General features: G+C 66.2%; 46 protein-coding genes, 5 tRNA genes and 4 pseudogenes (1 of these 55 only partly in view). 26 read left to right on the top strand and 29 right to left on the bottom strand.

All coding sequences use genetic code 11. The annotated features are described in order from the left end of the window. From glk to XcodCFBP4690_RS15435, 4 genes are all read left to right on the top strand, one after another. A protein-coding gene (glk, locus tag XcodCFBP4690_RS15450) for a glucokinase (RefSeq protein ID WP_104542172.1) crosses the window boundary here: on the top strand, window positions 1–716 show its 3' portion. Its footprint begins 292 nt before the window's first position; 716 of the gene's 1008 nt are visible here — the last part of the coding sequence; its start codon lies beyond the left edge, outside the window; its stop codon occupies window positions 714–716. Next, the gene (gene pgl / locus XcodCFBP4690_RS15445; RefSeq protein ID WP_104542170.1) at window positions 713–1432 is read left to right on the top strand and encodes a 6-phosphogluconolactonase; all 720 of its coding nucleotides are present in this window, start codon (window positions 713–715) and stop codon (window positions 1430–1432) included. The genes glk and pgl overlap by 4 nt, the downstream gene beginning before the upstream one ends. A gap of 197 nt (window positions 1433–1629) precedes the next feature. Next, window positions 1630–3546: a phosphogluconate dehydratase gene (gene edd / locus XcodCFBP4690_RS15440; protein ID WP_104542168.1), complete on the top strand. Its 1917-nt coding sequence runs from the start codon at window positions 1630–1632 to the stop codon at window positions 3544–3546. A 51-nt stretch (window positions 3547–3597) separates the two neighbouring features. Further along, window positions 3598–4257 (top strand): bifunctional 4-hydroxy-2-oxoglutarate aldolase/2-dehydro-3-deoxy-phosphogluconate aldolase, encoded by a 660-nt coding sequence (locus XcodCFBP4690_RS15435; RefSeq protein ID WP_104542166.1) that lies wholly within the window; start codon window positions 3598–3600, stop codon window positions 4255–4257. 461 nt (window positions 4258–4718) lie between these two features. Here XcodCFBP4690_RS15435 and XcodCFBP4690_RS15425 read toward each other — a convergent pair whose 3' ends face one another. From XcodCFBP4690_RS15425 to XcodCFBP4690_RS15415, 3 genes are read right to left on the bottom strand one after another with little or no spacing between them, the layout of a single operon-like run. Continuing rightward, the gene (locus XcodCFBP4690_RS15425; protein ID WP_104542162.1) at window positions 4719–7805 is read right to left on the bottom strand and encodes an efflux RND transporter permease subunit; all 3087 of its coding nucleotides are present in this window, start codon (window positions 7803–7805) and stop codon (window positions 4719–4721) included. Next, window positions 7802–11311, bottom strand: coding sequence for an efflux RND transporter permease subunit (locus tag XcodCFBP4690_RS15420; RefSeq protein ID WP_104542160.1), 3510 nt, complete (start codon window positions 11309–11311; stop codon window positions 7802–7804). Before XcodCFBP4690_RS15420 ends, XcodCFBP4690_RS15425 begins: the two co-directional genes overlap by 4 nt. Beyond that, window positions 11308–12441, bottom strand: coding sequence for an efflux RND transporter periplasmic adaptor subunit (locus XcodCFBP4690_RS15415; RefSeq protein ID WP_167394651.1), 1134 nt, complete (start codon window positions 12439–12441; stop codon window positions 11308–11310). The genes XcodCFBP4690_RS15420 and XcodCFBP4690_RS15415 overlap by 4 nt, the downstream gene beginning before the upstream one ends. Before the next feature lie 205 nt (window positions 12442–12646). On the opposite strand from XcodCFBP4690_RS15415, the gene XcodCFBP4690_RS15410 reads away from it, so the two are divergent. From XcodCFBP4690_RS15410 to XcodCFBP4690_RS15380, 6 genes are all read left to right on the top strand, one after another. After that, entirely contained in the window at window positions 12647–13060 is a 414-nt protein-coding gene (locus XcodCFBP4690_RS15410; protein WP_104542158.1) for a c-type cytochrome, read from the top strand. Between the two features lie 8 nt (window positions 13061–13068). Beyond that, entirely contained in the window at window positions 13069–13530 is a 462-nt protein-coding gene (locus XcodCFBP4690_RS15405; protein WP_167394650.1) for a c-type cytochrome, read from the top strand. A gap of 99 nt (window positions 13531–13629) precedes the next feature. Next, window positions 13630–13705: transfer RNA gene (locus tag XcodCFBP4690_RS15400), tRNA-Ala, on the top strand. 47 nt (window positions 13706–13752) lie between these two features. After that, window positions 13753–13828 (top strand) — tRNA-Glu (locus XcodCFBP4690_RS15395). Window positions 13829–14361: 533 nt separating this feature from the next. Then, window positions 14362–14437 (top strand) — tRNA-Ala (locus tag XcodCFBP4690_RS15385). A gap of 47 nt (window positions 14438–14484) precedes the next feature. Then, a tRNA-Glu gene (locus XcodCFBP4690_RS15380) sits at window positions 14485–14560 on the top strand. 177 nt (window positions 14561–14737) lie between these two features. Here XcodCFBP4690_RS15380 and XcodCFBP4690_RS15375 read toward each other — a convergent pair. Beyond that, the gene (locus tag XcodCFBP4690_RS15375; RefSeq protein WP_104542152.1) at window positions 14738–14914 is read right to left on the bottom strand and encodes a hypothetical protein; all 177 of its coding nucleotides are present in this window, start codon (window positions 14912–14914) and stop codon (window positions 14738–14740) included. A gap of 545 nt (window positions 14915–15459) precedes the next feature. After that, a tRNA-Leu gene (locus XcodCFBP4690_RS15370) sits at window positions 15460–15546 on the bottom strand. A gap of 138 nt (window positions 15547–15684) precedes the next feature. Here XcodCFBP4690_RS15370 and XcodCFBP4690_RS15365 point away from each other — a divergent pair. The 3 genes and pseudogenes from XcodCFBP4690_RS15365 to XcodCFBP4690_RS15360 all read left to right on the top strand — a co-directional run. After that, window positions 15685–16065, top strand: coding sequence for a response regulator (locus tag XcodCFBP4690_RS15365; protein ID WP_167394649.1), 381 nt, complete (start codon window positions 15685–15687; stop codon window positions 16063–16065). A gap of 109 nt (window positions 16066–16174) precedes the next feature. Beyond that, window positions 16175–16948 (top strand): annotated as a pseudogene (locus tag XcodCFBP4690_RS23450) (PAS domain-containing protein); the annotation flags it as partial. Beyond that, a pseudogene (locus XcodCFBP4690_RS15360) lies at window positions 16943–19933 on the top strand (PAS domain S-box protein); the annotation flags it as partial. The pseudogenes XcodCFBP4690_RS23450 and XcodCFBP4690_RS15360, both read left to right, overlap by 6 nt. Before the next feature lie 565 nt (window positions 19934–20498). Here XcodCFBP4690_RS15360 and XcodCFBP4690_RS15355 read toward each other — a convergent pair. The 7 genes from XcodCFBP4690_RS15355 to XcodCFBP4690_RS15325 all read right to left on the bottom strand — a co-directional run bounded on the left by XcodCFBP4690_RS15355 (window position 20499) and on the right by XcodCFBP4690_RS15325 (window position 27062). Further along, window positions 20499–22865, bottom strand: a complete 2367-nt coding sequence (locus XcodCFBP4690_RS15355; protein WP_104542148.1) for a Tex family protein — start codon at window positions 22863–22865, stop codon at window positions 20499–20501. Between the two features lie 103 nt (window positions 22866–22968). Further along, window positions 22969–23196 carry a hypothetical protein gene (locus tag XcodCFBP4690_RS15350; RefSeq protein ID WP_029219973.1) on the bottom strand — a complete coding sequence of 76 codons (228 nt, stop codon included), beginning with the start codon at window positions 23194–23196 and terminating at the stop codon, window positions 22969–22971. Between the two features lie 230 nt (window positions 23197–23426). Next, window positions 23427–23915, bottom strand: coding sequence for a hypothetical protein (locus tag XcodCFBP4690_RS15345; protein ID WP_104542146.1), 489 nt, complete (start codon window positions 23913–23915; stop codon window positions 23427–23429). Beyond that, a complete protein-coding gene (locus tag XcodCFBP4690_RS15340) occupies window positions 23885–24082 on the bottom strand; it encodes a PspC domain-containing protein (protein WP_029219975.1) in 198 nt (65 codons plus the stop codon). Before XcodCFBP4690_RS15340 ends, XcodCFBP4690_RS15345 begins: the two co-directional genes overlap by 31 nt. Before the next feature lie 103 nt (window positions 24083–24185). After that, entirely contained in the window at window positions 24186–25262 is a 1077-nt protein-coding gene (locus tag XcodCFBP4690_RS15335) for a class III poly(R)-hydroxyalkanoic acid synthase subunit PhaC (RefSeq protein WP_104542144.1), read from the bottom strand. Further along, the gene (gene phaE / locus XcodCFBP4690_RS15330) at window positions 25259–26392 is read right to left on the bottom strand and encodes a class III poly(R)-hydroxyalkanoic acid synthase subunit PhaE (protein WP_146091916.1); all 1134 of its coding nucleotides are present in this window, start codon (window positions 26390–26392) and stop codon (window positions 25259–25261) included. The genes XcodCFBP4690_RS15335 and phaE overlap by 4 nt, the downstream gene beginning before the upstream one ends. Before the next feature lie 55 nt (window positions 26393–26447). After that, window positions 26448–27062 (bottom strand): CDP-alcohol phosphatidyltransferase family protein, encoded by a 615-nt coding sequence (locus XcodCFBP4690_RS15325; RefSeq protein WP_167394648.1) that lies wholly within the window; start codon window positions 27060–27062, stop codon window positions 26448–26450. Between the two features lie 139 nt (window positions 27063–27201). Here XcodCFBP4690_RS15325 and XcodCFBP4690_RS15320 point away from each other — a divergent pair, with 139 nt between their 5' ends. Further along, window positions 27202–27960, top strand: a complete 759-nt coding sequence (locus XcodCFBP4690_RS15320; RefSeq protein ID WP_104542142.1) for a 3-hydroxybutyrate dehydrogenase — start codon at window positions 27202–27204, stop codon at window positions 27958–27960. Window positions 27961–28182: 222 nt separating this feature from the next. Here the strand turns inward: XcodCFBP4690_RS15320 and XcodCFBP4690_RS15315 are convergent, their stop codons facing one another. From XcodCFBP4690_RS15315 to ppsR, 3 genes are all read right to left on the bottom strand, one after another. Then, window positions 28183–28671 (bottom strand): NUDIX hydrolase, encoded by a 489-nt coding sequence (locus XcodCFBP4690_RS15315; RefSeq protein WP_104542140.1) that lies wholly within the window; start codon window positions 28669–28671, stop codon window positions 28183–28185. Window positions 28672–28889: 218 nt separating this feature from the next. Beyond that, window positions 28890–29399, bottom strand: a complete 510-nt coding sequence (locus XcodCFBP4690_RS15310; protein ID WP_104542138.1) for a DUF1249 domain-containing protein — start codon at window positions 29397–29399, stop codon at window positions 28890–28892. Window positions 29400–29602: 203 nt separating this feature from the next. After that, a complete protein-coding gene (ppsR, locus tag XcodCFBP4690_RS15305) occupies window positions 29603–30424 on the bottom strand; it encodes a posphoenolpyruvate synthetase regulatory kinase/phosphorylase PpsR (RefSeq protein WP_104542230.1) in 822 nt (273 codons plus the stop codon). Between the two features lie 142 nt (window positions 30425–30566). On the opposite strand from ppsR, the gene ppsA reads away from it, so the two are divergent. Continuing rightward, window positions 30567–32960 carry a phosphoenolpyruvate synthase gene (ppsA, locus tag XcodCFBP4690_RS15300; RefSeq protein ID WP_104542136.1) on the top strand — a complete coding sequence of 798 codons (2394 nt, stop codon included), beginning with the start codon at window positions 30567–30569 and terminating at the stop codon, window positions 32958–32960. Further along, a complete protein-coding gene (locus XcodCFBP4690_RS15295) occupies window positions 32960–33916 on the top strand; it encodes a mechanosensitive ion channel family protein (RefSeq protein ID WP_104542134.1) in 957 nt (318 codons plus the stop codon). The genes ppsA and XcodCFBP4690_RS15295 overlap by 1 nt, the downstream gene beginning before the upstream one ends. A 183-nt stretch (window positions 33917–34099) precedes the next feature. Here the strand turns inward: XcodCFBP4690_RS15295 and orn are convergent, their stop codons facing one another. From orn to mntR, 3 genes are all read right to left on the bottom strand, one after another. Then, the gene (gene orn / locus XcodCFBP4690_RS15290) at window positions 34100–34684 is read right to left on the bottom strand and encodes an oligoribonuclease (RefSeq protein WP_104542132.1); all 585 of its coding nucleotides are present in this window, start codon (window positions 34682–34684) and stop codon (window positions 34100–34102) included. A gap of 72 nt (window positions 34685–34756) precedes the next feature. After that, window positions 34757–35212, bottom strand: coding sequence for a tRNA adenosine(34) deaminase TadA (gene tadA / locus XcodCFBP4690_RS15285; RefSeq protein WP_167394658.1), 456 nt, complete (start codon window positions 35210–35212; stop codon window positions 34757–34759). A 62-nt stretch (window positions 35213–35274) separates the two neighbouring features. Continuing rightward, entirely contained in the window at window positions 35275–35742 is a 468-nt protein-coding gene (mntR, locus tag XcodCFBP4690_RS15280; RefSeq protein ID WP_029219987.1) for a manganese-binding transcriptional regulator MntR, read from the bottom strand. 144 nt (window positions 35743–35886) lie between these two features. On the opposite strand from mntR, the gene XcodCFBP4690_RS15275 reads away from it, so the two are divergent. Beyond that, a complete protein-coding gene (locus tag XcodCFBP4690_RS15275; protein WP_104542128.1) occupies window positions 35887–37215 on the top strand; it encodes an Nramp family divalent metal transporter in 1329 nt (442 codons plus the stop codon). An 820-nt stretch (window positions 37216–38035) separates the two neighbouring features. Beyond that, window positions 38036–38860, top strand: coding sequence for an alpha/beta fold hydrolase (locus XcodCFBP4690_RS15270; RefSeq protein ID WP_104542126.1), 825 nt, complete (start codon window positions 38036–38038; stop codon window positions 38858–38860). A gap of 292 nt (window positions 38861–39152) precedes the next feature. Here XcodCFBP4690_RS15270 and XcodCFBP4690_RS15265 read toward each other — a convergent pair whose 3' ends face one another. From XcodCFBP4690_RS15265 to XcodCFBP4690_RS22770, 8 genes are all read right to left on the bottom strand, one after another. Beyond that, window positions 39153–39311, bottom strand: a complete 159-nt coding sequence (locus XcodCFBP4690_RS15265; RefSeq protein ID WP_104542124.1) for a DUF1427 family protein — start codon at window positions 39309–39311, stop codon at window positions 39153–39155. Continuing rightward, window positions 39308–39538 (bottom strand): DUF1427 family protein, encoded by a 231-nt coding sequence (locus XcodCFBP4690_RS15260; protein WP_104542228.1) that lies wholly within the window; start codon window positions 39536–39538, stop codon window positions 39308–39310. The genes XcodCFBP4690_RS15265 and XcodCFBP4690_RS15260 overlap by 4 nt, the downstream gene beginning before the upstream one ends. A gap of 7 nt (window positions 39539–39545) precedes the next feature. Then, window positions 39546–41174 (bottom strand): MFS transporter, encoded by a 1629-nt coding sequence (locus tag XcodCFBP4690_RS15255; protein ID WP_104542226.1) that lies wholly within the window; start codon window positions 41172–41174, stop codon window positions 39546–39548. Between the two features lie 85 nt (window positions 41175–41259). Next, window positions 41260–43101 carry an amidohydrolase gene (locus tag XcodCFBP4690_RS15250; RefSeq protein WP_167394657.1) on the bottom strand — a complete coding sequence of 614 codons (1842 nt, stop codon included), beginning with the start codon at window positions 43099–43101 and terminating at the stop codon, window positions 41260–41262. A 113-nt stretch (window positions 43102–43214) separates the two neighbouring features. Next, on the bottom strand, window positions 43215–43643 hold the full coding sequence (locus XcodCFBP4690_RS15245) for a DoxX family protein (protein ID WP_167394647.1): 429 nt from the start codon (window positions 43641–43643) through the stop codon (window positions 43215–43217). Next, window positions 43640–44296: a hydrolase gene (locus tag XcodCFBP4690_RS15240; protein WP_104542120.1), complete on the bottom strand. Its 657-nt coding sequence runs from the start codon at window positions 44294–44296 to the stop codon at window positions 43640–43642. Before XcodCFBP4690_RS15240 ends, XcodCFBP4690_RS15245 begins: the two co-directional genes overlap by 4 nt. Continuing rightward, on the bottom strand, window positions 44293–44760 hold the full coding sequence (locus XcodCFBP4690_RS15235) for a helix-turn-helix transcriptional regulator (protein WP_104542119.1): 468 nt from the start codon (window positions 44758–44760) through the stop codon (window positions 44293–44295). Before XcodCFBP4690_RS15235 ends, XcodCFBP4690_RS15240 begins: the two co-directional genes overlap by 4 nt. 130 nt (window positions 44761–44890) lie before the next feature. Continuing rightward, window positions 44891–45277 carry a hypothetical protein gene (locus XcodCFBP4690_RS22770; RefSeq protein WP_167394646.1) on the bottom strand — a complete coding sequence of 129 codons (387 nt, stop codon included), beginning with the start codon at window positions 45275–45277 and terminating at the stop codon, window positions 44891–44893. On the opposite strand from XcodCFBP4690_RS22770, the gene XcodCFBP4690_RS15230 reads away from it, so the two are divergent. The 7 genes and pseudogenes from XcodCFBP4690_RS15230 to XcodCFBP4690_RS23145 all read left to right on the top strand — a co-directional run. Continuing rightward, entirely contained in the window at window positions 45204–48293 is a 3090-nt protein-coding gene (locus XcodCFBP4690_RS15230; protein WP_104542222.1) for a sensor histidine kinase, read from the top strand. The two genes, XcodCFBP4690_RS22770 and XcodCFBP4690_RS15230, sit on opposite strands and share 74 nt — an antisense overlap. Continuing rightward, the gene (locus tag XcodCFBP4690_RS15225) at window positions 48286–48927 is read left to right on the top strand and encodes a response regulator transcription factor (RefSeq protein ID WP_104542118.1); all 642 of its coding nucleotides are present in this window, start codon (window positions 48286–48288) and stop codon (window positions 48925–48927) included. The genes XcodCFBP4690_RS15230 and XcodCFBP4690_RS15225 overlap by 8 nt, the downstream gene beginning before the upstream one ends. Before the next feature lie 411 nt (window positions 48928–49338). After that, a complete protein-coding gene (locus XcodCFBP4690_RS15220) occupies window positions 49339–50466 on the top strand; it encodes a Cache 3/Cache 2 fusion domain-containing protein (RefSeq protein ID WP_104542116.1) in 1128 nt (375 codons plus the stop codon). A gap of 44 nt (window positions 50467–50510) precedes the next feature. Beyond that, window positions 50511–51134: a DUF8082 domain-containing protein gene (locus tag XcodCFBP4690_RS15215; protein ID WP_104542114.1), complete on the top strand. Its 624-nt coding sequence runs from the start codon at window positions 50511–50513 to the stop codon at window positions 51132–51134. Between the two features lie 311 nt (window positions 51135–51445). Continuing rightward, window positions 51446–52123, top strand: coding sequence for a TetR/AcrR family transcriptional regulator (locus XcodCFBP4690_RS15210; RefSeq protein WP_244183676.1), 678 nt, complete (start codon window positions 51446–51448; stop codon window positions 52121–52123). A gap of 226 nt (window positions 52124–52349) precedes the next feature. Beyond that, window positions 52350–53273: an NADP-dependent oxidoreductase gene (locus tag XcodCFBP4690_RS15205; RefSeq protein ID WP_104542110.1), complete on the top strand. Its 924-nt coding sequence runs from the start codon at window positions 52350–52352 to the stop codon at window positions 53271–53273. A 28-nt stretch (window positions 53274–53301) separates the two neighbouring features. Then, window positions 53302–53538 (top strand): annotated as a pseudogene (locus XcodCFBP4690_RS23145) (oxidoreductase); the annotation flags it as partial. Between the two features lie 50 nt (window positions 53539–53588). Here XcodCFBP4690_RS23145 and XcodCFBP4690_RS15195 read toward each other — a convergent pair. Beyond that, window positions 53589–53693: pseudogene (locus tag XcodCFBP4690_RS15195) on the bottom strand (hypothetical protein); the annotation flags it as partial. 61 nt (window positions 53694–53754) lie between these two features. After that, a complete protein-coding gene (locus XcodCFBP4690_RS15190) occupies window positions 53755–54603 on the bottom strand; it encodes an SDR family oxidoreductase (protein ID WP_104542108.1) in 849 nt (282 codons plus the stop codon). A gap of 134 nt (window positions 54604–54737) precedes the next feature. Between XcodCFBP4690_RS15190 and XcodCFBP4690_RS15185 the strand changes: the two genes are divergently transcribed. After that, a complete protein-coding gene (locus tag XcodCFBP4690_RS15185) occupies window positions 54738–55139 on the top strand; it encodes a winged helix-turn-helix transcriptional regulator (protein ID WP_208622753.1) in 402 nt (133 codons plus the stop codon). Window positions 55140–55540: 401 nt separating this feature from the next. Here the strand turns inward: XcodCFBP4690_RS15185 and XcodCFBP4690_RS15180 are convergent, their stop codons facing one another. Beyond that, window positions 55541–56287: an SDR family NAD(P)-dependent oxidoreductase gene (locus tag XcodCFBP4690_RS15180; RefSeq protein WP_104542106.1), complete on the bottom strand. Its 747-nt coding sequence runs from the start codon at window positions 56285–56287 to the stop codon at window positions 55541–55543. Window positions 56288–56754 lie beyond the last annotated feature (467 nt).

The following is a 56754-nucleotide window of genomic DNA, read 5'->3' as shown; positions in this document are numbered from 1 at the left end:
TCAGCACCTTGCACCTGATCAACGATTTCGCCGCGCAGGCCATGGCCATCAGCCTGCTGCGCCCGCAGGACGTGGTGCAGGTCGGTGGCGCCAGCTGGCGGCCGGCGCCGATCGATCAGCCGCGCAACTACGGCGTGATCGGCCCGGGCACCGGGCTGGGCGTCGGTGGCCTGATCATCCGCAACGGGCGCTGTTTTCCGCTGGAAACCGAAGGCGGCCATGTCAGCTTCCCACCGGGCACGCCGGAAGAAATCCGGATCCTGGAAATCCTTTCCGAGCAGTTCGGCCGGGTCTCCAACGAGCGGCTGATCTGCGGCCCGGGCTTGGTGAACATCCATCGCGCGTTGAGCGAGATTGCCGGGGTCGACCCGGGCCCGCTGCAGCCCAAGGACATCACCGCCCGCGCCGCCGCCGGCGACCCGCGCTCGTCGCGCACCATCGATCTGTTCTGCGCCATCTTCGGTGCCATCGCCGGCGACATGGTGCTGATGCAGGGTGCGTGGGACGGTGTCTTCCTGACTGGCGGACTGGTCCCCAAGGTGCTGGATTCGTTGCAGCATTCCGGCTTTCGCCAGCGCTTCGAGCACAAGGGCCGGTTCTCCGCGATCATGTCCAAGGTGCCCTCGCTGGCGGTCATGCACCCCCACGCCGGCCTGCTGGGCGCCGCGGCGTATGCCGTGGATGCCGAACGGCAGCATCCAGGAGAACAACGATGAGCCCGCAGGACGACCCGCGCATCACCCTGGTGCGCTACGAGGACCCGGCCGAATGGACCGAAGCGGTGGCCAGCGAAATGGCCGAGCTGCTGGAACGGGAGATCTCGCGCCGCGGCCAGGCGCGCATGCTGCTCTCCGGCGGCACCACGCCTGCGCCGGTCTACGAATCGCTGGCGCATCGTCCGCTGGATTGGTCGCGGGTGGAGGTGGGCCTGGTCGATGAGCGCTGGCTCTCGCCGCAGGACAAGGACAGCAATGCCTGGCTGGTGAAGCACAGCTTCCTGGCCCATGCGCCGGCAGCCACCTTCATCCCGCTGGTTCGCCCGGGCAAGCAACTGCCCGAATGCGTGCACACCGCGAACCTGCAGGCCACCCACGCCGAACCGGCCTGCCTGGCGGTGCTGGGCATGGGCGGCGACGGCCACACCGCCTCGCTGTTCCCCGGCTCGACCGAGCTGCCGAAAGCGCTCGCCAGCCCGCAGCCGTACGCGTCCCTGGATGCCACCGGTTGTCCGGGCGCCAATCAATGGCCGCTGCGCATCACCCTGACCCCGGCGGGGCTGGCGCCGATCCCCAGCCGGCTGTTGCTGTTGCGCGGCAAGCAGAAGCTCGACGTGCTGGCCGCGGCGCTGGCCGGCGACGACATCAGCCAGTACCCGATCCGCGTGGCCTTGCAGCAGCCGGGCCCCAAGCTGCGTGTGCACTGGTGCGCTTGATGCGTCGCGCGGTTGCACGCTACGGCATGCCCGCGATGGCGCCCTCCTGCAGCAGCCAGCACGCTGCAGGGCGCGCGCAGAATTGTGGGTAGGCGCATGCCGCTTCGGTGACCCCATGCCCGTTCCAGCCGCCGCGCAGACCTGCAGAATTCCACGTCCACGCACCACACCCCCCCGTTTCTCATAGCCGGTAGCCAATGAGCCTGCATCCGAACATCCAAGCTGTCACCGACCGCATCCGCAAGCGCAGCGCGCCTTCGCGTGCGGCCTATCTGGCCGGCATCGAGGCCGCCCTGCGTGAGGGTCCATTCCGTAGCCGGTTGAGCTGCGGCAATCTCGCGCATGGTTTTGCGGCCTCCGAGCCCACCGACAAATCGCGTCTGCGCGGCGCGGCCACGCCCAACCTGGGCATCATCACCGCCTACAACGACATGCTGTCGGCGCACCAGCCGTTCGAGCATTACCCGCAGCTGATCCGCGACACCGCGCGCGCGCTCGGCGCCACCGCGCAGGTGGCCGGCGGGGTGCCGGCGATGTGCGACGGCGTCACCCAGGGCCGCGCCGGCATGGAGCTGTCGCTGTTCTCGCGCGACAACATCGCCCAAGCTGCCGCGATCGGCCTGAGCCACGACATGTTCGACAGCGTGGTGTACCTGGGCGTATGCGACAAGATCGTGCCGGGCCTGCTGATCGGCGCGCTGGCATTCGGGCACCTGCCGGCGATCTTCATGCCGGCCGGCCCGATGACGCCCGGTATTCCGAACAAGCAGAAGGCCGAGGTGCGCGAGCGCTATGCGGCCGGCGAAGCCACCCGCGCCGAGCTGCTGGAAGCCGAATCGGCGTCCTACCACTCGCCCGGCACCTGCACCTTCTACGGCACCGCCAATTCCAACCAGGTCTTGCTCGAAGCGATGGGCGTGCAGCTGCCCGGCGCCTCGTTCGTCAATCCGGAACAGCCGCTACGCGATGCGCTGACCCGCGAGGGCACCGCGCGCGCGTTGGCGATCTCGGCATTGGGCCAGGACTTCCGCCCGTTCGGCCGCCTGATCGACGAACGCGCCATCGTCAACGCGGTGGTCGCGCTGATGGCCACCGGCGGCTCGACCAACCACACCATCCACTGGATCGCGGTGGCGCGTGCGGCCGGCATCGTGCTGACCTGGGACGACATGGACCTGATCTCGCAGACCGTGCCGCTGCTGACCCGCGTCTACCCCAACGGCGAAGCCGACGTAAACCGCTTCCAGGCCGCCGGCGGCACCGCGTTCGTGTTCCGCGAACTGATGGATGCCGGCTACATGCACGACGACCTGCCCACCGTGGTCGAGGGTGGCATGCGCATCTATGTCAACGAGCCGCGCCTGCAGGACGGCAAGGTCGTATACGTGCCCGGCACTGCGACCACCGCCGACGACAGCGTCGCGCGCCCGGTCAGCGATGCGTTCGAATCGCAGGGCGGCCTGCGACTGTTGCGCGGCAACCTGGGCCGCTCGCTGATCAAGCTGTCGGCGGTGAAGCCGCAGCACCGCAAGATCGAGGCACCTGCCGTGGTGATCGACACCCCGCAGGTGCTCAACAAGCTGCATGCCGCCGGCGTGCTGCCGCACGACTTCGTGGTGGTGCTGCGCTACCAGGGCCCGCGGGCGAACGGCATGCCGGAGCTGCATTCGATGGCGCCGTTGCTGGGCCTGCTGCAGAACCAGGGCCGACGCGTGGCGCTGGTGACCGACGGCCGCCTGTCCGGTGCCTCCGGCAAGTTCCCGGCGGCCATTCACCTGACCCCCGAGGCCGCACGTGGTGGCCCGATCGGGCGCGTGCGCGAAGGCGACATCGTGCGCCTGGACGGCGAAGCCGGCACCCTGGAAGTGCTGGTGTCGGCCGAAGAATGGGCCTCGCGCGAGGTGGCGCCCAACACCGCGGTGGCCGGCAACGATCTGGGCCGCAACCTGTTCGGCATCAACCGTCAGGTGGTCGGCCCGGCCGACCAGGGCGCGATCTCCATTTCCTGCGGCCCGACCCATCCGGATGGCGCGTTGTGGAGCTACGACGCCGAATACGAACTGGGCGCCGATGCCGCTGCCGCCGCTGCACCGCACGAGTCCAAGGACGCCTGACCCCTTCCCTCTGCGCGGCCGCTTTGGCGGCCGCCGTCTAATGGAGTTGCAATGACGATTGCCCAGACCCAGAACACCGCCGAACAGCTGCTGCGCGACGCCGGCATCCTGCCGGTGGTCACCGTCGATACGCTGGACCAGGCACGCCGCGTCGCCGACGCGCTGCTGGAAGGCGGCCTGCCCGCCATCGAGCTGACCCTGCGCACGCCGGTGGCGATCGATGCGCTGGCCATGCTCAAGCGCGAACTGCCCAATATCGTGATCGGCGCCGGTACGGTGTTGAGCGAACTGCAGCTGCGGCAGTCGGTGGATGCCGGTGCGGACTTCCTGGTGACTCCCGGCACGCCGGCCCCGCTGGCGCGCCTGCTGGCCGATGCGCCGATCCCGGCGGTGCCCGGTGCCGCCACGCCGACCGAGCTGCTGACCCTGATGGGCCTGGGTTTCCGCGTATGCAAGCTGTTCCCGGCCACTGCGGTGGGCGGCCTGCAGATGCTCAAGGGCCTGGCCGGCCCGCTGTCCGAGCTCAAGCTGTGCCCCACCGGCGGCATCAGCGAAGCCAACGCGGCCGAGTTTCTGTCGCAGCCGAATGTGGTCTGCATCGGCGGTTCGTGGATGGTGCCCAAGGAGTGGTTGGCCCAGGGCCAGTGGGACAAGGTCAAGGACAGCTCGGCCAAGGCCGCGGCGATCGTGCGGCAGGTGCGGGCTGGCTGATGTGCTGGGCGCTTCGTCGGACGACTTGATGACCGTGCTTGTCTGGATCTGCGCGCCGGAAAGGACGTGTTGATCGTCTCAACAAGGGTTGTGGATCAGGTATTCCTGCGTAGCAACGCCTACCCCAGTGCTCGATCGTAGGCTGACAGGGACCTTTCGAAGCATCGCTGGCCACGCGACTGTTGTTGTCAGAAGCCATGGCAATGACAAACCGAGGCGGCAGCGTGGCTGGGGATTGGCGGAGAGCGGCACAAGGATGTGCCGCGACGGCGCGTCAGACAGGATGTCTGCCGCGCCGAAAAGCCGATGCCCGGCCGCGCTGCCGCCTGCTGCCGAAGTCAGTGTCTGACAGCCGCATGCTTGGCACGAACCGGGAAACCGCACCCTCACCCCAACCCCTCTCCCGACGGGAGAGGGGCTTCAGCCGCCTCACGTCGTTCAATACTTCAGCACGGTTGATTTCAAGACTCCAACGCGGCGTTCGCAGGCAGTGCCTTCGGCACACCACGCGCACGTCGCACCAGCGCAGCGGCGCCGTTGCTCATGTCATCGAGAATGGCGTAGATGGTGGGCAAGAACAGCAGGCTCACCACGGTGGAAAACGCCAGGCCACCGGCGATGGCACGGGCCATCGGGAAGTACGGCGGGCCGTCGCTGAACATGGTGGTGCTGGTCAGCGAGATCGGCACCATCGCCAGGATGGCGGTACCCATCGTCATCATGATCGGCCGCAACCGCTCGCGCGAGCCTTCCACCAGCGCCTGGGTGCGGCCCATGCCGCGGCGGCGCAGGTTGTTGATGTGCTCGATCATCACGATGCCGTTGTTCACCACCACGCCCATCAACACCAGGATGCCGATGAAGGACATGATCCCGAACGAGGTGCCGGTGATCCAGAACAGCCAGAACACCCCGAAGATCGAGAACAGCACGCCGCTCATGATCGCCGCCGGGAACAGCAGCGACTCGAACACCGCCGCCATCACCACGTAGATCATCACCAGCGCGATCACCAGGTTGAACACCATCTGGCCCATCGCCTCGCCGTCGTCCTGATAGTCGCCGCCGTCGAAGGTATAGCTGTAGCCGGCCGGGAAGCTCATCGCCTTGAGCGGCTTTTCCATCGCCGCGCGCGCTTCCGGCATGGTGACCTTTTCGGCCAGGTTGGCCTTGATGGTCAGCGTGGTCTGGCGGTTGGTGCGGCCGATCTGGGTGGCGGCGGGCCGGATCTGCACGTCCACCAGGCTCAGCAACGGCACGCTGCGGCCGTCCTTGGTGCGCACGGTGAAGCCCGCCAGGTCTTCCGGCTTGCTCTGCTCGGCGCCGGCAAAACGCACCCACACCGGCACCTCGTTGTCGCCACGCCGGAACTCGCGCAGCGGCGTGCCGCGCAGCGCCAGGCCCACGAAACTGGCCACCTGCTCGGCGCTGAAGCCGAACGCCGCGGCGCGTTCGCGGTCGACGCGGATCGCCAGTTCGCTGGTGCGGTCGCCGGTATCCACGTGCACGTCGCGCAGTTCCTTGCGCTGCGCCAGCAACGGCACCACATCGTCGGCCAGCGACTTCAGCGCCTCGGTCGAATCGCCGACCAATTGCACCTGCACCCCCTGGTTGCCGTTGCCGCCATCGCCCTGGTTGCCGATGCTGTAGTCGGCGCGCGCCGAGCGCGGCAGTTCCTTGCGAATCTTCTCCAGCAGCGGAGGCAGATCCTTCACCTTGCTTGCGTCGAAGGTCACCACCGTATTGCTGCCTTCCACCTCGCTGAACCACGAATAGATCTGGGTGATGTGGTACTTGGCACGATTGGCTTCGAGGTAATTCTCCACACGGCCGATCTCCTCGCCCAGCTGCTCGCGCGTGTACGAGCCCTTCCACTGGTACTGGATGAAGGCCTCGTTGCCTCCATCGCCGCCGAACATGTCCACCTTGGTCAGCTTCATCGGCACCAGGCTGATGACGCTGATCAGGATGATGCCGGTGACGCTCCAGCCGCGGTGCGCCAGCGTCCACGCCAGGATGCGTGCATAGCGCCGCTGCAGCCTGGCGATGACGCCGCGCTCGGAGGTCACCATCGGCGGCGTCTTCATGCGCGCCGACAACATCGGGATCAGGCTGATCGCCACCAACCACGAGGCCAACAGCGACACCGAAATGGTGATCGCGATCTGCGCCATGAAAATGCTGATGTTGTTGGTCTCGCCGAACAGATTCGGCACGAACACGATGCAGTGGCACAGGGTGCCGGCGCTGAGCGCGATCGCCACGCTGCGCGTGCCCAGCAAGGCCGCCAGCTGCGGCTGGCCCGGCAGGCGCTCGCGTTCCTGGTAGATGCTCTCCACCACCACCACCGCGTTGTCCACCAGCATGCCCACCGCCAGCAGCAGCCCCATCATGGTCAGGATGTTGAGCGTGACCCCGACGAAGTACATGAAGCCCAGGGTGATCGCAAAGCAGATCGGAATCGCCAGCGTGACCATCAGGGTCGAGGGCCAGTGCCGCAGGAAGAAGAACAGCACCGTGATCGACAGCAACAGGCCGACCGCGCCGGCCTCGGCCAGTTCGGCCAGCGACGAGGTCACCGCCTTGCCCTGGTTGTCGATCACCTTGATCTGCACGTCGCGCATCGCCGGTTCCGCGCGGATGTCTTCGACTTCCTTCAAGGCCAGCCGCGAGACTTCCACCAGATTGGCGCTGCGTTCCTTGTAGATATCCAGGCCGATCGCGGGGCGCCCATCCAGCCGCCGCCCGTAGTTCATGCGCGTGGGCTTCAGGCGCACCTGCGCGATATCACCCAGGCGCAGGCCCTTGGCATTGAGTACCAACTCGCGCAGTTCCTGCAGATCGCGCAGCTCGCCGATCGGCTGCACGCGGATGCGCTGGCCGTTGTCGTCGATCTGCCCGGCCGACACCGAGAAATTGAGCTTGCCCAGGCGCTCGCTCAAGTCGTTGAGGCTGAGGTCGTGCGCGGTGAGCCGGTCCGGCGCGATCGCGATCTCCACCTCGTTTGGCGGTGCGCCAGAAATCTCCACCTTGGCCACGCCGGGAATGCGCTCGATGCGCCGCTTGAACTCGCGGTCGAGCATGTCGTAAGCGCCGGTCAGGTCGGTCTGGCTGGCCAGGCGCACCTTGAGCACCGGCTCGTCGCTGCTGGACCACTTGAAGATATGGAAGCGCTGCAGATCGTCCGGCAGGTCGTCGCGGATGGCGTCCAGCCGCTCGCGTGCGTCCGATGCGGCGATGGCGATGTCGCGGTCCCAGTCGCTGAACTCGATGAAGATGTTGGCGCCGTCGGCGGTGGCGGTAGAGCGCATGCGCTTGATGCCGGTCATCGTGGCCAAGGCTTCTTCGGCCGGCCGTACCAGGTTGCGCTCCACCTCGTCCGGAGTGGAGCCGGTGTACGGCAACTGCACGAACAGGAACGGCGCAGAGATGTCCGGCAGCGCCTCCAGCGGCAGCCGGAACGCGGCGATCAGCCCCACCACCACCAGCGAGACGAAGCACATGATGGTGGTGACCGGGCGACGGATACTGAAGGCGGCAACGCTCATACCGCCTCCAGTCCGTCGCCATGCTCGCTTTCCGGCGCCTGCCGACGCGCCATGCGCCGGCCACGTTCCAGGTAGTAGGCATCGGCACGGCGATCCAGCAGGTCGTAGACCACCGGGATCACCAGCAAGGTCAGCAGCGTAGACACCAGCAGGCCGCCGATCACGGTGATGGCCATCGGCGCGCGCACTTCCGCGCCCTCGCCCATCGCCACCGCCAGGGGCAGGAAGCCGAACAGGGTGCACAGCGTGGTCATGACGATCGGCCGCAGGCGCGAGCGCGCACCCTCGATAAGCGCCTCGCGCTTGGGCACGCCTTCTTCGCGCAACTGGTTGACCTTGTCGATCAGGATGATGGCGTTCTTGGTCACCAGGCCCACCAGCAGGATCAGGCCGATGAACACCACCACCGAGACCGGCTTGCCGGTCATCAGCAGCGCCAGCACCGCGCCCACCATCGCCAGCGGGATGGTGAACAGGATGACGAACGGATGCAGCAGCGATTCGAACTGCGAGGCCATCACCAGATAGACCAGGAAGATCGCCAACCCGAACGCGAACAGCAGCGACTTCACCGATTGCGCCAGTTCCTCGCCCTGCCCGCCGATATGCATGCCCACGCCGGCCGCCAACGGATCCCTGCGCACCATCGCCTCGACTTCGCGCACCGCACCACCCAGGTCGATGTCCTTCAGGCTGGCCGACACGATCGCCACCCGCGTCTGATCGGCGCGGTGGATCTCACTCGGGCCGGTGGTCGCCATCACCTCGGCCACCGCCGCCAGACGCACCGGCCGGCTGCTGCCCGGGTTGACGATCAGCTGACGGATCGCCTCCACGCTGGCACGGTCGCTGTGCTGCGCACGCACCAGCACATCGATCTTGCGATCGCGGAAGCTGTAGCGCGTAGCCACATCGCCGCGCACCTTCTTGACGATGACATCGGCAATCTGCCGCGTGGTCAGCCCCAGCGCACCGGCGCGCTCCTGGTCGAAGCGGATCTGGATTTCCGGAAAACCCTCTTCCACCGTCGATTTGACGTCCGCATAGTGGCCATTGGCGCGCAGCATCGAGGCCAGCTTCTGCCCGGCACGTTCCAGCTCGCTCAGGTCCTGCCCGCGCAACTCCACTTCCAGCGGCGTCGAGAAACTAAACAGCGCGGGCCGCGCGAAATCCACCTGCGCGCCGGGATGCCCGACCATGCTGCTGCGCAACCGCTGCGTGGCCGCTGCTTCCACCTCGGGGCTGCCGCCACCGGCCATCACCACGGTGAGCTTGCCGATGTTTTCGCCGCTTTCGGTGGGGTTGGCATCCAGCCGTGTGCCACTGCCGCTGACGCCATACAGCGAGGCCACACCCGGGTCCTTGTCGTGCGCCAACTGCAACTCGCGCACCAGCGCATCGGTCTGCGCCAGCGGGGTGCCGGAAGGCAGCTTCACCGTCATCTCGAAGCGGTCCTGCGCCAGCTGCGGAATCAGGTCCGCGCCCAGCAGCGGTACCAGCAGCAGCGTGCCGACGAACGCCGCAGCCGCCAGGCCGAGCACCAGCCACGGCCGGCGCAAGGCGGCCGGCAGCATCGCCAGGTAGCCACGCTCGGCGCGGCCATACGGCGCCATCGCCAGATCGCTGGCCTTGCGCATTACCGGCCCCACCACCCGTGCCAGTCCGCGCCACAGCCGGATCACCGCCCATGCCGCGCCGAAGAACGCGTAACGCACGCTCGCCCCGACGCCGCGCTGGCCGGCTGCCACCGGCTTGAGCCAGCGCTGCTCGGGCTGCCATTGCGGATGGCTGGGCTCGTCCGGAAACGCCATCGGCGGCGCGCCCTTGAGCGAACTCAGCATCGGAATCAGCGTCATCGACACCACCAGCGAGATCGCAATGGCGATCGCCACCGTCAGCGCCTGGTCGCGGAACAGCTGCCCGGCGATGCCCTCGACGAACACCAGCGGCAGGAACACCGCGATGGTGGTCAGCGTGGAGGCCATCACCGCCATGCTCACCTCGCGGGTACCGGCAATGGCCGCTTCCAGCACGCTCAGGCCGCGCTCGCGCGCCTTGGCGATGCTTTCCAGCACCACGATGGAGTCGTCCACCACCAGCCCGGTGGCCAGCGCCAGGCCACCCAGCGACATCACGTTGAGGCTCAGCCCCAACTGGCCCATGAAGAAGAACGTGGTGATGATCGACACCGGCAGCGACAGGCTGATCACGAACGTGCTCCAGCCATTGCGCAGGAACAGGAAGATGATCAGGATCGCCAGCACGCCGCCGATCACCGCATCCTTCTTGACGTCGCTGATCGCGTGTTCGATGAAGTGCGACTGGTCCTCGATGGTGGTGATCTCCACATCGCCCGGCACGGTCGCCTTCAGTTGCTCCAGGCGCTTGCGCAGCGCCGCGGCAGTGGACACGGTATTGGCATCGCCTTCCTTGTAGATGGCCAGCTCCACCGCTTCCTTGCCGCCCAGGCGGATGATGGCCTCGCGTTCCTTGTAGCCCTGGCGCACCTGCGCCACGTCCTTCAGCCGCACCGGCATGCCGCCGGCGATGCTGCTGCTGGACGACGACGAGGTGCTCTGCACTTCGGCCGCCGCAGCCAGCGCCGCCTGCGAACCGGTAGACGCGGCGATGGCATACATCTGCTGCATCGCCGCTTCGGCGGCGCTGCCGCTGCTGCTCTGCGTGGTCACCAGCATGTTGCGGATCTCGTCCAGATCCACGAACTGGTTGACGGTGCGCACCAGATAGCGCTGCGAGCCTTCTTCCAGCCGGCCACCGGAGATGTTGACGTTCTCCTCCTTGAGCCGGGTGATCACGTTGTCGATCGGCAGGTTGAGCTGGGCGAGCCTCTGCTGGTCGATATCGACCTGGATCTCGTCTTCCAGACCGCCGCCCACCTTGACCGCGGCCACGCCGGCCACCGGTTCGAGCTTCTTCTTCAGATCTTCGTCGGCGTAGCGACGCAGCCCGGTAAGCTGGCGGATCGCATCGGCGTCCGAGGCCGGCGCCTGCCTGGGCGACAGCGCCAGGCGCATGATCGGCTCGGTCGACGGATTGAAGCGCAGCAGTACCGGCGGCTTGGTTTCCAGCGGCAGCGACAGCGCTTCCATCTTGTCGCGCACCTCCAGACTGGCCTGGTCCATATTGGTGCCCCAGGCGAATTCCAGCACCACATCGCTCTGCCCGGTACGCGAGATCGACTTGAGCTTGCGCAGGTTCTTGACCACGCCAACCGCTTCTTCCACCGGTTCGGTCACCAGCGTCTCGATCTCCGCCGGCGCCGCGCCGGTGTATTCGGTGCGCACGGTGAGCGTGGGATAGCTCAGGTCCGGCAGCAGGTTGACCTTGAGGCTGCGCAGCGCAATCAGGCCGAACAGCAGCATGGTCACGGTGATCATCGCGATGGTCACCCGCCGCCGCGTGGCGAAGGCCACCAGGCCACCACCGCCAGACGGTGGCGCATGCAGGTCGTGCAGGGGTCCGTGCGGATCAGCGTGATCGCTCATGAGCGCTTCCCGTCGCTGCCGGTTGCCGATGCCGTAGCTGCAACCGGCTTGCGATCCGGCTGGCCGATGACCTGCACGGCGGTGCCATCGCGCAGCGCCACCTTGCCGGCGGTCACCACCTGGTCGCCCTCCTTCAGGCCTTGCCGCACTTCCAGCCAGGGCCCTTCCGCATAGCCCAGCTTCACCGGCACCCGGTTGGCCTTGCCATTGCGCACCACGAACACGGCCGGTTCGCCATCGTCCAGCAGCGCAAGGCGCGGAATCACCAGGGCGTCCTTGCGCTGGTCGTAATCGATGCGGATGCGTCCGAACATGCCCGGCTGCAGCGACTCGGCGCCCTTGCCGAACGCGCAGACCACCCGAAACGTGCCGCTGCCCGAATCCACCACCGGCGCAATCCGGTCCACCTTGCCCACGAACTGCTGGCCGGGCAACGCATCGGCCAGCAAGGTCACCGGCTGGCCGGATTTGAGTGTCGCCAATTCGCGCTCGGGCACGTTGAGCGTGGCCTCCAGCTGCGAGTCGTCGACGATGCGGAAGATCGGCGTGTTGATCTGCACGAAGTTGCCGGTCTTGATCGAGCGCGAGGCGATCACCCCGGAAATCGGCGCCTGCACGGTGGCATAGGACAGCTCCAGCGACGCCAGCCGATGCTGCGCACGGCTGTTTTCGACGTCGAACTTGAGCTGGTCGACATCGGCTGCGCTCACCAGCTGCTGGCGCACCAGCTGGGTGGCGCGGCGATAGCTGTTTTCCAGCTTGCGCAACTGCGCTTCGCTCTGCACCACGGCCAGGTGCGCACGGTCCGGATCCAGCCGCACCAGCGCCTGTCCGGCCGAGACCTTCTGGCCTTCTTCCACCATGACTGCCAGCGCCACGCCGGAGGTCTTGGCCACCACCTGCGCTTCGGCACGCGGCTCCAGTGCAGCGGTACCGGTGTAGCTGGCAGCCACCGCGCGGCGCGCGGCTTTGGTCGCCTCCACCGGCACGGCATCCACGGCCTTCTTTTCGTCCGCTGCCTTGGCCTGGCCGTCGCCAGCCTTGCAACCGCCCAATACCAGGCTGGTGGTCATCAACAGCGCGGCGGCGCAGGCTCCGCCGCGGCGGGACAGGAAGGAAAGTGGCGACATCGTAGTGTCCTAGTGGATGCGTGAACAGGTGTTGTAGGCAAGTAGACCACCTAGATACACATGTCGCCAATGCGCCAAAGGTCATGGTCTGTTCAACTTCGCGTATTCACCCGGTTTGCGCCGCGCCAAATCGCAGGCATACTCGGTCCGGTTCCGTCACGCCCCCAACGTGCGGACGCTCAATCAGTCTTCCGGATACGAAACCATGCGCCCGCAGCCGCTCGCCGCTTGTCTCGCTCTGGTCGTCTTCCTGCCGTTTGGGGGCGCAGCAGCGACACCGTCAGTCACGCCTGCAACACCGGCCACGCCGACGCCTGCCACCACCACGGCAGCGCCAGCCACTGCCGCAGCGGCGCCTGCCGCACCGAGCGGCAACCCGGCCAATGGCCGTCTGCTTGCCTACACCTGCCAGGGCTGCCACGGCGTCACCGGCTACAAGAACGCCTACCCCAGTTATCGCGTGCCCAAGATCGGGGGCCAGTCCAGCCAGTACCTGACCCAGGCGCTGACCGAATACCGCCAGGGCAAGCGCAAGCATCCGACCATGCAGGCGCAGGCGCAGAGTTTCTCCGAGCAGGACATCGCCGACATCTCCGCCTTCCTGTCCACTCTCAAATAAGCGCCCACATGCCGAACGCCCTGTACGCTCCGCGTCTAGCCATCGCCCTGGTCGCTGCCCTCGCAATGGCGGCCTGCTCCCAATCCCAGGTCGAATCTCCCGATCATTCCGCTGGCGATGCCGGCCATGCCAGCGGCGAACACGGTTCCAGTTCCTCGGCCGGATTGCCTACCGGTCGTGCAGACGCCGGCGACAAGCTCGCGCATGCCAAGGGCAAGGCCACCGGCCAGAGCTGCGTGGACTGCCATGGCGCAGACGGCAATGCCCCGATCGACCCCAGCTATCCCAAACTCGGCGGGCAGTACGGCGACTATCTTGCGCATGCCTTGCAGGCGTATCGCAGCGGAGACCGTCAGCACCCCTTGATGACGGCGCAGGCGACCGCGCTGAGCGATCAGGACATTGCCGATCTGGCTGCCTATTTCGGCGCGCGGCCGACGCAGCTGCGCGACCTGCACGGCGTCAAGTAATGTGCGCGCTCGACGCGCACGCCGGCGTCGTCTCAATCGGAATGAAAAAGCGCTTGCGCGAACATTAACAGGCCGCTATCATTTCGTTCTGAGTTTCGTGGGGCCATAGCTCAGCTGGGAGAGCGCCTGCATGGCATGCAGGAGGTCGGCGGTTCGATCCCGCCTGGCTCCACCACTTCAGACATTAGGCCGTCTGGATTGGACAACGAGGTTTTGATACGCGTCCCCATCGTCTAGAGGCCTAGGACACCACCCTTTCACGGTGGACACCGGGGTTCGAATCCCCGTGGGGACGCCAATCATCCAAAGCCCCGGCACTGCCGGGGCTTTTTTTATGCGTCGAAAAATTCCTCCTCGCCCGCAATGAAGCGCGCACATCGACGCGTGACGACAATCCGGTTGGCTCGCCTCATCGAGGCGCAAGATCAGTGGTCGCCACGCAGTACGTCACCGACGGCAATACCACCTGCCCGGCGTCCGCAGCGCACTAGGCAACACGCTCGCGGCGACGCCATCGATCTCGCTCGCATCTCTCCACTACGCTGCAAGCGAGATCGCACGCAACACCATCGCGATAGCACACACACAGATTGCACGGACCTGCAGCAAGGCCGACGGTGCAGCAATGACAACCCGCCACCGACGCGCAGCTTCGATGGCCTTGCACTTGACTGCGATAACGCTGATGCGATCGGCGCGCCGAAGGAATGCGAGATAACACGCACTTCGACGAGCACCGGTTGCGCCGCAATCGCGGCTGCAGCAAATTTTTTCGAAGACCCCTTCCCAAAGATGATTTGGGTCGCTATGATTTCCGGCTCGCAGCAACGCGGGGCCATAGCTCAGCTGGGAGAGCGCCTGCATGGCATGCAGGAGGTCGGCGGTTCGATCCCGCCTGGCTCCACCACTTCAGACATTAGGCCGTCTGGATTGGACAACGAGGTTTTGATACGCGTCCCCATCGTCTAGAGGCCTAGGACACCACCCTTTCACGGTGGACACCGGGGTTCGAATCCCCGTGGGGACGCCAATCATCCAAAGCCCCGGCACTGCCGGGGCTTTTTTTATCCACGCCTCTCAAGAATCCTGCTTGCGCGTTTTACCGCTCGCACGGAGCACATGCGCCGGATGCGCGATGTGCCAATCAGCCGGATCGCAGGCATCCGCGGCGGACCATGCAAGCCACCTGCGCAGACAGCAGGATTCGTTACGCCTGTCCGTCATCCAGCGCCTTGCGACCTTCATGCGTCAGGTCGATATCGCCATCCTCGGCCTGTGCGGCATACCCGGCGCGCACCGCCCAGTTGGCCTCTTCATCCGTCACGGGTTGGGTATCGTGGATGTTGCGCAGAATGCGCAGTTGCTGGGAAGCATCGAAGTCCATCGTGAGCACCGGCCTGAAGGGGGAGCTTCAAGGTACGCACCGGCCGTGATGGTTGCGTGCCTGCAGCGTCATCCGACACGCACACGATCTCGACGATTCAATGCCGTTGCCGCGTTCGCACGCGCGCAACCGACCCACGCGTTGGCAGCACCTGCTGCGTCACCTGCGCGCACACGCCAGTGCCCTTGCGCGATCCAGCGCACGAGAGCGGTGGATCGCATCGCGCACCGATGCCACCTGGCAACACCGACACATCTGCGCGATTTGCGCGGTTCGCGCCGGAGACTACGCGACCGTGATGTCCGCGGTGTCGATAAGCGCTCGATCAGGCGCACGCTGCAGCCGAGCACAAGGTTCTCCCGCATGACGCTGGATCCATCCGTGGGCACCGCATCCTCGCCCGTGCATGCACAAGAGCGGCTGCGAGCAGCTTACAAGCCTACTGCGCGGCCGCCAGGCGGCCGCTCGCTACGCCTTGTCGGCCGACCTGAAGCAAAAAGCCCCTCCGGCGTTGCCGGAAGGGCTTTTGCTGTTACTGCAGTATCTGGTGCCGAAGGTGGGACTCGAACCCACACGCTTTTAAGGGCGGCGGATTTTGAGTCCGCTGCGTCTACCGATTCCGCCACTTCGGCGTGGCCGCGCAGTATAGCGGCTCGCGAATGAAACGAACAGTGTTGCCACGCGCCTGACGAATTCAGGTGCGAGCGGCGTCAGCAGCGCTGCGGCTGAGCAGGCTCGATATACTGGCTGACTTGGTGAAGGAGTAAGCAATGTCGGTGTTGCGTGGAGTTCGGGTGCTCGTGGTCGAAAACGATGACATGAATGCCATGTTGCTCGAATTGCAGCTCTCCCACATCGGTGCGGCGGTGGTGGGCCCGGTCGGGCAAGTCCAGGATGCCCTGCAGCTGATCCAGGCCGATGCGCCGGATATCGCGGTGCTGGACTATCGCCTCGGCAATGGGGAGACCAGCGAACCGGTAGCCCGCCTGCTGGCCGAGCGCGGCATCCCGTTCGTGCTGGCCACGGGCGTGGCCACCGGCAGCATCCCCGCCGGCTTCGAACGCGGCGTGATCCTGACCAAGCCTTACCTGTCCGAAGAACTGGTCAATGCGCTGTCGCGCGCGCGGCAGTTGAGCGGCGCCGACAGTTGAGTTGGCGGGCCGCGGCCCGGCTGCCTTTCCGGCGGGAAGGCAGCTGCGTTTGCCAGCGGACGCGTTGTCACTAGAATCAGACATCGAAAAGCCACGGGCGGAATGCTGGATGGATATTGCCGTGTCGCCGTTTGCCGGCCTGTTACCGGAAACGAGCGAAACTGCAAGCTTGCTGCTGGCATCTCCCTGCGCCGCAGATCCGCTGTTGCGCGGCAGTGTCGCCTTGCGCACCACGCTGTCGGTCTGCCTGCACGCACGCCATCCGATGCTGCTGACCTGGGGCAATCACGCCTGCTGCATCTACAACGATGCCTGCATTGCGCACCTGGGGGCACGGCATCCGGTTGCGTTCGGCCAGCCGCTTGCCGAGCTGACAATCGGCGACCTGCCGAGCGACGCATCCGGGGGCCTGCAGCTGTCGACATGGTCGAGCAGCCCGGTGCTGGAGAACGGTCAGCAGGTGGGCACGCTGTATGTGGCCGCCGGATCTGCGGCCGGCATCGATCCGCCCCGCCCCACCATCGCGGCACCCGCCGCATCATCGGCACTCGACCAATCGCCAGCGTTCATGGCGGTGCTGCGTGGGCCGGACTACGTCATCGAAAGCGTCAACCAACGCTTCCACGACCTGGTCGGCGAGCGGCCGTTACTGGGCCGCGCACTGCTGGATGCCATGCCGGAAATCGCCGACCAGGGCTACCTCGGCCTGCTCGACGAGGTGCGTCGCAGCGGGCGGCCTTTCATCGGCGAATCGATGACAGCCTATCTGCAGCGCTCGCCCGGCAGCGCGCTGGATGAAACCTTCGTCGACTTCCTCTATCAACCGATGCGCGACAGCGATGGCCGGATCGATGCGATCCTGGTGCATGGCTTCGATGTCACCGCGCAGCGGCGCAGCGAGAGCCGCGACAGCTTCCTGCTGATGCTCGAAGACGCCTTGCAGAATGTCTCCGACCCGCGCCAGATCATCGATACCAGCGTGCGTCTGCTGGGCGAGCATCTGCAGGCCAACCGCTGTGCCTTCGGGCTGGCGGCCGCCGACGGCAGCACCATGCATGTCATCAGCGACCATGTGCAGGACATGCCCAGCCTGCAAGGCGACTTTCCGCTGGAAGCGGCGCAAGGCCTGCGCGATGCGCTGCTGGACAATCGCCCGTGGTTCACCACCGATGCCAAGGCACCTGGCGCGCCGGACTACGTGGTCGAGCAGTATCGTTGCTCGGGCCTGCGCGCGTCGCTGGCGATTCCGTTGCACAAGCATGGCCGTCTGGTGGCGGCCATCGGCGTGCACCAGCGCGCCCCACGACGTTGGCTGTCCACCGAAATCGAACTGGTCCGGCTGGTAGCGGCGCGCTGCTGGGAATCGATGCAACGCGCCAAGGCGCAACAGCAGTTGGCGGCCAACGAAGCGCGCCTGCGGCGCCTGGCCGACACGCTGCCGCAGATCATCTTCATTGCCGGACCCGATGGCCGGCCGCACTATTTCAACCAGCGCTGGTACGAGTACACCGGCCTGGATCCGGCCGACAACCAGGAGGCGGCCTGGCATCGGGCCCACACCAGTGCGGGCTTGCAGCTGTCGGGCGAGACCTGGACCACGGCGTTGCAGCGTGAGCAGGCGTACGAGATGGAATGCGAGTTGCTGCGTCACGATGGCCAAGCGCGCTGGCATCTGATCCGCGCATTGCCGGTACGTGGCGAGGATGGCTGCATTGCCGAGTGGATCGGCACCTATACCGACATCCATGATCGCCGCATGTTCGAGCAGCAACTGCGCGAGAGCGAAATCCGCTTCCGCGCGCTGTGCGAGACGGTGCCGGCGATGATCTGGATGGCCGATGCGCAAGGCGCGTGCGTGTACTGGAACCCGCGCTGGTACCACTTCACCGGCCAGGGCGAGGACCAGGCGCTGGACCAGGGCTGGTGGGACGTGATGCACCCGGACGACGCCGGGCGCGTACGGCTGGCCTTCGAACAGGCGCTGGAACGGCGTGGCGAATTCCTGGCCGAATACCGCGTGCGCCGCCACGACGGCCAGTACCGCTGGTGCATCGACACCGCCTCGCCGCATTTTTCCAGCGATGGGCGCTTTCTCGGGCATATCGGCTCGCTCACCGATATCTCCGAACGCAAGCACATCGAAGATGCCACCGCCTCCGACCGCGCGATCCTGAGCCTGATCACCACCGGCGCACCGCTGCCGGTGGTGCTGGACGCGATTGCACTGAGCGTGGAAGCGCGCGGCGAGATCCCCCTGTACTGCTCGGTGATGGTGCTGGATGAGATTCGCCATACCCTGAGCTTCGGGTCGGCACCGCATTTTCCGCTGGAGTACCACGGCCAGTTCGAACCGGTGCCGATCGCATCGGACGGCCCGCCCTGCGCACGCGCCGCGCACATCGGGCGGCAAATCATCTGCACCGACATCCAGGCCGAGCCGAGCTTCAGCCGCCATCATGCGGTGTCGGCGGCACTGGGCATCGTGGCGTGCTGCGTGACGCCGATCCTGGCCAGCAATGGCCAGGTACTGGGCACGCTCAACATCTATTACGACCGCACCCACCTGCCCTCGCTGCGCGAACAGGCGATGGCACGCTCCGCATCGCACCTGGCCGGGATCGTGATCGAGCGGACCCGCGTCGACGCCAAGCTCAAGCTGTCGCTGCAGGCCGAAACCGCCGCGCGCAACCAGGCCGAACATGCCAGCCGGGTCAAGGACGAATTCCTGGCCACGCTCAGCCACGAATTGCGTACGCCGCTCAATGCCATCCTGGGTTGGTCGCGGCTGATGCAGTCGCCTAGCTTCGAAGCGGACACGCTGGGCAAGGGCCTGGTGATCATCGAGCGCAGCGCGCGTGCGCAGACGCAGATCATCGACGACCTGCTGGACATGAGCGCGATCTTGTCCGGCAAGATCCGCCTGCAGGCCGAGCACTTCGACATCGCCGGCCTGGCCCGCAGCACGCTGGACCTGATGCAACCGGCCGCGCTCGCCCGCGACATCGCGCTGGAACTGGATGCACCCATCGACAGCGAGCTGTGGTTCTTCGGCGATGCCGGACGTCTGCAGCAGGTGCTCAGCAACCTGCTCAGCAATGCACTCAAGTTCACTGCCCCGGGCGGCACTGTGCGGGTGGGCCTGGATGTGGAAGATGGGCGCCTGCGACTATGCGTGCAGGACACCGGCATCGGCATCGCGCCGGAGTTTCTGCCGCATGTCTTCGACCGGTTCCGGCAGGCCGATGCCGGCACCACGCGCCGCGTCGGCGGCCTTGGGCTGGGCTTGTCGATCTCGCGCCAGCTGGTGGACCTGCATGGCGGCAGCCTGGGCGCATCGAGCGCCGGCGAGGGCCGGGGGGCGTTGTTCACCATCGTGCTGCCGTTCCAGCACGGTGTCAGTGGACTGCGCCCGCCATCGGCCGACACGACCCAGGTGGGCCCACTCCCGCCCGACTGCCACGGGCGCCTGGACCGCGTACGCGTGTTGTTGGTCGACGACGACCAGGATTCGCGCGAGGCGGTGATGCAGTTCCTGATGCTGGCCGGTGCGCAGGTACAGGCCGCCGGCTCGGTGGAGGCGGCCGAGCAGTGCCTGGCCGAGGCTCCCTTCGACGTGCTGGTCAGCGACATCGCGATGCCGGTGCGCGATGGCTACGATCTGATCCGCACCGTGCGGGCCGGTGGCGGCGAGCTGCCGCGGCATATCCCGGCAATCGCCCTGACGGCCTACGTGCGCGAGGAAGACCGCGACCGCGCGGTGGTGGCCGGCTTCGATGCGCACATGGGCAAACCGGTGGAGCCGCCTGGCCTGGTCGATCTGATCGAACGCCTGGTGGTGCCGACGCGCGCGGTGCATGGAGCGGCGTGAAATCGCCCGGTAGCGCCGATAAGACAGGAGCGGGAAGAATGCCAACGACCAGCTCGCACATGCAGAATTTCCTGCAGAAGCGAACGGTCTGACATCCAGGCACGCGTCAATTGCAGCCGGATTGGATTCCAGGCCGCGTCCGCACGATTGGATTCGGGGCGTGGCGTCGCTTGTTGGATGTAGTCAAAAGCTCAGGTCATCGAGGGCGCGGCGCCTTCACCGCTTGCGGGACCCGCCGTGAATGCGTCCATGGAAGCTCGATGGCGGCATCCATGCCGCCAACGGTCCCGCAAGCGGTAAGGGCGCCGCGCCAGAGCGTTTGCTGGCGGTTTTATCGAAAGCCATGCGCATCGACCGACTCGACCGATCCTTACCCGCTTACCGTCGCGGAACCTTGGGCGGCATGGATGCCGCATCAGCGCCTGCAAGGACGTACTTGCGCCGTGTCCAGCGAGGGTGGCGGGCAAGAGCCCTGCAGTCACGTCGCACATCAGCCGCTCTGCAACTGATCCGCAACGTTGCTACCCAATCACTTCAAGCCAGCCGCCACGCAAGGCAGCCTGACTCAGCTGCGCTTGGCGCGGGCGAATGCGGCGGCCAGCGCGTTATCGGCCGGGGGAGCGGTGGTGCGCGGCTTGCTGTTGCCCTGCGCCGGTCCACGCCCACCACCACCGTCGCGACGGCCCTGCCCCGGTCCGCCACTGCCACGCGCATCGCGCGAGGGCGCGCTGCCATCGGCCGCTGGCGGCGTGTCGGACAGGCGCCGGGTCAAGGCGATGCGCTTGCGCGCCACATCCACTTCCAGCACCTTGACCTTGACGATGTCGCCGGCCTTGACCACATCGCGCGGATCCTTGACGAAGGTGTCCGACAGCGCGGAGATGTGCACCAGGCCATCCTGATGCACGCCGATATCGACGAACGCGCCGAAGGCGGCAACGTTGCTGACCACGCCTTCCAGAATCATGCCAGGCTTGAGGTGCTTGATGTCCTCGATGCCCTCGGCGAACTGCGCGGCCTTGAATTCCGGGCGCGGGTCGCGGCCGGGCTTTTCCAGCTCCTTGAGAATGTCGCGCACGGTCGGCACGCCGAACTGTTCGTCGGTGAACAGCTCCGGCTTGAGTCCGCGCAGGAAGCTGCCATCGCCCAGCAAGGCCTTGATCGGCTTGCCGGTGCTGGCGACGATGCGCTCGACCACCGGATACGCTTCCGGGTGTACCGCCGAGACATCCAGCGGCTCCTCGCCATCGGCGATGCGCAGGAAGCCGGCGCATTGTTCGAAGGTCTTGTCGCCCAGGCGTGGCACCTTGAGCAGGTCCTTGCGGCGTTTGAACGGGCCGTTGTCGTCGCGATGGCGCACGATGTTTTCGGCCACCGTGCTGGACAGCCCGGACACGCGCGACAGCAGCGCCGCCGAGGCGGTATTGACGTACACGCCCACTGCGTTGACGCAGTCTTCCACGCGCGCATCCAGCGCCTTGGCCAGGCGGTACTGATCCACGTCGTGCTGGTACTGGCCCACCCCGATTGCCTTGGGTTCGATCTTGACCAGTTCGGCCAGCGGGTCCTGCAGGCGCCGCGCGATCGACACCGCGCCGCGCAGCGACACATCCAGGTTGGGGAATTCCTTGGCGGCGAATTCGGACGCCGAATACACCGATGCGCCCGCTTCGCTGACCACGATCTTCTGCAGATTGGCACCCTCGCACAATGCGATCGCCTCGCCGGCCAGCTTGTCGGTCTCGCGGCTGGCGGTGCCGTTTCCGATCGCGATCAGCTCCACGTTGTGCTGCATGCACAGCTTTTTGATGGTCTGCAACGATTGGTCCCACTGCCGCTTGGGCTCATGCGGGTAGATCGTCTCGGTGGCCACCAGCTTGCCGGTGGCATCGACCACGGCGATCTTGCAGCCGGTGCGGATACCCGGGTCCAGGCCCAGCACCACGCGCGGGCCGGCCGGGGCCGCCAGCATCAGGTCCTTGAGGTTGTCGCCGAACACCGCGATCGCTTCGGCTTCGGCCTTTTCGCGCGCCTGATTGAACAGGTCCAGCAGCAGGTGCATGTGCAGCTTGGCGCGCCAAGTCAGCTGGCAGGCGTCCAGCAACCAGCGATCGGCCGGGCGGCCGTCGTTGGAAACGCCGGCATTGCGCGCCACCCGGCCTTCGGCGTACTGATGCCCCGCCTCGGCGTCGGTGCCCGGGTCCAGGTCCAGATGCAGGAATTCCTCGCGCCGTGCGCGGAATAACGCCAGCAGGCGGTGCGAGGGAATCTTCGCCAGCGATTCGGCATGGTCGAAGTAATCGCGGTACTTGGCACCGGCCTCTTCCTTGCCCTCGGCCACGCGCGCGCGGATGACGCCGTTGTCGTTCAACCAGCTGCGCAGCTCGCCAACCAGTGCGGCATCTTCGCCCCAGCGCTCCATCAGGATGGCGCGGGCACCTTCCAGCGCTGCCTTGATATCGGCCACGCCCTTCTCGGCGTCGATGAACGCCGCTGCAGCCACCTCCGGTGCCTGGGTCGGGTCGGCCAGCAACCCGTCGGCCAGCGGTTCCAGCCCGGCCTCGCGTGCGATCTGCGCGCGGGTGCGGCGCTTGGGCTTGTAGGGCAGATAGAGATCTTCCAGCCGCGACTTGGTGTCGGCGGCGGCGATCTCGTTGCGCAGTTCGTCGCTGAGCTTGCCCTGTTCGTCGATGCTGGACAGGATGGCGGCGCGGCGGTCTTCCAGCTCGCGCAGGTAGGTCAGGCGCGTTTCCAGGTTACGCAGCTGCGTATCGTCCAGCCCGCCGGTGACTTCCTTGCGGTAGCGGGCGATGAAGGGGACGCTGGCGCCTTCGTCCAGCAGGGCGATGGCGGCACGCGCCTGGGCGGGTTGGGCACCGATCTCATCGGCGATGGTGCGAGCGATCTGCTGGGCAAGCTGGCTATCGTGCATGACGGCGCGGGGTGAACCGCTTCACTGAAAAAATGCATTTTCGCAGTGCGCGCCCGCCACGGAAACCCGTTGACAGCGCCGTGGTAAACCAGTGCCGCCGCGCTCAGCTGGCGCGGTGCGCGTAATGGCTGGCGGCGCGTTCGACCAGGATGCTCTCGTGCAGCGATTCCAGCGCCATCACCCGCACCTTGCCCATGTCTTTCAGGGGCACCATGCGCTCCACGTACACCTCCGGGCCAGCATCGGTCATCGCACGCGACTTGCTGAACCCGTAAGGCACCACGCCCTTGTCGCCATCTTTGCTGCCACCGACGTACAGGACAATCGACATACCACACCTTCTTTGTTGCAGTTGCTACGTTAGGGACGCGAGCATACCCAGCGCGTCGTGAGGAGCTTTCCACGCACGTTAACGCCGGCTGTTTGCGGTTTGGTGACGGCGCCAATGCCGCCCTCGCCTCACTGCGGCTTCACCAGCGGTGGCTATCTCCGTTCCCTTGCCCCATTCCCATCGCCTCACCTGACAGGCAGCGACGGCCGGCCTGGCTGAACCGCTGCGGTTCAACGCCGCATGCAAGGCCACCACGGCCACCAGCCGCGGCCATGCAGAGCGTAGGCATCGGCCGCCCGTTCCAGTGGGTTGCGCACGTGGATGCCGCCGCAGAACAGATACACCGGCAGGAACAGCGGGCCGAGCAGCATGTATTGATAGACGTGGGCGCGCTCATGGTCGCCCAGCCGTACAGGCGGATGCGTGCAGCGGCCGGCCGCATGCGCGTAGGTGCTGCAGTGCAGGTCCAGCGACTGGCCCTTGAGCAGGATCACATTGCCCAGCGTCATCGCCCCACCCGGTCCCCAGGGCCAGCGATCGAAGACGATGGCCAGTTCCTGCCGCGACCAGCGCGGGCGTGCGCCAAAGCAGCTTCCGAGCGCACCGATCGCCAGACCCAGTGCGGTATTGGGCAGCGTCCATAGCGCGCCCAGGGCCAGCAACGCAGCCGGCCCATGCCGCAACCGGGTCAGTCTGCCTGGTTGGGAATCAGCAGCCACAGGATCAGATAGACCAGGATGCCGGGAAACGCCGCCGAGGCGATCGACACGATGACGAACAGCACGCGCAGCAGCGTGGAACTCCAACCGAAGCGACGCGCGATACCGCCGACGACGCCGGCGATCATGCGATCGTTGAGGGAACGGGACAGTGCGGTAGTGGCCATGGGCAGCTTCCTGGAAACGTGACGGCCAGTCTAGAAAGCCCGACGGCAGCAGACCGTGATGGGCACCGGCGCCGCGCGCCGACCGGCGTTGCCCTTGCAGATATCAGGCGCTGCTGTCGCGCGCCTGCAGCCAGCGATGGATGGCCACCGGCACCTCGCGCTGCGCACGTCCGGAGACATAGATGCCGATATGGCCGCCACGAAAACTCAGCTCGCTGTAATCCTCGCTGCCCACCAGGCTGCGCAAGGCGCGCGAGGCATCCGGCGGAACGAGGTGATCGTGTTCGGCGTAGATGTTCAGCACCGGCATGTCGACATCCTGCAGATCGACCGCCTGCCCGCCGATTCGGACCTGCCCGGTGACCAGTCCGTTGCGCTGGTAGAACAGCGTGACAAATTCGCGGAATGCCTCGCCGGCCAGGTCGGGCGAGTCGAAGATCCACTTTTCCATGCGCAGGAAATCTTCCAGCGCCTGCTTGTCGTCGAGGATGTCGAGCAGGCCGACATACTTCTGCAGGTTGAGCCGGAACGGCTTGAGCATCAGGTAGCTGGCGTTCATCAGATCCGCAGGCACGTTGCCCATGGTGTCCACGAACAGATCCACATCGACCATGCGCGCCCAGTTGGACAGCATGTTGTCGGGGGTATGGAAATCCACCGGGGTGACCATGGTGATCAGGTTGCGCACCTTGTGCCGTTGCAACGCGGCGTAGCACAGCGAGAACGTGCCGCCCTGGCAGATGCCGAGCACGTCCACCGCGTCCACCCCGGCGTGCGCGCGCAGGTGATCCACTGCGCCGTCGATGTAGCGCAACAGATAGTCTTCCAGCGTGAGATAGCGCTCGGAGCGATCCGGGTAGCCCCAGTCCAGCACATAGACGTCCTGGCCATGGCTCAGCAAGCCCTTGACCAGCGAGCGATCGGCCTGCAGGTCGACCATGTACGGGCGATTGACCAATGCATACACGATCAGCAGCGGCGTCGTGGCCACCGGTGCCTGTTCGCCGACGAAGCGATACAGCACCACCTTGCCGTCGCGCCAGACTTCCTCGCGTTCGGTGACGCCGTAGTCGACATCCTCCACGCCGGGCAGCAGCTTGAGACCTTCGCGCAGCTTGCGTTGCAGCGACAGCGTCTCCTGCATCAGATCTTCGGCACTGAATCCCAACGGCCCTTTCATGCGCTGGCTCCACGCGATTTGCCGGCAGCGGGTTTGTCTGCGGCTTTGCCGGCGCCAGCCCTGGAGGCCGGCTTGGCGGCCGCAGGTTTGGCCGGCTTGGCGGCGGCTGCCGGCTTGCGCGCCGCAGCTGCGGAAGATGCCGCCTTGCGCGGGGTCGGCGCCGGCTTCACCGGCGCGACCTCCGGTTCGTCAGGCGCTCCCGCCTTGCCCGATGCGCTGGTCGTGCTGCGCAGCATCCGCCGCACCGTTCGCTCCAGTTCGGCGATGCGGCGATGTGCGGCATCCATTTCCGAACGCGTGGGCATGCCGAAGCGTTCGCTGAGCTGCTCCACCTCTTCCTGCAGCGCGGCGCGCAGACGCATATGCGCGTTGGCAAAACCGCCGTAGACCTCGCGGAACTGGTCCGACAGCGCGATGTCGGCGTAGGACTCTTCGGCCGCTTCGATCCATAGATCGAACAGGGCACGTGCGCTGGTCAGCTGGCTGCCGCTGCTTTCGTGTTCGCCCAGCTTGCTGGTGAAGCGAGCGAAGGCCTGTTCGATCGCCGCCTTCAACTGCTCCGCGTAGGCTTGCGATTGGGCCTGGAACTCCTGTTGCGCGCGTGCCAGTTTCTGCAGGCGCGCCTGGTGATTGCGGTTCAGCCCGAAGGCGGGCATGTCCAGCCATGGCGCGTTTTCCTCCCGCCACTTGCCCAAGGCCTGCGCCGCCTGCTGCAACCAGGGATCGAAGCCGCCGGGGCTGCCACCGCGCAGCGAGCCCAGGGTCCACTGCATCAGTTGCTCGCCCTGCCCTTGCACGGCACGCCGCCAGGCATCGGAGACCTCAGTGGCCGAGGTATCGCGCCCGGCAAACTGCGCGGCGACCTGCTGCATGGTGCCGAACCAGTCGCCGGCCTGGGTCCTGAAGCGGTCGATGGCCTCCTGCGCCTGCGGCGCGGCCTGGGTGGGCAACAGCTGCGACCACCAGTCCACCGCCTTGCGCCAGTCCTGCGGCGCATCGCCACCTGCGGGCGGAGGCGGTTGCGCAGCGGCGCCGGCCTGGCTGTGACGCATGGCCTCTCCCCAAGCCGCCCAGTACTGGCGCGCCTTGTCCTGAAAGTTGCCATTGTCCGAACCGCTGCTTGCCATCATCCACTCGCACGTGTGTCCACCCGGCCATCCTACCGCGTGTACCGGGCGTTGCCGTTCAGGGTTTGGGGATACGCAGCGTCTTGCTGATCATCAGCGAGCCGGAGACCGCAAACAGCAGCACCAGCGGGTGGAACTGCCAGGGGCCCAGCTGCCATTGCCCCCACCACAAAGTCTCGCCGATGCGGCCGGTGCTGGCGGCCACCGCCAGCAGGATCACCAGCGCCAGGCTGGTGGGAATCGGCGTGCCTTCGAAGTACGGCACCTTGTCGGCATCGCCGGCGATCTCTTCGGCGGTCACGTTGTAGCGCGCCAGTCGACTCACCCCGCAGCAGACGAAATAGCTCAGCACCAACCAGTCCCAACCGCCACGCATGCCGCAGGCATAACCGAGCGCGGCCGGCGCAACGCCGAACGAGATCACGTCTGCCAGCGAGTCCAGTTCCCGCCCCAGTGTGGACGAGGCCTTGCGCCAGCGCGCCACGTGTCCGTCCAGCGCATCGAACACGAACGCCAGCGGAATCAACGCCATGCCCAGCAGCAGGTCGCCGCGGTGGCCTTCCTGCAGGAAGCGCATCGCCGCGAAGATCGCCCCGGTGCCGCAGAAGGCGTTGGCCAGGGTGAACCAGTCCGCGAGTTGGAAATCGCGCAGCATCGAAAAATGGCGTTTCATGCGGAGCCTGAGGAAAGCGAGGCGCAAAGGGTAACGCGCGCGCGCCACGCAGGCGACCGTTGCTCCGCACTCCGCTAGGCTGGCGATCAGCGTGGCCGCTCCCGGCCGCGCACGCTCTCCCGACTTCCGAGGATACCCGATGCGCAGCATCCTGATCACTGGCGCCGGCAGCGGCATTGGCGCCGGCATCGCCACCCATCTGGCCAGCGACGGCCACCATCTGCTGGTCAGCGACATGGACCTGGCCGCCGCCGAGCGGCTCGCGCAGCAGGTGCGCCAGGCTGGCGGCTCGGCCGAGGCACTGGCGCTGGATGTGAGCGACGAAGACAGCGTCGCGCGCGCACTGGCCAGCGCATCGCACGCGCCGCAGGTGCTGGTGAACAACGCCGGCCTGCAGCAGGTCGCGGCGCTGGAAGACTTCCCGATGCAGCGCTGGGCCTTGCTGGTGGATGTGATGCTCACCGGCGCCGCACGCCTGAGCCGGGCGGTGTTGCCCGGCATGCGCGCGGCCGGCTACGGACGCATCGTCAACATCGGCAGTATCCACTCGCTGGTGGCCAGCCCCTACAAGAGCGCCTATGTCGCGGCCAAGCATGGCCTGGTCGGCTTGTCCAAGGTGATCGCGCTGGAAACCGCCGACTGCGACATCACCGTCAATACGCTATGCCCCAGTTATGTGCGCACGCCGCTGGTGGAGCGCCAGATCGCAGACCAGGCGCGCACGCGCGGCATCGCCGAAGACGACGTGGTCCGCGATGTGATGCTCAAACCGATGCCCAAGGGCGCCTTCATCGAATATGACGAGCTGGCCGGCACCGTGTCCTTCCTGATGTCGCGCGCTGCGCGCAACATCACCGGGCAATCCATCGCCATCGATGGCGGCTGGACTGCCCAATAATCGCACTGGTGAAATTTTCGCCAGCCAGATTGACAGCGTTGCAGCGCAAGGGCTCTCATGGGTTGTCCACAGACTTGCGCAGCCTCCATCCACAGGCGGTGTGGAAAACTGTGCGACGCGTCCCAGGCGCCCCCCAGCCGCTGGCCGGTGCCTCCGCGTTGACGAAGGAACACGGCGTAAGGTTCGCCGCTCGCGCGCAGCGCGCCGGCGGCCACATTTCCCTCAGACGCGCGAATAACTCCAGGACTGCATGCGCCCGTCGCGATACGGCATGACGCCATGGAACGGCCGCGGGTCGCCGTCGAATACCAGCGGCAGGAAATTGCGGTCGCCCTCCCACATCGGCACCTGATCCATCTGCGCGATGGAAACCCACTCCAGCGTGCCTTCCGGATTGGATGCCTGCGGGATGCCGTCGAAACTGCGGATCAGGAACACGAACCCTAGCCAATCCTCGCCCTGCTTGCCGAAGCCCGGCCAGCTGATGGTGCCGCGCAACTGCATGTCGCCGCACTCCACGCCGGCCTCTTCGCGAATCTCGCGGCGCATGCAGGCCAGCACGTCCTCCTCCGGCTCCACCTTGCCGCCAAGCCCGTTGTACTTGCCCAGATGCTGATCGCCCGGGCGCGCGTTGCGGTGGATCATCAGCACCTGCGTGCCGTCCGGCGACAGCAGGTAGCCCAGGGTGGCGACAATCGGGGTATAGGGCATGACATACGATCTGGCACGAAGCGCATCAGTATGACCGAAGCCATCGCCTGGACGCAGAGGGAATCGCTGGCCGCGATCTTGCCTCACTGCCTCGATGGGCCGGCGCCGTGGGCGGCAATCACGCAATATCCAGCCTGGTCGGTACCGCATCATGCTGCGATGAACCGGCAGCCATTGTCGCGTTCGCCACAGCGCAAGGCGCACCGCCGCGCCAGATCTCAGCCGGCAGCAGCCTGCGCACCCGGCCTTGGCGGGGCGACGTACTCCGAATCCAGCCGCAGGGTGGCCACGCCATGGCCGCGTTCAGCCAGGTATTCCAGCCACTTGCCCAAAAAGGTGTTCATGCGCATGCGGTGGCTGATCAGCTCGGCCGGCGGCGGGAACATGCCCATCACGTCCTGCCAGCGACGACCCACATAGCAATGCGTGGTCTCCGCCTGCCGGGCATCGCGGTACAGGCGCACATACGCCGAGGGATCCGGCTCGCCGGTGACCGGGTCGCACAGGTCGTAGGTCAGCCGCAGTTCGACGGTGTAGCGATGGCACTCGATCACGTCCAGGCGCAGGTCCAGGCCATCGCCGATCGAAGAGACATACGAACCCGGTGCCAGGTCGCCCGGGGCGAACAGGCGGGTCAGATGCTGGAAGTTCTCCGCATACAGGCCCATCAGCCAGCCGAACCGGCTCAGGCGCGGAATGATGTCGAGTTTGCTCAGTGTCTGGGCCATGCAGCGATCCTACACGCTGCGCTGCCGCACGGGCAGCATTGACGCCGGCCCGACGACAGGCCTACCTTGGCGGAGCATTGCCCCGCCCGCTTGATCTCCCCCGGATTGCCAGCAGGCCGTCTGACCAATCGCGGCGGCATCCGGACGGCGAACGCGCCGCGTGCCTGCCCAATCCCAAATCCCGCCCTGCCAATCCCGGCTCCTCAAAACATCTCGCGCTGCAGCCCCAGGGTCGAGAGCACCTTGCTGGAGATTTCCTCGATCGAGGTATTGGTGGTACTGAGCGAGGGAATGCGTTCCATTCGGAACATGCGCTCGGCGATCGCCACTTCGCGGCGGCAGGTCTCTGCGGCGCTGTAACGCGAATTGGCGCGACGCTCCTGGCGGATCTGCTGCAGCCGTTCCGGATCGATTGTCAGGCCGAACAGCTTGCTGCGGTAGTTGCGCAGGCGCGGCGGCAACTGCTCGTTCTCCAGGTCCTCGTCGGTCAACGGGTAGTTCGCGGCGCGGATACCGTAGTGCAGGGCCAGATAGATGCAGGTCGGCGTCTTGCCCGCGCGCGAGACCGCTACCAGGATCACATCGGCCTCGTCGTAGTTGAGCGCCATGCCATCGTCGTGGCTCAAGGCAAAGTTCATTGCATTGATCCGGCGATGGTAGGTCTCGAAATCCACCATGCCGTGCGCGCGCCCTACCCGCGAATGCCGTGGCGCATTGAGCTCGCGTTCCAGCGGCTCGATGAAGGGCGCGAACACATCCAGCATCAGCGCACCGCTTTCGGCCAGGATCATGCTCAACTGCGGATCCACGCACGAATTGACGACCACCGGGCGCACCTGATACCGCTCGCCGGCGGCGCGCACCCGCATCGCGGCATCGCGCGCTTTTTCTGCATCATCGATGAACGACATGCGGTCGGTGACGAAGTTGAATCCGCTGAACTGCGTGAGCAGGCTATGCCCAATCGTTTCAGCGGTGATACCGGTTCCATCGGAGACGTAGAACACCGGCCGGATTGTTGACATCAAGACCACCTCTTTGAACTGGTGTCCAAAACTTACGGGTTCATGCTTGTGCAGATTCCGCTGTGCACTGCATCATAGCGGCTTCTTCCTACGGACGCGGCCATCCAGCCCGCTCGGGCGATGGCCATACGGAGCATCGCGCTTGAACGAGAATATCCTGTGGTTGCATGAGCTACGCCTGGTCGATCTGGCCCGCGTAGGCGGTAAGAATTCCTCGCTCGGCGAGATGATCGGCAACCTGGCCGGATTGGGCGTTTCGGTTCCAGGTGGATATGCGACCACGGCTGAGGCGTTCAAGGACTTCATTGCCCACAACGACCTGTCCAAGCGCATCTTCGACAAGCTCGAGACGCTGGACGTGGAAGACGTCAATGCCCTCACCGTGGCCGGCAAGGAAATTCGCGGCTGGGTGATCGACGCCCCGCTGCAGCCGGAACTGGACCGCGACATCCGCACCGCCTACGACAAGCTGTGCGCCGAAAACGGCGGCGGCGAAGTGGCCGTGGCGGTACGCTCCTCGGCCACCGCGGAGGATCTGCCGGACGCGTCGTTCGCGGGCCAGCAGGAAACCTTCCTCAATGTGACCGGCGCCGACGATGTGGTGCACAAGGTCAAGGAAGTGTTCGCCAGTCTTTATAACGATCGCGCGATCGCCTATCGCGTGCATCACGGTTTCAAGCACGAGGACGTGTTCCTGTCGGCCGGCGTGCAGTTGATGGTGCGCTCGGGCGTGGGCTCGTCGGGCGTGCTGTTCACGCTGGACACCGAGTCCGGCTTCCGCGACGTGGTGTTCGTGACCTCCAGCTTCGGCCTGGGTGAAATGGTCGTGCAGGGTGCGGTCAACCCGGACGAGTTCTACGTCTACAAGCCCACGCTGACCGCGGGCAAGCCGGCCATCCTGCGCCGTTCGCTGGGCAGCAAGACGATCCGCATGGTGTATTCGGACGTGCCCGGCGAGCGCGTGCGCATCGAAGACACGCCGGTCGAGCTGCGCAACACCTTCTCGATCAGCGACGAGGACGTGCAGGAACTGTCCAAGCAGGCCCTGGTGATCGAGAAGCACTACGGCCGCCCGATGGATATCGAGTGGGCCAAGGACGGGGTCAGTGGCAAGCTGTTCATCGTGCAGGCGCGCCCGGAGACGGTGAAGTCGCGCAGCCACGCCACCCAGATCGAGCGCTTCGCCCTCGACGCGAAGGATGCCAAGGTGCTGGTGGAAGGCCGCGCGGTCGGCGCCAAGATCGGCAGCGGCGTCGCACGCGTGGTGCGCTCGCTGGACGACATGAACCGCGTGCAGGCCGGCGACGTGCTGATCGCCGACATGACCGACCCCGATTGGGAGCCGGTGATGAAGCGCGCTTCGGCGATCGTCACCAACCGTGGCGGGCGCACCTGCCACGCGGCGATCATCGCGCGCGAGCTGGGCGTGCCGGCGGTGGTCGGCTCGGGCAATGCCACCGATGCGATCAGCGATGGCCAGCAGGTCACGGTGAGCTGCGCCGAAGGCGATACCGGCTTCATCTACGACGGCCTGCTGCCGTTCGAGCGCACCACCACCGACCTGGGCAACATGCCGCCTGCCCCGCTCAAGATCATGATGAACGTGGCCAACCCGGAGCGCGCCTTCGACTTCGGCCAGCTGCCCAACGCCGGTATCGGCCTGGCGCGCCTGGAGATGATCATCGCCGCGCATATCGGCATCCATCCCAATGCCCTGCTGGAATACGACAAGCAGGACGCCGACGTGCGCAAGAAGATCGACGCCAAGATCGCCGGCTATGGCGATCCGGTGAGCTTCTACGTCAACCGCCTGGCCGAAGGTATCGCTACGCTGACCGCCTCGGTGGCACCGAATACGGTGATCGTGCGCCTGTCGGACTTCAAGTCCAACGAGTACGCCAACCTGATCGGCGGCTCGCGCTACGAGCCGCATGAAGAGAACCCGATGATCGGCTTCCGTGGCGCCAGCCGCTATGTCGATCCGTCCTTCACCAAGGCGTTCGCGCTGGAGTGCAAGGCGGTGCTGAAGGTGCGCAACGAGATGGGCCTGGACAACCTCTGGGTGATGATCCCGTTCGTGCGCACGCTGGAGGAAGGCCGCAAGGTGATCGAGGTGCTGGAGCAGAACGGGCTCAAGCAAGGCGACGGTGCTGATGGAAAGCCGGGGCTAAAGATCATCATGATGTGCGAGCTGCCGTCCAACGCGTTGCTGGCCGACGAGTTCCTGGAGATCTTCGACGGCTTCTCGATCGGTTCCAACGACCTGACCCAGCTGACCCTGGGCCTGGACCGCGATTCCTCGATCGTGGCCCACCTGTTCGACGAACGGAATCCGGCCGTGAAGAAGCTGCTGTCGATGGCGATCAAGTCGGCGCGCGCCAAGGGCAAGTACGTGGGCATCTGCGGCCAGGGGCCGTCGGACCACCCGGAACTGGCTGAGTGGCTGATGCAGGAGGGGATCGAATCGGTGTCGCTGAATCCTGACACCGTGGTCGATACCTGGCTGCGCCTGGCCAAGCTCAAGAGCGAGAGCTGATGGGACTGTTGGGTGCAATGATGGCGGTCGCTGCGGGAGCAGCGGCCGCCAAGCCGGCGGCGAAGTCGCCGGCCTTCGACTGGTCGAGCGTGAACTGGGCGCAGTACGCACTCAACTGCGGCCTGGCGCTGCTGATCGTGGTGATCGGCATGTGGCTGGCCAAGCAGCTGAGCCAGTGGCTGCACCGCGCGCTTACACGCGCACGGATCGAAACCACGCTGACCAACTTCCTTCGCAACGTGGCGTATGCGTTGCTGCTGGTGCTGGTCTTCGTCAGCGCCTTGAGCCAGATCGGCGTGCCGCCGACCTCGCTGATCGCGGTGCTAGGCGCGGCCGGCCTGGCCGTGGGTCTGGCGTTGAAGGACTCGCTGTCCAACATCGCTGCAGGCGTCATGCTGATCGTGTTGCGGCCGATGCGCGATGGCGACCATGTGGTCATCGCCGGGCAGGAAGGTGTTGTCGACGAGATCCGGATCTTTCAGACCCGGTTGCGCGCCTTCGACGAGCGCATGATCACCCTGCCCAACAGCACCATCACCACCGCCCCCATCATCAACTACAGCACCCTGCCCAACCGCCGGCTGGACGTGACGGTGGGCGTGGGCTACGACGATGACCTGAAGAAGGCCCAGCAGCTGTTGCTGCAGATCGCCAAGGACAATCCCAACATCCTGGAATCGCCGGCGCCATTCGTGCAGGTGACCAACCTGGGCGAGAGCACGGTGGACCTGATGTTGTTCGCTTATGCCACCAACGGCAATTTCGGCGCAGCCAAGAGCAGCACGCTGGAGCAGATCCGCAATCAGTTATTGGAGAACGGGCTCAATATTCCGTATCCACAGCGCGATCTGCACGTGTACCACCATGACGCCGACGGCAAGCCGATCTCCGATCTGCTGCTCAAGGGCATCACCGACGATGGCGATCTCACCAAGGGGCCGCCGCTGGCACGGTGAGTTCGACCGGACGAGACACGAAAAGGCCGCATCGCAGGATGCGGCCTTTCTCGTTCGCCAGCCCTGCTTGCGCAGGTGGCGGGCCTGCACCATGCGGCGATGTCCTTGTGCCGGGGTTTGCGGGGCTCGCGCGGCACCCACCTGCCTGCATCACTTCGGGCGGTCGCCTGCCGCTCCCACCGCTCAGTCTTCCACGCCAGCGGCGATATCGCCGCCCAGTGCCCCCATGAACTGCCGGTAGTGGCGCAGCTCGGCAATGGAGTCGCGCACGTCGCTCAGCGCGGTGTGCGCCGAACTCTTGGCAAATCCATTGGCCACCGTCGGTGCCCAACGCCGCGCCAGTTCCTTGATGGTGGACACGTCCAGGTTGCGGTAATGGAAGTAACGCTCCAGGCGCGACATCTGGCGGTGCAGGAAGCGGCGATCCTGGCAGATCGAGTTGCCGCACATCGGCGAGGCGCCGGCGCGGATCCACTCGCTCAGGAACGCCACCGTCTGCGCCTCGGCCTGCGCGTGGCTGACCTGGCTGTCCAGCACGCGCTGCCACAGGCCCGACCGACGATGCTGGTTGCGGTTCCACTCGTCCATCGCTTCCAGCGTTTCCAGCGGATGGGCGATGGCCAGTTCCGGCCCTTCGGCAAGCACGTTCAACTGCGCATCGGTCACGATGGTGGCGATTTCGATGATCGAGTCCTGGTCGGTGTCCAGGCCGGTCATTTCCAGATCGATCCAGATCAGTCGGTCGTTGCCTGCGAGGGTATCTGCCATATCGCCGTCCTGTGGAATGCCGTGCCCGGCCGGGTGCTGGAAAGGGCGCGCATGATACCGCGCCCATGTGGCTCACGGCAGCAGCGGCGGCTTGCCGCGCTTTGCGCGAAAGTAATTGGTCAGCCGCAGGCTCGCCTCGGCCGCCAGGACGCCGCCGGTGACCTGCACGCGATGGTTGTGGCGCGGGTCGGCCAGCAGGTCGAACACGCTGCCGCAGGCGCCGGTCTTGGGGTCGCTGGCGGCGAACACCACCCGCGCGATACGCGCATGGATCATCGCCATGGCGCACATCGCGCACGGCTCCAGAGTGACGTACAACGTGCAGCCGAGCAGGCGGTGGTTGGCCAGACGCCGCCCCGCCTCGCGCATCGCCACGATTTCGGCATGCGCGCTGGGGTCGTGGCTGGCGATATTGAAGTTCCAACCTTCGCCCAGCACCTGGCCCTGGGCATCGATCAGCACCGCGCCGACCGGGATCTCGTCATAGTCGCGCTCGGCACGCGCGGCCAGCTGCAGGGCGTGCTGCATCCACTGCCGGTCCAGCAGCAGTTGCGGCGGCGCGTCGTCGATGCTGCGATCGGGCGACAAGCTCACGCCGCGCTGCCGCCCTGGCGATCCAGGAACGCGGCGAAGGCGGCCACCGTGGCCTCGCTGACATGGTGCTCGATGCCTTCGGCATCGCGACGCGCGGTGGCTTCGTCGATACCCAGCGCCAGCAGAAAACGCTCGACGATCTGATGGCGCTGGCGGCTGGAGGCGGCCAGTGCCTCGCCGGCCGGGGTCAGGAACACGCCACGGTACGGGCGCTGCACCACCCAGCCATCGCGCACCAGCCGCTTGAGCATCTTGGCCACCGTGGGCTGGGCCACGCCCAGGCGCGCGGCGATATCGACCTGGCGGGCCTCGCCGCCATCGACCAGCAGATCGGAGATCAGCTCCACATAGTCCTCGACCAGCTCGGCGCGGCGCGCTTCGCGCACCTGGCGGAAGCTTTCCATATGCACCTGTGCGTCGATCAGGGACGGCGTGGCCGCCTCCAGCTTTTCGCTCTTGCCCACCCTTGTCCTCGTGCTTGCGTCCGGAATTGGTGCCGGGGTGCGTAGTGTGAGGCACGCGGCCGATCAATACGATTGAGTTCGCCAATGCTCAACAGAATAGCAAGTGCTATATCATCTGCCTGATTCGCCGTCGCCTTCCTCCGCATGTCCGCCGACAAGCTCGCTTCCGCCCCTTCGCCCGCCCTTGGCGGCCTTGGCGATCACCACGCCAGCATCGCCGTGCCCGGCAAGGGTCACTGGTGGTTCCGCCTGCTGGCGTTCCTCGGGCCGGGCTACATGGTGTCGGTGGGCTACATGGACCCGGGCAACTGGGCCACCGACCTGGCCGGCGGCTCGCAGTTCGGCTACCTGCTGCTGTCGGTGATCCTGCTGTCCAACATCATGGCGATCGTGCTGCAGAGCCTGTCGGCGCGGCTGGGCATCGCCACCGGGCTGGACCTGGCGCAGGCCTGCCGGGCGCGTTATCCGCGCGCGGTGAACCTGGCGCTGTGGGGGCTGTGCGAGCTGGCGATCATCGCCTGCGACCTGGCCGAAGTGATCGGCACCGCGATCGCCCTGAAGTTGCTGTTCGGCATTCCGCTGACGCTGGGCGCGATCATCACCGCGGTGGATGTGGTGCTGGTGCTGCTGCTGATGCATCGCGGCTTCCGCGCGCTGGAAGCCTTCGTGATGGCCTTGCTGCTGATCATCTTCGTGTGTTTCGGCATCCAGATCGCGCTGGCTGCGCCACCGATCGCGGCGGTGCTGGGCGGCTTCCTTCCGCGTGCGCAGGTGGTGACCGACCCGCAGGCGCTGTATCTGGCCATCGGCATCATCGGCGCGACGGTGATGCCGCATAACCTGTACCTGCACTCGTCGATCGTGCAGACGCGTGCCTACCCGCGCACCGATACCGGGCGCCGCTCGGCCTTGCGCTGGGCGGTCACCGACAGCACGGTGGCGTTGATGTTCGCGTTGTTCATCAATGCCTCCATCCTGATCCTGGCCGCAGCGGTGTTCCATGCACAGGGACGCACCGACGTGCAGGAGATCGAGCAGGCGCATGCCCTGCTCGCGCCGATGCTGGGCGTGGGCCTGGCATCGACCTTGTTCGCGCTCGCACTGCTCGCTTCCGGCGTCAATTCCACCGTGACCGCGACGCTGGCCGGGCAGATCGTAATGGAAGGTTTCCTGCAACTGCGGTTGCCGCCGTGGCTGCGCCGCCTGGTCACCCGCGGCATCGCCATCGTGCCGGTGGTTGTGGTCACCTGGCTGTATGGCGAAGCCGGCACGGCGCGGCTATTGGTGCTGAGCCAGGTGGTGCTGTCGATGCAGTTGCCGTTTGCGGTGATCCCGCTGGTGCGCTTCGTCTCCGACCGGCAACTGATGGGCGCGCTGGTGACACCGGCCTGGCTGGTGCGCATCGCCTGGGTGATTGCGCTGGTGATCGTGGCGTTGAACCTCAAGCTGCTGTGGGACACCGTGTTGCGTTGAGCGGCGGCGACGTGGCGGCAATGCCGCGACAGGTTGCACGCATCGCCGGCCGCCAACGCGCTCGACCGCTCCGACGGGGCCCCCCGATGGACAGCGCCAGGGGCACGGAGTGGCACGCGCCCCTTCGCGCAGGCTTTTCACTTGCGGGAGATTAGTGCACGAGCGCCCTCATCCGGCGCGTTGCGCCACCTTCTCCCGCAAGCGGGAGAAGACAGTCCGGCCATCCGGTGCTCACTTACGGGAGATTGGTGCACGAGCCCTCATCCGGCGCGTTGCGCCACCTTCTCCCGCGAGCGGGAGAAGACAGTGCAGGTCATCCGGTGCTCACTTCCGGGAGATTGGTGCACGAGCGCCCTCATCCGGCGCGTTGCGCCACCTTCTCCCGCAAGCGGGAGAAGACAGTGAGGTCATCCGGCAGTCTGGTCAGGGCCTGCCCTGCCTGGCCTGAGCGGCTGCGCCTATCGCACCCTTCGGCCACACCGCGACGCGCCGCATAGAGCGCACACGGATGCAATCTGCACCACGGCTGCAAGCGGTCTACTGCCGGCATGCACCGGCTGGTCCCTGGCCTGCGTCACCACGTGGCGCATGCGCGCATGACCAGCATTGCGTCATGCGACCGCCGGGCTGCATGCCCTTGCCCACAGGAGTGTCTATGGATCCGTTCGAGGCGCCTCCGGCCGACGCCGGACGCCGCACCTTTCTCGTCTCCGGCACGGCCGCCGTGGCAGCGTTGTCGTTGCCCGCATTCGCAACCGCTGCCGTTGCACCTGCCGTTCCGACCAACCCACCCCACTCGTCTACACACGGAGTCAACCCGATGTCCAATTTCGTCAAACGCCCCGATGGCGCCAACATTTTCTACAAGGACTGGGGCAAGGGCCAGCCGGTCGTGTTCGCGCATGGCTGGCCGCTCAGCGGCGACGCCTGGGACCCGCAGATGCTGTTCATGGGTCAACACGGCTATCGCGTGATCGCGCATGACCGCCGCAGCCACGGCCGTTCCAGCCAGACCTGGGACGGCAACAATATGGACACCTACGCCGACGATCTGGCCGCAGTGATCGACGCGCTGGACCTGAAGGACGCGATCCTGGTCGGCCACTCTACCGGCGGCGGCGAAGTGGCACACTACGTGGGTCGTCACGGCAGCAAGCGCGTGGCCAAGGTGGTGCTGGTGGGCGCGGTACCGCCGCAGATGGTCAAGAGCCCGACCAATCCGGGCGGTCTGCCGATGAGCGTGTTCGACGGCATCCGCGAGGGCGTGGCCAAGGACCGTTCGCAGTTCTACCAGGACCTGACCACCCCGTTCTTCGGCGCCAACCGTGACGGCAACAAGGTTACCCAGGGCATGCGCGATGCGTTCTGGCTGCAGGGCATGCTGGGCGGCCACAAGGGACAGTACGACTGCATCAAGGAATTCTCCGAAGTCGATTACACACCCGACCTGAAGAAGATCGACGTGCCGGCGCTGGTGGTGCATGGCGACGACGACCAGATCGTGCCGATCGATGCCTCCGCCAAGCTGTCGTCCAAGATCATCAAGAATGCCGAACTGAAGATCTATGCCGGCGCGCCGCATGGGCTGACCATCACGCACGCCGATCAGTTCAACAAGGATCTGCTGGCCTTCGCAAAGGCCTGATCGCTGCGCCAAGGCAACAACCTGGGCCGGCGCGCGAGAGCCGGCCCTTCTTTTTGTCTGGTGGGTTGCGCGGCAGAGGCCAGACCACGCGTTCGACCCGCGTGCGCCGGATGCTGCAAGCATGCCGTAAGCCGCAAGGTCTCCCGCTGCACGGTGCCTGGAAGGGCCAGACAACGCGCGGCTCTACATGCGCGTCTCACCGATCACCGTTGCTTGGCCGCTGCGAGCACGATGCCTGGCCACCGCACCCCACATCGCGCAGGTGCAGGCGTCACCAGGTGACAGCTGCTGGCTAGCGCAACAGCCAGTCGGCCAGGATGAACCCGCCACTCATCGCGACCACCAGCAGCGCGCCGGTCAGGCGCGGCGGTGCGGGCAACGGCAGATCCAGCACACGGCAACCGATGCCGATGAGCAGCGCGAGCACGATGCCCATCACCGCCATGCTCATGCCTCGCCCTGCCCCAGCGAAGGACCGACCGGCCCACCGCAATGCCGCAGGCTGCGTGCCGCGCGCCGGGCCAGAAAGCGATCGGCAAACGCATAGCCACAGGTCATTGCCAGCACCAGCAACGCGCCCACCAGGGCGGTGGGTGCAGGCGACGGAATTCCCGCCGCCCGGCAGCCGAACCCAATGGCCATCCCCAACACCAGGCCGACGATGAGCTTCCAGTTCACCGCCATGTCAGAGATCCGAATGCGCATGCGGCGGCGCGATGACGCCACTACCGCCGACGAAATGGCGCACCACCGGAGCGCGCTCGCCCTGGTGCAGTGCGCGGATCTGCTCCTGCAGTTGGCGATCGTCGCCGGTGACGCGCTCGTGCTGGCGCAGGTGCTCCAGCCAGGAGGCAACGATAAAGTATTCCAGGTGCACGCCCGGGGTGGCCGCGTCTTCGGCAATGCCCCAGACCACTGCACCATCGCGACGGCGTGCGGTTCCCAGTTGCGTCATCAACTGCAGGAAACTCCTGCGCGCCTCGGCGGCGATGCGGTATTCCACGGTCACCAGCACCGGGCCGCGGTCGTGCTCGACCGCATCCGCCTGCGCAGGTGCCGGCCAATGTCCGGCCGGTGCAAGATCCAGGTGTTCGGTGCCGGCGATGCGGGCGCGCTTGACCAGCAGCGCCGCAAGCACCGCGCCTGCGGCAGCGATCTGCAACGCGATCGCAATCGAGCTGCGCTGCGCCACCGCGCCCCAGAGCAGCGAGCCTGCCGCCATGCCGGCCGAGAACACCACGATGTACAACGACAAGGCGCGCGCGCGCACCCAGGCCGGCACCGCGGTCTGCGCGGCGATCTGCAACGACGACAGCACGGTGATCCAGGCCAGACCGTTGACCACCATCACCAGGCACAACACGCCGATCTGGCGCGACAACGCCAGGCCCAGCAGCGAGGCGGCGCAGACCAGCGTGGCGACGAACACCAGCAGGTCGCGGTCGTAACGGGCGCGCAAGCGCGGCAGCAGCAAGGCGCCACTGATCGCGCCGATACCGATGCAGCCGAGCAGGATGCCGTAGCTGCCGGCGCCCAGCTGCATGTCGCGGCGTACCACCAATGGCAGCAGGGCGGTCAATGCGCTGGCGAACAGGAAGAAGCCGGCGGCCTTGATCAACACCGCCTGCAGACGGCCGGCACGTGCGGCATAGCGCAGGCCGGCACGCAGGCCGGCGCCGAAGCTTTCCGGTGGCAGTGCCGAGGCCTGTGCATCGCGACGCCAGCGCCACAGCACCAGCAGCATCAGGCCGAACGTCACCCCGTTGAGCAGGAAGGCCCACGGTGGCCCGAACTGCGCCACGATCAGGCCGCCGATCGCCGGGCCGATCGAGCGGGCGATGTTCATGCCGATCGAGTTGAGTGCCACCGCCGAAGCCAGCATCGGGCGCGGCACCAGCTCCGAAACGATCGCCGCTTGCGCCGGCATCGCCATCGCCGCGCCCATGCCCATCGCAAAGGTCAGCGCGACCAGCACCCATGGCGTCAGCAACTGCAGGTGCGCAAGCAGGGCCAGCACGCCGGCCACCAGCAACATCCAGCCCTGGGTCAGCAGCAGATAGCGGCGCCGGTCCACGATATCGGCCAGGGTTCCGGCAACCAGCGCAAACAGCACCACCGGCAAGGTGGTGGCCGCTTGCACGGCTGCCACCATCAACGGTGAGCCGGTCTGCCCGGCCATCACCCAGGAGGCGGCGACATCGTTGATCCAGGTACCGATGTTGCTGCCCAGGATCGCCAGCCACAGGGCCCGAAACATCGGTTCGCGCAGCGGTGCCCAGGCACTGCCATCGGCAGGTGCGGCAGAAGACGTCATCGCAGCAAGACTCCAGTGGACCGAAGACAACGGGCGCTGCGCAGGCGGCCAGCTGGCCTGCATGCGCAGCGGAGCAATCGCAGCATCAGAAGGCGAAACACGCGCAGCCCAATGCGCCCCAGAACCCGCGCAGATCGTCGCTGGGCGCTGCATGGTGCGCGGCGTGCCGGTGCGGGCCGTGCGCAGCGCAACCAGGGCCGTGCGTATGCGCGGCACTGGCCAGCCCGCTCACCACACCGCCCACCTGATAGCCGCCGAACCGGTTGACCGGCGACCAGTCCGGCATCGCCAGAGGCAGGCCCGGCGCCAATACGGCAAAGTCGCCATCGCCATGCACGACCTGCCCGCCCAGCACCGTCAACACGCTGGTGATCTCGGCAATGGCGGCATCGTCGACACGGAAGTAGTCGTCCGACAACACGATGAAGTCGGCCAGTTGGCCTGCCGCCAGGGTGCCCTTGTGCGACTCGTCGCCGGAGAACCAGGCACTGCCCTGCGTCCACAGCCGCAAGGCCTGTTCGCGATCGAGCAGGTTTTCCTCGCCATACAGCGCCAGCCCGCCCACGGTGCGGCCGGTGACCAGCCACGACAGCGCCACCCACGGGTTGTAGCTGGCCACACGGGTGGCATCGGTACCGGCACCGACCGGAATACCGGCCGCCAGCATGCGGCGTATCGGCGGCGTGTGCCGTGCGGCCTGCACGCCGTAGCGCGCCACGAAGGCCTCGCCCTGGTACGCCATGCGGTGCTGCACGGCGATACCGCCATTCAAGGCGCGGATGCGATCGATATTGCGGGCGGTGATGGTCTCGGCATGGTCGATGAACCAGTGCAGGCCATCGAACGGAATGTCGGCGTTGACCTTCTCGTAGACATCGAGAATGCGTCCGATGCTCTCGTCGTAGGTGGCATGGATACGGAACGGCCAGCGCTTTTCCACCAGTAAGCGCACCACCTGTTCCAGCTCCGGCTCCAGTTCCGGCGGCAGCTCCGGGCGCGGTTCGCTGAACTGCTCGAAGTCGGCCGCGGAGAACACCAGCATCTCGCCGGCGCCGTTGTGGCGCAGCAGGTCGTCGCCCTTGCGCACCGGCAGCAGCTCGGTCCAGCCGCGGAAGTCGGCGACCTCCCTGCCCTTGTTCTGGGTGAACAGGTTGTAGGCGATGCGCACGCTCAGCTGACCGGCCGCGTGCAACTGCTCGATGACCTGGTAGTCCTCCGGATAATTCTGGAAGCCGCCACCGGCATCGATCACCGAGGTGATGCCCAGCCGGTTGAGTTCGCGCATGAAATGGCGGGTGGAATTGGCCTGGTAGTCCAGCGGCAGGCGCGGTCCCTTGGCCAGGCTCGCATACAGGATCAATGCATTGGGCTTGGCCAGCAGCAGGCCGGTGGGATTGCCCAGCTTGTCGCGCTCGATGCGCCCGCCGGGCGGATCGAGCGTGGCCTTGTCGTAACCGCAGGCGCGCAACGCGGCGCGATTGAGCAAGGCGCGATCGTACAGATGCAGCAGGAAGACCGGGGTATCCGGCGCAATCGCATTGATTTCGTCCAGCGTGGGCAGGCGCTTTTCAGCGAACTGATGGGCGGTGAAGCCCCCTACCACACGCACCCACTGCGGAGCCGGGGTGCGATCGACCTGCGCCTTCAACATGGCCATAGCATCGGCCAGCGAGCGCACGCCATCCCAGCGCAGCTCCAGGTTGTAGTTGAGTCCGCCGCGGATCAGGTGGGTGTGGCTGTCGTTGAGCCCGGGCAGCAGGCGCCGCCCCTGCGCATCAATGACGCGCGCGTCCCCGGCCATTGCCATGATCTGCGCATCGTCGCCCACCGCCGCGATGCGTCCATTGGCCACCGCGAGCGCGGTGGCACTGGGCCGACGCGGATCCAGCGTGGTGACGCGTGCATTGCGAACGACAAGATCGACCATCGGCGGTGTCCTTGCAGCAGACGAGGTTCCGGGCAGTGCGCCCAATGCAAAGCCGGCAGCGGCGCCTTGCATCCACAGGCGGCGTCCGGGGCTGTGATCGCGTGCGCTGCCGGTCATGTCGCAGCGCGCCTGCGCAGGCCATCCAGCGACCAGGCGCCGCCACCGGCGGCGAGCAGCGCCAGCAACACCAGCAGCCACATCAACGGGTATTCCATGCCGCCGTGCATCCAGAACCAGCCTTTGGGCGCGGCCACCAGCACCGTGGTGGCGATGAACACCGCTGCCAGCGCAGCACTCGCGCGTGTCCACAGCCCCAGCAGCACGGCCAGGCCGGACAGCGTCTGCACCAATGCCAGCAGCAACGGCAATGGCGCGGCAGCGGGAAGGCCGAACTGCTGCAATTCGGCGGCGAAGCCGGCCAGTCCCGGTCCGCCGAACCAACCCAGCAACTTGCCCAACCCATGCGGCAGCAGCAATCCGCCCCCAGCGATACGCAGCATCAGCAGCGCTGCCGCACTGCCGCGTGGCGCGGATGCGTTCAATGCCCGCCTTCCTGCGCGCCGAACATGTGCTTGGCGTACTGGATGCCGATGCCATAGCCACCGGCGTGCGCGCGGGCGATGCCGGTGGTGAGGTCATAGGTGTCCCCGCGCGCCCAATCGCGCTGCAGTTCCAGCAGGTACTGCACGCTGGTCATCGGCGCCGCGCCAGCCTGCACCATGCGCGTGACCGCGCGTTCATGCGCTTCGTCGCTGACGTCGCCACAGGCATCGGTGATGACATAGACCTCAAAGCCCTGGTCGATCGCCGACAGCGCGGGGCCGACGATGCACACGCTGGTCCACAGGCCGGCAATCACCAGACGCCGCTTGCCGATGGCGTTGACGCGGTCGATCACCGCCTGGTCTTCCCAGGCATTCATGCTGGTGCGATCGAGTACTGGCTCACCTGGGAAGATCTCCGGCAGCTCGGGAAACAACGGCCCGGAGAACGATTTTTCCGCCACCGTGGTCAGGATCACCGGCACCTGGAAGCCCTTGGCGCCCTTGGCGATCAACGCGACGTTGTTGCGCAGCGCCGAGATGTCGATGGTATGGGTGGCGAACGCCATCTGCGATTGATGGTCGATCAGGATCAAGGCGTGATCGCCGGGCGACAGCAGGGCGTTGCCGGGGGTGGCAGTAGCAGTGGTCATGCGTGGTGCTCCAGGGACATGGAATGGGAACGGCCGTGGTGCCGCAGCGCTCGCGGCACGGCTGTACGGGTATCGGAGGCAACCTGCGCGGCGAAGCGCGCAGGCGTGCAGCCGGTGGCAGTGCGAAAGCTGCGCACGAAGTGGCTTTGATCGAAGAAGCACAGATCGGTGGCGATCTGGCTGACGGTGTGGCGGCCCTCGCGCAACAATGCCTGCGCGCGTTCGAGCCGGCGGCGGCGCAGGTACGCCATCGGGCTGGCACCGGTCGCATCGCGGAAGACACGGGCGAAGTGGAAGCGGCTCATGCAGGCAGCGGCGGCCAGCTGCGCCACGCCGGTGGGCTCGCACAGATGCGTTTCGATGTAGTGCAGCGCCCTGGCCACGGCACGCGCGCGTTGGGCATGCAGTGCAGATGCACGACCTGCATGCAGATCGGGGCGACCAGTGGCGAGCAGACGTGCCATGCGGCGTCTCCGGGGGGATGCCGTCATGGTGCGGCCGACATCTCAGGCGCCCCACCCCCGATGGTGATGCGGATTGGTCACCCTTTCGAGGGAGCGACAGGCCAGCATCTGGAAGCGACCACGGCCACAACTACGACGACGACGACGACGACGACGACGACTGCAGCAGCATCCCGCGGCCGCGCGACGCGGCGCAGACTCCGGCTCCAGTTCGCTGCAGGCAGCGCGCGGACGAGCCCTCGGGCGACACCAGCACACCGAGCGAACGCGACAGCGCCACAGGCGATGCAACCGATTCGCGATACAGGCACGATCGCCCCGCTGAGGCGCGCACTGCGGCGCATGCAGACTGCATGCGGCCTGCATACCCGATTTGCTGTTGCGCGTCGCTCCCCCCGAAAGAGGTGGTGGTGCTTGCCCCGATCTCGCCCGACAATGCCGCGATGCCGCATGAGCCCGTCATCCGATCACACCTGCTGTCTCGCCTGTGCGCGGTGCTGATCGTGGTGATGTGCATGTGGCTGCTGCCTGCGCCCGTTCGGGCGGCCGGCATCGCTTCCACGCGCGCGGGATTGCTGCAGTTCCACCACACCGCCTGGAGCACCGAGCGCGGTGCGCCGGCCGACATCTGGGATATCCAGCAGGCCAATGCCGGCCCGTTGTGGCTGGCGACCGGGTTTGGCCTGTTCCAGTTCGACGGCGAGCGGTTCGTCCGGCAGGCACCGCCGGATGGCCAAGCCTATGCATCGCACAATATGACCGCGCTGTCGTTGGCCGCAGGGGACACCGCGTGGATCGGCTATTTCAACGCCGGCATCGACCGGCTTGCAGACGGTCGCATCACCCACTTCGCGCCAGGCAAGGACGTGCCCGACGGCATGGTGTTCCGGATCGAGCGCGATGGCAGCGGACGCGTATGGGCGGCCATCGATGGTGGCCTGTGTTGGTTCGATGGACAACGCTGGCGGCGCGCCGGTACCGACTGGGGCTATCCGCGCAGCCAGGCGCACTGGCTGCTGCGCGATGTGCGTGGCGTGCTATGGGTCAGCGACGGAACCCAGATCCTGTCGCTGCAACCCGGCGCGCATCGTTTCGAACCCACCGGCCAGCAGGTGGGCGCGTACGTCACCATGGCGCAACGCCCGGACGGAGCGATCTGGGTGGCCGACCCGCACCGTGGCGTGTTCGCGTTGACCGATGGCAACGGCCAGGTCCTGCCCGCCTCTGCCCGCGCCACGCCGCAGTTTCCCGGGCTGCATGCGCGGCGCATCCGCTTCATGCACGATGGCGCGCTATGGGGCAGCGACTACGCAGCGCAGGGCCTGTTCCGCATCGGCCAACCCACCTCGCCAACCCCGGTACTGGAACGCTTCGGTCCAGTGCAGGGCCTGACCTCGGCAACCGCCGGCCCCTTGCTCGAAGACCGCGAAGGCAATCTGTGGGCCGGCACCAATCTGGGCCTCAATCGCTTCCGGCACCGCGCGTTGTTGCCGTTGGCGCCATTGCTGCCGGGCCAGGCGATGGCAGTGGCCATCTTCGACACCGGCCAGGGCAGCGTGCCCCAGCCCTTGCTGGCCAGCCTGCGCGACGGCCGGCTGCTCGCGCTGAGCCGCGCACGGGTCGAACGCCTGCAGCACGGCGCACCGCCTGGCACCCTGGATGTCCCCCCTACCGCCAATGGCTGGGTGCTGGCCGAACATGCATTGCTGCGGCTGCAGGCCGGCCGCTCCCAGGTGGTGGCGCTGCCGCAGGACGTGACGCCCGGTGCCATTCGCGCCTTCGTCGTGGATCGCCACGCTCACCCGTGGGTCTGCCCGGACGCCGGCGGCCCCCATGTGTTCGACGGCAGCACCTGGCAGCCGCTGGCCGCCGTGCAGGACACGCCCTGTTCGGTGCTCGCCACCGCGCAGGACGGCGGCCTGTGGATCGGCACCGTCAAGGGCGAGGTGCGGGTGCTACGAGGCCAGCAAGTCACCCGCTACAGCGCCCGGGACGGGTTGTCGGTGGGCCCGATCACCGCGATCTGGCAGAGCCCTTCGCTCACCCTGGTCGCCGGCGATACCGGGCTGGCCGTGCTCGGTGCCGATGGCCGTTTCCGCCAGGTGGCCGACCAGGCCAATCCGCTGCTGCAAGGCATTACCGGCATCGCGCAGGATCGCCATGGCAGGCTGTGGTTGAACGGCAACCGCGGCGTGGTGCAGGTCGCTCAACGCGCCCTGCTGCGCAGTGTGCACACGGGTATGGCGGGCCCCGCGCTGCGGCTGTACGACATCATGGATGGGCTTCCCGGGATCGCCCAGCAGGCGACGCCGGTGCCCACGGCGCTGGCTGCGGACGACGGCCTGCTGTGGTTCACCACCAACCAGGGCCTGGCCTGGCTGGACCCGGCGCAGACTTACCGCAATCCCACCGCGCCGGAGGTGTTCATCACCGAGGTGGTCGCCAACGACCGCCCCTACCCGCGCGAGCACGGCCTGCGCCTGCCCAAATGGACCGACCGCCTGCGCATCGGCTACGACGCGGTCAGCCTCACCCGCCCCGAGCGGGTACGCTTCCGTTATCGCCTGGAGGGCGTGGACGCGCAGTGGCAGGACGCCGGCAATCGCAACGAGGCGTTTTATACCAATCTGGCGCCGGGGCGTTACCGCTTCCGCATCGCCGCCGCCAATAACGACGGCGTCTGGAACGAACGCGGCGACACCCTGGACTTCGTCATCGAAGCGGCCTTCGTGCAGACCTGGCAGTTCAAGCTCTGCGCCGTGCTGGCCCTGCTACTGATGCTTGCGATCGCCTGGCGCCTGCGCACCCGCCATGTGGCCGGGCGGCTGCGGGCGCGCCTGGAAGAGCGCTACCGCGAACGCGAGCGCATTGCCCGCGAGCTGCACGACACCTTGCTGCAGGGCACGCAGGGATTGATCCTGCGCCTGCATGCGGCCAGCCGCTCGCTGCCCTGCGACGACCCGCGCCGGCTGGAGCTGGAGCACGCGGTGGACCTGGCCGAAGACGCATTGGTCGAAGGCCGCGAGCGCGTCAACGGGCTACGCGACAGTCATGCCCTGCGCGAAGATCTGGCTGCCGCCCTGCAGCGTTCGCGCAACGCCACCGTGGCGCTACCTGCCGCCGAGCTGCAGGTCGTGGTGGACGGCCGCCCGGTGGCGCTGCGCCCGCTGGTGGCCGATGAACTGTTCCAGCTCGGCCGCGAGGCGCTGGCCAATGCCGACCGGCATGCCGACGCCCGCCGGATCACGCTGGAACTGCGTTACGGTTCACGTGACTTCGTGCTGCGCATTCGCGACGATGGCTGCGGCCTGGATCCGGACGTGTTGCATGGTCATGCACGCACCGGCCATTGGGGGCTGACCGGCATGCAGGAACGCGCGCAACGCATCGGCGCCAAGATGCAGCTGTGGTCGCGACCGGGCAGCGGCACCGAGATCCAGGTCGTCATCCCCGCCCGCGCCGCGTACGCCAGACCGCCGCGGTGGTGGTGGCCCTTTCGACATGCAGGATCCACGGAGAGCTTCGATGGCTGAGCCGGTCAAACCGACCGATGTGCTGGTGGTGGACGACCATCCGCTGCTGCGCGACGGGCTCAGCGCCATGCTGGCCGCCGAACGCGACATGCGCGTGGTGGGCGAAGCCGAAGACGGCGAACAGGCGGTGACCCGCTACGCCAGCCTGCGCCCGGACGTGGTGCTGATGGACCTGCAGATGCCGCGCGTGGATGGGGTCGAGGCGATCCAGCGCATCCGCCGCGTCGACCCTGCCGCCAAGGTCATCGTGCTGACCACCTATACCGGCGACGTGCGCGCGGTGCGAGCGCTGCAGGCCGGAGCCTGCGGTTACCTGCTCAAGAGCGCGCTGCGGCGCGAACTGGTGGACACCATCCGCAACGTGCGCCGCGGCCAGCGCCGGCAGGTGCCGGCATCGGTGGCCGAGAACATCGCCGCCCACGTCCTCGACGATGCGCTCTCCGCCCGCGAAACCGAAGTGCTCAGCCTGGTGGCCACCGGCTGCTCCAACAAGCAGATCGGCAACGCGCTGACGATCTCCGAAGAAACCGCCAAGGCGCATATGAAGAACATCCTGGCCAAGCTGGGCGTGCGCGATCGCACCCACGCGGTGACCGTCGCACTGCGCCGCGGGATCCTGTCGCTGGAGACCTGAGCGGCCGGCGGCGCGCGCCGGGCCACCGCGGGAAGCAATCGGCCTGGTCTCGGCGCAGCGCATGCGTTCGCCCGAGCGCGGCGTGGTTGCTCCAGCGCAACGCGGCAGGACGTGACGCACAGGTGCATCCACCCCATCGCCCGCCTCTGCTGCCTCCCGGGTCGTGGGCGCGCGCCGCACGCGCACCGGGCCGGGAACTTTGCAACGCGGTCGACCATTCTTGAACGCAAGGCGCATGGCGCGATCGTCCCGCACTCTCAAACCGATCGGCTTGAGCTATCGTATGCACCGCCAGCGGCATGGGGGCCGCTTCAGCATCCTTGGCGACAGCCGATAAGGGCTACGTCCGACCGCCGCACTGGGCTGCGGTGGCAATCGATTCAATCACTAAACGCGTTCAGGGGAATTGCGATGCTTCGTCACTCTTTGCGGGTGCGCCTGCTGTTGCCGGTGCTGGCCTTGGTGCTGGTCGTGGTGGTGGCACTGACGGTCATTCTGGCCATTACCGAAGCGAACCGGGTCAAGTTCGAAGCCGGCGAGTCGATCGAGCGCCAGTCGGTGTCGTTGCAGACCCTGTTCACGGTCACCCGCTCGATGATGCTCGACCGCGTCAATTCCTCGATGCGCCAGCTGCGCAAGGAAGCCAACGCGCAGGGCGCGCCGAGCCTGGGCAACGAGATCCGCGTGGCCGACCGCAACGCCAACGACCTGCTGCTGGGCCAGCGCTCGCAGGCCAACGTCTTCACCATGCTCGACGACGTCACCGCCATCCACGAAGGTACCGCCACGCTGTTCTCGCGCACCGGCGAGGACTTCGTGCGTATCTCCACCAACGTCAAGAAGGACGACGGCAGCCGCGCCATCGGCACCGTGCTCGATCCCAATGGCCAGGCCGCGGCCAAGCTGCGTAACGGCGAAAGTTTCTACGGCGTGGTCGACATCCTGGGCAACCCGTACGTCACCGGCTACGAGCCGATCTTCGCCGGCAGCGACAAGCGCGTGATCGGCGCCTGGTATGTGGGCTACAAGGCCGACACCCAGGCGCTGGAAAACGTGGTCAGCAGCCGTCGCGTGCTCGATTCCGGCTTCATCGCCATCTTCGACAGCAAGAACAAGCTGCGCTTCCAGTCCACCACCGGTGCCACCACCGACACCGCCACCATCGAGCGGATCGTCAAGGACAGCCCGGACGACTGGGTGGTGACCAAGCAGGAAGTGCCCGATTGGGGCTTCACCCTGGTGTCCGCCTATCCCAAGAGCGACGTCAACGGCGTGATCGTGCGGCAGTCGCTGTGGATCGCCGGCATCGGCCTGCTGGTGTGCGCGCTGCTGCTCGGCCTGCAGTGGGCCCTGATCTGGAGCCGCGTGTTGCGCCCGATCCAGCATCTGACCACCGTGGCCGAGGAACTCAGCCTGGGCAAGTGGAACCACACGATCGAAGAGGTCAACCTCAAGGACGAAATTGGTACGCTGGCGCGCGCCATCTCCCGCCTGTCCAACAGCGTCCGGTTGGCCATGGAGCGTCTCAGCAAACGCTGAGCCGTTCCGCCCGATGACGTACCAGATGATGCAAGGAAGACGCCATGTCCAATGAATTCCGTCCGCTGATCGAGGTCCTGCGCGAGCTAAGGGCGCTGGCATTGAAGAAGGCGTCCGGCTTTCTGTTCGTCGTCACCGAAGAAAACCACTCCTGCATCGTCCGCCTCAACGCCGGGCAGATCGAAGAGGTGGTCTTCCGCATGCTGCGCAACGATGAGGCGGTGCAACGCCTCACCATGGTCAATGCGGCAAAGGCCCGCTTCCAGGCCGACCCGGGCGCCGGCCTGGGCAAACCCTCGCTGCTGAGCGAGGATTCGCGCCAGTGGCTGATGGGTGGCTTCGAGCAGGACCTGGGCGGCGCGCCGTCCCCGGTTCGCGCACCGGTCGCGCCCGCAGTCGTTCCGGCACCGGCGCCGGTGGCGTCGCCTGCCCCTGCACCGTCAGCCAATGGCGGCACCAGCGCGCCGGACGAGCGCGTGCGCGATGCGCTGGAAAAGGTCGCGCTGAACTATCTCGGCCCCATTGCCGGCATGCTCTGCGACGAAGCCTGGGACGCCTCCAGCGATATCGAGCAAGTGCTCAGCCAGCTGGGCGCCAATCTCTCCACGCCGCAGGAAGCGCAGCGTTTCATGACCGATGCACGCACTGCGCTGGCCAAGGTGCGCTGAGGAGCGGCATCGGGAACACACGGGTCGTTTCTGACGGTTGTCGATCCACATGCAGTACCACCGGTGGCTCGGTCGACCTGCTGCAACCATGCAAGCCCTGATTTTGGATCGAAACTGACGAGCGCCCCGGCGCTCGTCGTGTTTTTGGGTGACAGCGATTTCAGCTGATGCAGACGGCGCGAGCCCACGCAACCGCCGGCAGGTCAGCAGTGCGTGTCCAGTTACCCTCACCAGCGACGCCGCAAAAATCGCTTGCAAGTCCAAAATGGTACGGTACAGCACCTCACCAGGAACAGTCAGCGGATGCAGCCGTGGCAAGCACCGATCCCGCTCCACCGACCCACCGCACCACCAAGGGCGCCCAGCGTATCCACGACCTGCTCGTGGTCGCCTCCGAGCGTTTTCTGGATCTGGGCTTCGACGCCGTGTCCGTGGACGACATCCTTGCGGTGGTCGGCGGGTCGCGCCGCAATGTCTACGCGCATTTCGGCGGCAAGGAAGGGCTGTTCAAGGCGGCGATGCTGCATGTGGCTGCGGAAATGGCCAAGCCACTCGATGCCCTGGTGATCGAAGGCCGCAACCCGGCAGAGGCATTGCCCGTGCTCGGCCATACCCTGGTGCGCACCGCGCTGTCGCCGCGCACCCTGGCCGTGCACCGCATCCTGACCAACGAAGGCAAGCGCTTCCCCGACATCGCGCAGGCGATGTTGAATTCCAGCTACCTCAAGATCCAGGCCAAGGTGGCCGCCTGGATCGCCACCCAGCAAGGCGACGCGCCGGGCCAGTTCACCACCGGCCTTTCTGCCTACGTGCTGGCCGAACAGTTCATGAGCATGACCGCCAGCCACGTCAAGCTGCTGGCGATCGTCGGCCTGATCAACCCACCGCTGCACGACTCGGAAATCGACGTCATCGTCGGCAATGCCGTCTGCACCCTGCTGCAGGGCGCGGCGGTCGGCGCACAGACTCTCGAAGAACGCAGCGGATAAGCGCTGACGCCCCACCCCAACCGACCGGCAGCGCCATCGCCTGCATTGCCGTGCACCCTACCCGTCGCATCGTCTGGATCGGCCGATCCGGGATGGTCAGCCGTGCCCGTCGTCTGGCTCCTGGCCGCTAGCCAACAGAAACCAGCTTCACCACCCGCAGTCCAGCACCCCATCGCGACTGCTGCACCGCGCAGCCTCGCCTGTTCGATTCCATCCGGAGCACACCATGAAAGCTGTCCGCATCCATCACTTCAATGATCGCCCCGCGCTCGAAGACATCCCCGTCCCCGCTATCGCCCCCGATCAGGTGCTGGTGCGGGTGCAGGCGGCTGCCCTGAACCCGCTCGATGCACTGGTGGTCTCCGGCGTGGCCCAGCAGTTCTTCGACATCGCCTTGCCCATCACCCTGGGCACCGACCTGGTCGGCAGCATCGAGCGCGTCGGTTCGGCGGTGACCCAATGGCGTGCCGGCGACCGCGTGCTGGTGTGGACCGATGCCGGGCGAAGCGGCGCTGTGGCCGAGTTTGCCGCAGTCCCTGCCAGTGCCTGCGTCGCGCTGCCGCCTGGCCTGTCCGTGACCGAAGGCGCTGCCATTCCCACCGCCGGCATCACCGCGTGGCATGCCTTGTTTTCCGCAGCGCAACTCACCGCTGGAGAAACCGTACTGATCCACGCGGCCGCGGGCGGCGTGGGCAGCTTCGCGGTGCAGTTCGCGCACAAGGCAAGGGCACGCGTCATCGCCACCGCCTCCGGCGATGGACTGGAACTGGCACGCAGCCTGGGCGCAGATGAGGTCATCGACTACACCACGCAGGACTTCAGCAGCCGCGTGTCCAATGTGGACGTGGTGCTGGACCTGGTCGGCGGCGATACCCAGACCCGCTCGTACACGGTGCTGCGCAAGGGCGGACGCCTGGTGTCCACCACCATGCCGCCGGACCAGGCCGATGCCGAAGCCACCGGCGTCAGGGCCAGCATCTTCTACGCAAAGCCCTATGCAGACCGTCTTGGCCAGCTGCTCTCGGACATCGTTGCGCAAGGCGTGCGCGTGGTGATCGACAGTACCCACGGTATCGACGACTTCGACCAGGCCTGGGCCCGCCAGATCTCCGGCAAGGCACGCGGCAAGATCGTCATCGCCGTCGCCTGATCCCCTCGTCCAGGCAACGAGATCACCGGTGCCCCCTACACCCTCCCTCGGCGGCAGCCTCACCCTGCCGGGCACCTCGGTCGAACTCGCCGTGCATGGGCGACGGCAGCATGCAGTTGCCCGGGCATCACGTGCAGGGGCCTGCGCGAGACCGGGAGGTGGCGCTTGCGGTGCTGCGCGAGCTGATCGCGCTCGGCGCCACTCACATCGACACCGCCGAATTCCATAGACCCACGGTCTCCAAGCGGTGCTGCGCGAAGCCTTGTTCACGCCGGGCTTGCCGAACTTGCGCAGCCAGGCGTACAGGCAGTGCATGGTGAGGCCCAGCCGTTCGGCGGCGTCTTCCGCCCTGGACCCACGATCGGGCGCTTGCCGGAGCGCTTCGATCTTGAACCCATCCGTACATCGCTTACTGCTCACGGACACCTGGGAGTCGCCAACTGATGGCCTTGAGATGTCTGGGACATCTTGGGCGTATCACTCACACCAGTTGCTGAGCGAGGATGTCGCGCAGGGATTTCGGTCCACGACCGGAGAGGCGCTGAACGTCGTCGGTCACGATATCGAAGTTGCCGGCGACGAAGCGGCGCTTGATGTCGACAAACGCCTCGATGATGGGGTCGGGCAAGCCCGACTGAGAAAGCCCACCACGCAACTGCTCTTCCGAGATGACGGCGAAGCTGATCGGCTTGCCAAGCAGTTCGGAAACGATTGCGGCGCGCTCGGGGCCGGTGACGGAGGCAGCCCCGGTGGCAGCGTAGATGGCGCCTTCGTGATCGTGCCCCAGCAGCGCGCCGGTCGCCGTTGCAGCCACATCGTCACGAGAAACATAGGAAACGCGCTCATCGCCGAGGCCTGCGAGCACACCTTGGCCAAGGGACATCTTAATCTCGTCGGCCATGCTCTCGGCGTAGTAGCTCATCCGCAGGATCGTCCATCGGGCCCTGGTGTTGATGAGATGCTGCTCTGCCGTCCAGTAAGCCGACGTGTGCCCGGTCCCGGCCTCCTCCCGCGTGCCGACTGCCGACATCAGGAAGATATGCGCGACACCAGCTTCCACAGCGGCATCGATGGCGTTCTTGAGTTGATCCCCACGTACCCCGGGACGCAGGTCGGCGCTCGGGATGATCAGCAGACGATCAAGCCCCGCATAGGCCTTCACGAGCGATGCGGGCTGATCATAGTCGCCGAGGCGCGCCTCGACGGGCCCAGTGACGCTGTCCGGCGAACGCGATATCGCCACCAGATCGTGGCCGCCGCCTCGCGCGATCAGTTCTGCTACGACGGCTCCGCCTAGCTTGCCGCTCGCGCCACTCACTCCGATCTTCATTTGGATGCTCCCTTTCGATCCACGAACAAAATGTTAGTGACAATATGATCGATATCGGGTAAGAGCACAAGAATGCACAGTGATGTACGTCGCGAACATTTGTGTTCGCTTTAAAGTCTTTGGAGGTCTTCGTGATGGATATTAAAGTCTTGGATGAGGTAAAACCTGCCCCCGTTGAGCATCCACCCGAGGAATGCCGGGCCATTGGTCAGATAGTGGATCGTATTGGCGACAAGTGGACTGTCATGGTTGTTGGCGCACTCTCAAATGGCCCCTTGCGCTTCAACGCGATCATGCGCGCGGTCGGCGGCGTCTCCCACCGCATGCTCACGCTGACGTTGCGCGCACTGGAGCGAGATGGCCTTGCCACCCGCACTGCCTATGCGACCATTCCGCCCAAGGTCGAGTATGAGTTGACGGAGCTCGGCCGCTCGCTGATCGAACCGCTACAGGTTCTTGCCACTTGGGCAGTCAAGCATCGTCCTGCGATGGAAAAGGCACGTGCGAAGTTCGATGCGGCGAAGAACACCAACTAACCGCGTTCAGCAGGGTTCGCCTGCGGCGGATGAGCAATCGTCCCAGCGTGGTCCGTGAGTTGTCTTGCCAACTCAGCCTTTGGATGCGTGGTATATGTCGGCATCGATCGCACTGCCTCGAAGGCAGCGCACGAGATTGAAGCCAGGACCTCGATACCGGTCAGGCCCTGGCTCGAATTGATCGTTCTTTTGGGCAAGCGCTACTATGCGCTCTGGCAGACTGGCGCGTCGATGACGCTCTCCGCGCTCTCAACGTAGATCGACCATACGGTGCCGCATTCTGATTCCAGCTTTGACTTAATGCGGACTACGAACAGCGTGCCATGTCGACGGACCACGCAGTAGGGGCGTGATCCGCAGAGGCCGTGTTGTTGTGATCCGGATCGGATGCTCGGTCGCAATCACCACGGTATCGCACCGTCCGGTCCGGTAAAGCTGCCCGTCGGGCTATCCATATCGAGCGCCGCCGCGACGAGTGGCCGCACGCCGACCTCCACGGTTTCGCCAGCCATGAAATCGTTGATCGCCGTCGCGGTGATGGCAGGGCTGGCCGCACGAACCTTGATCCCGGAGTCCTCCAATTCGATGGCGAGCGCCACCGTGATCGCATTGAGCGCGCTTTTGGACAGGGCGTAAGTCACGCCGAAATAGGGACGAGTTGGGGAATTGGGATCGGCATTGATTGTCAACGAACCGGCGGCGCTGGACACGTTCACGATGCGCCCTGTCCGCGATTGCCGGATGAGCGGAAGCATGGCTTGTGTAACCGCCAGAGCTCCCAAGACGTTCGTTTCGAAGAGTGCGCGGATTTCGTCCAGCGATGCCGCGCTCGGTCTACTTGCTGCCATCACCTCTCCCACGGAGGAGTAGCGTCCCGATTGGCCGATCGCCGCATTGTTGATCAATAGATCGAGCCGGCCAAATTCGGTGGTGATGCGCGCCGCCGCGGCTGCAATGCTTTGCCCATCGGTCACATCGAGATGGATCGCGTGGGCACTGTCGCCGATTTCCTCGGCCGCTTGTTTCCCGCTATCAAAATTGCGGCAACCCAGAAGGACGATATAACCCAGCGTAGCCAGTTCCTTGGCCATCTGCTTGCCAAGGCCTGTATTCGCGCCTGTAATGAGCGCGATCATCTTTTCTTCCATTCTTTCTTCTCCATTCTAGTTAAGGCCGGCTCTGTCCATGCAACGGCGCGATAGACTTGAGCTCTTTCAGCGTTGCGTCGCCGCAGATGGCGGCATCGCACTGCGCTTTTCCGCTAGAGATTGCGCAGGTCGAGACATCAGTCGGTTAGGTCCAGCGCACCTGATCTCGCCGCTCGCTTCACTCATGACGACCTGCAAATAAGTGCCGCCGAGACAACGAACAAAATGTTGGTAAGAATATGATCGATATCGATCGAGAGCACAAGAAGGCACATCGGCCTACGTCGCGAACACGCATGTTCGTGTTCGAAGGAACGAAGTCTTTGGCGCCGGTCCGCGCTGCCGAACCTTAACAGATTAAATCTCGCGATTTGGTTGTAAACCTAGGAAAGGTCTGATCAACTCACCACAGATGCGCGACACTACCGCCTCATGTAGAGGATTCATCCATGCAGCTGACGTTCGGT

The organism is Xanthomonas codiaei, assembly GCF_002939785.1.
Classification (GTDB): Bacteria; Pseudomonadota; Gammaproteobacteria; order Xanthomonadales; family Xanthomonadaceae; genus Xanthomonas; species Xanthomonas codiaei.
Note: the sequence above shows the minus strand (reverse complement) of the source record. Positions and strands in the feature narration are given on the sequence as shown.

Bases quoted from the DNA above. Each gene is read 5' to 3' on its own strand.
- XcodCFBP4690_RS15375 (WP_104542152.1), bottom strand. From the start codon at position 14,914: ATGGACTTCGATGCTTCCCAGCAACTGCGCATTCTGCGCAACATCCAC.
- XcodCFBP4690_RS15325 (WP_167394648.1), bottom strand. From the start codon at position 27,062: ATGAAACGCCATTTTTCGATGCTGCGCGATTTCCAACTCGCGGACTGG.
- XcodCFBP4690_RS15225 (WP_104542118.1), top strand. From the start codon at position 48,286: ATGGCTGAGCCGGTCAAACCGACCGATGTGCTGGTGGTGGACGACCAT.
- XcodCFBP4690_RS15320 (WP_104542142.1), top strand. From the start codon at position 27,202: ATGCGCAGCATCCTGATCACTGGCGCCGGCAGCGGCATTGGCGCCGGC.
- XcodCFBP4690_RS15215 (WP_104542114.1), top strand. From the start codon at position 50,511: ATGTCCAATGAATTCCGTCCGCTGATCGAGGTCCTGCGCGAGCTAAGG.
- XcodCFBP4690_RS15250 (WP_167394657.1), bottom strand. From the start codon at position 43,101: ATGGTCGATCTTGTCGTTCGCAATGCACGCGTCACCACGCTGGATCCG.
- XcodCFBP4690_RS15350 (WP_029219973.1), bottom strand. From the start codon at position 23,196: ATGTCGATTGTCCTGTACGTCGGTGGCAGCAAAGATGGCGACAAGGGC.
- ppsR (WP_104542230.1), bottom strand. From the start codon at position 30,424: ATGTCAACAATCCGGCCGGTGTTCTACGTCTCCGATGGAACCGGTATC.
- XcodCFBP4690_RS15240 (WP_104542120.1), bottom strand. From the start codon at position 44,296: ATGACCACTGCTACTGCCACCCCCGGCAACGCCCTGCTGTCGCCCGGC.
- XcodCFBP4690_RS15340 (WP_029219975.1), bottom strand. From the start codon at position 24,082: ATGGCCACTACCGCACTGTCCCGTTCCCTCAACGATCGCATGATCGCC.
- XcodCFBP4690_RS15205 (WP_104542110.1), top strand. From the start codon at position 52,350: ATGAAAGCTGTCCGCATCCATCACTTCAATGATCGCCCCGCGCTCGAA.
- XcodCFBP4690_RS15315 (WP_104542140.1), bottom strand. From the start codon at position 28,671: ATGCCCTATACCCCGATTGTCGCCACCCTGGGCTACCTGCTGTCGCCG.
- XcodCFBP4690_RS15275 (WP_104542128.1), top strand. From the start codon at position 35,887: ATGTCCGCCGACAAGCTCGCTTCCGCCCCTTCGCCCGCCCTTGGCGGC.
- XcodCFBP4690_RS15180 (WP_104542106.1), bottom strand. From the start codon at position 56,287: ATGGAAGAAAAGATGATCGCGCTCATTACAGGCGCGAATACAGGCCTT.
- pgl (WP_104542170.1), top strand. From the start codon at position 713: ATGAGCCCGCAGGACGACCCGCGCATCACCCTGGTGCGCTACGAGGAC.
- XcodCFBP4690_RS15310 (WP_104542138.1), bottom strand. From the start codon at position 29,399: ATGGCCCAGACACTGAGCAAACTCGACATCATTCCGCGCCTGAGCCGG.
- XcodCFBP4690_RS15420 (WP_104542160.1), bottom strand. From the start codon at position 11,311: ATGAGCGATCACGCTGATCCGCACGGACCCCTGCACGACCTGCATGCG.
- XcodCFBP4690_RS15355 (WP_104542148.1), bottom strand. From the start codon at position 22,865: ATGCACGATAGCCAGCTTGCCCAGCAGATCGCTCGCACCATCGCCGAT.
- XcodCFBP4690_RS15255 (WP_104542226.1), bottom strand. From the start codon at position 41,174: ATGACGTCTTCTGCCGCACCTGCCGATGGCAGTGCCTGGGCACCGCTG.
- tadA (WP_167394658.1), bottom strand. From the start codon at position 35,212: ATGCAGCACGCCCTGCAGCTGGCCGCGCGTGCCGAGCGCGACTATGAC.
- XcodCFBP4690_RS15405 (WP_167394650.1), top strand. From the start codon at position 13,069: ATGCCGAACGCCCTGTACGCTCCGCGTCTAGCCATCGCCCTGGTCGCT.
- XcodCFBP4690_RS15415 (WP_167394651.1), bottom strand. From the start codon at position 12,441: ATGTCGCCACTTTCCTTCCTGTCCCGCCGCGGCGGAGCCTGCGCCGCC.
- edd (WP_104542168.1), top strand. From the start codon at position 1,630: ATGAGCCTGCATCCGAACATCCAAGCTGTCACCGACCGCATCCGCAAG.
- XcodCFBP4690_RS22770 (WP_167394646.1), bottom strand. From the start codon at position 45,277: ATGCACATCACCACGATCAGCACCGCGCACAGGCGAGACAGCAGGTGT.
- XcodCFBP4690_RS15235 (WP_104542119.1), bottom strand. From the start codon at position 44,760: ATGGCACGTCTGCTCGCCACTGGTCGCCCCGATCTGCATGCAGGTCGT.
- XcodCFBP4690_RS15270 (WP_104542126.1), top strand. From the start codon at position 38,036: ATGTCCAATTTCGTCAAACGCCCCGATGGCGCCAACATTTTCTACAAG.
- XcodCFBP4690_RS15435 (WP_104542166.1), top strand. From the start codon at position 3,598: ATGACGATTGCCCAGACCCAGAACACCGCCGAACAGCTGCTGCGCGAC.
- phaE (WP_146091916.1), bottom strand. From the start codon at position 26,392: ATGATGGCAAGCAGCGGTTCGGACAATGGCAACTTTCAGGACAAGGCG.
- XcodCFBP4690_RS15295 (WP_104542134.1), top strand. From the start codon at position 32,960: ATGGGACTGTTGGGTGCAATGATGGCGGTCGCTGCGGGAGCAGCGGCC.
- XcodCFBP4690_RS15190 (WP_104542108.1), bottom strand. From the start codon at position 54,603: ATGAAGATCGGAGTGAGTGGCGCGAGCGGCAAGCTAGGCGGAGCCGTC.
- XcodCFBP4690_RS15335 (WP_104542144.1), bottom strand. From the start codon at position 25,262: ATGAAAGGGCCGTTGGGATTCAGTGCCGAAGATCTGATGCAGGAGACG.
- XcodCFBP4690_RS15185 (WP_208622753.1), top strand. From the start codon at position 54,738: ATGGATATTAAAGTCTTGGATGAGGTAAAACCTGCCCCCGTTGAGCAT.
- XcodCFBP4690_RS15410 (WP_104542158.1), top strand. From the start codon at position 12,647: ATGCGCCCGCAGCCGCTCGCCGCTTGTCTCGCTCTGGTCGTCTTCCTG.
- XcodCFBP4690_RS15230 (WP_104542222.1), top strand. From the start codon at position 45,204: ATGCCGCATGAGCCCGTCATCCGATCACACCTGCTGTCTCGCCTGTGC.
- XcodCFBP4690_RS15220 (WP_104542116.1), top strand. From the start codon at position 49,339: ATGCTTCGTCACTCTTTGCGGGTGCGCCTGCTGTTGCCGGTGCTGGCC.
- XcodCFBP4690_RS15425 (WP_104542162.1), bottom strand. From the start codon at position 7,805: ATGAGCGTTGCCGCCTTCAGTATCCGTCGCCCGGTCACCACCATCATG.
- orn (WP_104542132.1), bottom strand. From the start codon at position 34,684: ATGGCAGATACCCTCGCAGGCAACGACCGACTGATCTGGATCGATCTG.
- XcodCFBP4690_RS15365 (WP_167394649.1), top strand. From the start codon at position 15,685: ATGTCGGTGTTGCGTGGAGTTCGGGTGCTCGTGGTCGAAAACGATGAC.
- XcodCFBP4690_RS15265 (WP_104542124.1), bottom strand. From the start codon at position 39,311: ATGAGCATGGCGGTGATGGGCATCGTGCTCGCGCTGCTCATCGGCATC.